This window comes from Bordetella sp. FB-8, assembly GCF_000382185.1.
Taxonomy (GTDB): Bacteria; Pseudomonadota; Gammaproteobacteria; order Burkholderiales; family Burkholderiaceae_B; genus Bordetella.
Genome location: NZ_KB907784.1, coordinates 3,926,234 through 3,981,218, shown reverse-complemented (window position 1 = coordinate 3,981,218; position 54,985 = coordinate 3,926,234). Strand labels below are relative to the sequence as shown.

At 60.5% G+C, this 54,985-nt stretch carries 61 protein-coding genes and 1 pseudogene (2 of these 62 cut by a window edge); 20 read left to right on the top strand and 42 right to left on the bottom strand.

Translation table 11 applies throughout. The features are described from left to right. The 28 genes from virB11 to H143_RS0118965 form a co-directional block, all read right to left on the bottom strand. On the bottom strand, positions 1-739 hold the 5' portion of the coding sequence (virB11, locus tag H143_RS0119105; protein ID WP_304412168.1) for a P-type DNA transfer ATPase VirB11. 401 nt of this gene lie to the left of the window's left edge; the window shows 739 of its 1,140 coding nt (coding positions 1-739); the start codon lies at positions 737-739; the stop codon falls past the left edge of the window. Between the two features lie 125 nt (positions 740-864). Next, positions 865-2,076 (bottom strand): type IV secretion system protein VirB10, encoded by a 1,212-nt coding sequence (virB10, locus tag H143_RS21810; protein WP_019939873.1) that lies wholly within the window; start codon positions 2,074-2,076, stop codon positions 865-867. Continuing rightward, complete coding sequence (locus H143_RS21230) at positions 2,073-3,074, bottom strand: TrbG/VirB9 family P-type conjugative transfer protein (RefSeq protein WP_019939872.1); 1,002 nt, start codon at positions 3,072-3,074, stop codon at positions 2,073-2,075. The genes virB10 and H143_RS21230 overlap by 4 nt, the downstream gene beginning before the upstream one ends. After that, positions 3,071-3,670, bottom strand: a complete 600-nt coding sequence (locus H143_RS0119090; protein ID WP_231378526.1) for a hypothetical protein — start codon at positions 3,668-3,670, stop codon at positions 3,071-3,073. The genes H143_RS21230 and H143_RS0119090 overlap by 4 nt, the downstream gene beginning before the upstream one ends. Next, positions 3,667-4,374 carry a virB8 family protein gene (locus H143_RS0119085; RefSeq protein WP_019939870.1) on the bottom strand — a complete coding sequence of 236 codons (708 nt, stop codon included), beginning with the start codon at positions 4,372-4,374 and terminating at the stop codon, positions 3,667-3,669. The genes H143_RS0119090 and H143_RS0119085 overlap by 4 nt, the downstream gene beginning before the upstream one ends. A gap of 193 nt (positions 4,375-4,567) precedes the next feature. After that, the gene (locus H143_RS0119080) at positions 4,568-4,750 is read right to left on the bottom strand and encodes a hypothetical protein (RefSeq protein WP_155803457.1); all 183 of its coding nucleotides are present in this window, start codon (positions 4,748-4,750) and stop codon (positions 4,568-4,570) included. Between the two features lie 137 nt (positions 4,751-4,887). After that, positions 4,888-5,781: a type IV secretion system protein gene (locus H143_RS0119075; RefSeq protein ID WP_019939868.1), complete on the bottom strand. Its 894-nt coding sequence runs from the start codon at positions 5,779-5,781 to the stop codon at positions 4,888-4,890. 79 nt (positions 5,782-5,860) lie between these two features. After that, positions 5,861-6,112: a hypothetical protein gene (locus tag H143_RS0119070; RefSeq protein WP_019939867.1), complete on the bottom strand. Its 252-nt coding sequence runs from the start codon at positions 6,110-6,112 to the stop codon at positions 5,861-5,863. 154 nt (positions 6,113-6,266) lie between these two features. Beyond that, on the bottom strand, positions 6,267-6,671 hold the full coding sequence (locus tag H143_RS0119065) for a PIN domain-containing protein (protein ID WP_019939866.1): 405 nt from the start codon (positions 6,669-6,671) through the stop codon (positions 6,267-6,269). Between the two features lie 3 nt (positions 6,672-6,674). Beyond that, a complete protein-coding gene (locus H143_RS0119060; protein ID WP_026350245.1) occupies positions 6,675-6,908 on the bottom strand; it encodes a type II toxin-antitoxin system Phd/YefM family antitoxin in 234 nt (77 codons plus the stop codon). A 110-nt stretch (positions 6,909-7,018) separates the two neighbouring features. Further along, positions 7,019-7,333, bottom strand: coding sequence for a hypothetical protein (locus H143_RS0119055; protein ID WP_019939864.1), 315 nt, complete (start codon positions 7,331-7,333; stop codon positions 7,019-7,021). Between the two features lie 16 nt (positions 7,334-7,349). Then, the gene (gene virB5 / locus H143_RS0119050; RefSeq protein ID WP_019939863.1) at positions 7,350-8,216 is read right to left on the bottom strand and encodes a P-type DNA transfer protein VirB5; all 867 of its coding nucleotides are present in this window, start codon (positions 8,214-8,216) and stop codon (positions 7,350-7,352) included. 24 nt (positions 8,217-8,240) lie between these two features. Further along, positions 8,241-10,751: a VirB4 family type IV secretion/conjugal transfer ATPase gene (locus H143_RS0119045; RefSeq protein WP_033365683.1), complete on the bottom strand. Its 2,511-nt coding sequence runs from the start codon at positions 10,749-10,751 to the stop codon at positions 8,241-8,243. A gap of 4 nt (positions 10,752-10,755) precedes the next feature. Beyond that, a complete protein-coding gene (locus tag H143_RS0119040; RefSeq protein ID WP_019939861.1) occupies positions 10,756-11,133 on the bottom strand; it encodes a type IV secretion system protein VirB3 in 378 nt (125 codons plus the stop codon). Positions 11,134-11,135: 2 nt separating this feature from the next. Beyond that, a complete protein-coding gene (locus H143_RS21225; RefSeq protein ID WP_019939860.1) occupies positions 11,136-11,456 on the bottom strand; it encodes a TrbC/VirB2 family protein in 321 nt (106 codons plus the stop codon). A gap of 131 nt (positions 11,457-11,587) precedes the next feature. Then, positions 11,588-12,337, bottom strand: coding sequence for a lytic transglycosylase domain-containing protein (locus H143_RS21805; protein ID WP_019939859.1), 750 nt, complete (start codon positions 12,335-12,337; stop codon positions 11,588-11,590). Between the two features lie 8 nt (positions 12,338-12,345). Next, positions 12,346-13,026 (bottom strand): TrbM/KikA/MpfK family conjugal transfer protein, encoded by a 681-nt coding sequence (locus H143_RS22270; RefSeq protein ID WP_196801335.1) that lies wholly within the window; start codon positions 13,024-13,026, stop codon positions 12,346-12,348. Positions 13,027-13,074: 48 nt separating this feature from the next. Next, complete coding sequence (gene pilV, locus H143_RS0119020) at positions 13,075-14,313, bottom strand: shufflon system plasmid conjugative transfer pilus tip adhesin PilV (RefSeq protein WP_155803455.1); 1,239 nt, start codon at positions 14,311-14,313, stop codon at positions 13,075-13,077. 20 nt (positions 14,314-14,333) lie between these two features. After that, positions 14,334-14,843: a type 4 pilus major pilin gene (locus H143_RS21795; RefSeq protein ID WP_019939855.1), complete on the bottom strand. Its 510-nt coding sequence runs from the start codon at positions 14,841-14,843 to the stop codon at positions 14,334-14,336. A 17-nt stretch (positions 14,844-14,860) separates the two neighbouring features. Then, positions 14,861-15,955, bottom strand: coding sequence for a type II secretion system F family protein (locus H143_RS0119010; protein WP_231378525.1), 1,095 nt, complete (start codon positions 15,953-15,955; stop codon positions 14,861-14,863). Between the two features lie 173 nt (positions 15,956-16,128). After that, positions 16,129-17,898, bottom strand: a complete 1,770-nt coding sequence (locus tag H143_RS0119000; RefSeq protein ID WP_019939852.1) for an ATPase, T2SS/T4P/T4SS family — start codon at positions 17,896-17,898, stop codon at positions 16,129-16,131. Between the two features lie 38 nt (positions 17,899-17,936). Next, a complete protein-coding gene (locus H143_RS0118995) occupies positions 17,937-18,653 on the bottom strand; it encodes a hypothetical protein (RefSeq protein WP_019939851.1) in 717 nt (238 codons plus the stop codon). Next, positions 18,643-20,010 carry a type 4b pilus protein PilO2 gene (gene pilO2 / locus H143_RS0118990; RefSeq protein WP_019939850.1) on the bottom strand — a complete coding sequence of 456 codons (1,368 nt, stop codon included), beginning with the start codon at positions 20,008-20,010 and terminating at the stop codon, positions 18,643-18,645. The genes H143_RS0118995 and pilO2 overlap by 11 nt, the downstream gene beginning before the upstream one ends. Positions 20,011-20,048: 38 nt before the next feature. Next, on the bottom strand, positions 20,049-20,501 hold the full coding sequence (gene pilM / locus H143_RS0118985; RefSeq protein ID WP_019939849.1) for a type IV pilus biogenesis protein PilM: 453 nt from the start codon (positions 20,499-20,501) through the stop codon (positions 20,049-20,051). A 42-nt stretch (positions 20,502-20,543) separates the two neighbouring features. Next, complete coding sequence (locus H143_RS0118980) at positions 20,544-22,358, bottom strand: PilN family type IVB pilus formation outer membrane protein (protein ID WP_019939848.1); 1,815 nt, start codon at positions 22,356-22,358, stop codon at positions 20,544-20,546. A 2-nt stretch (positions 22,359-22,360) separates the two neighbouring features. Continuing rightward, a complete protein-coding gene (locus tag H143_RS22715) occupies positions 22,361-23,002 on the bottom strand; it encodes a TcpQ domain-containing protein (RefSeq protein WP_196801334.1) in 642 nt (213 codons plus the stop codon). Between the two features lie 443 nt (positions 23,003-23,445). Continuing rightward, positions 23,446-23,769 (bottom strand): hypothetical protein, encoded by a 324-nt coding sequence (locus tag H143_RS0118970; protein WP_019939846.1) that lies wholly within the window; start codon positions 23,767-23,769, stop codon positions 23,446-23,448. A gap of 19 nt (positions 23,770-23,788) precedes the next feature. Next, a complete protein-coding gene (locus tag H143_RS0118965) occupies positions 23,789-24,124 on the bottom strand; it encodes a hypothetical protein (protein WP_019939845.1) in 336 nt (111 codons plus the stop codon). 835 nt (positions 24,125-24,959) lie between these two features. On the opposite strand from H143_RS0118965, the pseudogene H143_RS22255 reads away from it, so the two are divergent. After that, positions 24,960-25,130: pseudogene (locus H143_RS22255) on the top strand (integrase core domain-containing protein); the annotation flags it as partial. A gap of 14 nt (positions 25,131-25,144) precedes the next feature. Here H143_RS22255 and H143_RS0118960 read toward each other — a convergent pair. Then, a complete protein-coding gene (locus tag H143_RS0118960; RefSeq protein ID WP_019939844.1) occupies positions 25,145-26,047 on the bottom strand; it encodes a LysR family transcriptional regulator in 903 nt (300 codons plus the stop codon). A 13-nt stretch (positions 26,048-26,060) separates the two neighbouring features. Between H143_RS0118960 and H143_RS0118955 the strand changes: the two genes are divergently transcribed. The 4 genes from H143_RS0118955 to H143_RS0118935 all read left to right on the top strand — a co-directional run bounded on the left by H143_RS0118955 (position 26,061) and on the right by H143_RS0118935 (position 29,854). Continuing rightward, positions 26,061-27,587 (top strand): amidohydrolase family protein, encoded by a 1,527-nt coding sequence (locus tag H143_RS0118955; RefSeq protein ID WP_196801333.1) that lies wholly within the window; start codon positions 26,061-26,063, stop codon positions 27,585-27,587. Further along, positions 27,580-28,119, top strand: coding sequence for a DMT family transporter (locus H143_RS21790; RefSeq protein WP_019939842.1), 540 nt, complete (start codon positions 27,580-27,582; stop codon positions 28,117-28,119). The genes H143_RS0118955 and H143_RS21790 overlap by 8 nt, the downstream gene beginning before the upstream one ends. A gap of 41 nt (positions 28,120-28,160) precedes the next feature. Continuing rightward, positions 28,161-28,918 (top strand): IS5 family transposase gene (locus H143_RS22250; RefSeq protein WP_196801332.1). Its coding sequence is split into 2 segments (ribosomal slippage): positions 28,161-28,482 and positions 28,482-28,918, totalling 759 coding nucleotides; the frame shifts between segments, so codons are not numbered across the junction. A 72-nt stretch (positions 28,919-28,990) separates the two neighbouring features. Then, positions 28,991-29,854 carry an SMP-30/gluconolactonase/LRE family protein gene (locus tag H143_RS0118935; protein WP_019939841.1) on the top strand — a complete coding sequence of 288 codons (864 nt, stop codon included), beginning with the start codon at positions 28,991-28,993 and terminating at the stop codon, positions 29,852-29,854. A 201-nt stretch (positions 29,855-30,055) separates the two neighbouring features. Here the strand turns inward: H143_RS0118935 and H143_RS0118930 are convergent, their stop codons facing one another. Both H143_RS0118930 and H143_RS0118925 read right to left on the bottom strand, forming a co-directional pair. Further along, positions 30,056-30,487 (bottom strand): carboxymuconolactone decarboxylase family protein, encoded by a 432-nt coding sequence (locus tag H143_RS0118930; RefSeq protein WP_019939840.1) that lies wholly within the window; start codon positions 30,485-30,487, stop codon positions 30,056-30,058. Between the two features lie 21 nt (positions 30,488-30,508). After that, positions 30,509-30,940 (bottom strand): GNAT family N-acetyltransferase, encoded by a 432-nt coding sequence (locus H143_RS0118925; RefSeq protein ID WP_019939839.1) that lies wholly within the window; start codon positions 30,938-30,940, stop codon positions 30,509-30,511. A 96-nt stretch (positions 30,941-31,036) separates the two neighbouring features. Here H143_RS0118925 and H143_RS0118920 point away from each other — a divergent pair, with 96 nt between their 5' ends. Continuing rightward, positions 31,037-32,452 carry a PLP-dependent aminotransferase family protein gene (locus tag H143_RS0118920; RefSeq protein WP_019939838.1) on the top strand — a complete coding sequence of 472 codons (1,416 nt, stop codon included), beginning with the start codon at positions 31,037-31,039 and terminating at the stop codon, positions 32,450-32,452. 157 nt (positions 32,453-32,609) lie between these two features. Here H143_RS0118920 and H143_RS22620 read toward each other — a convergent pair whose 3' ends face one another. Then, positions 32,610-32,768 (bottom strand): hypothetical protein, encoded by a 159-nt coding sequence (locus H143_RS22620; RefSeq protein WP_019939837.1) that lies wholly within the window; start codon positions 32,766-32,768, stop codon positions 32,610-32,612. Positions 32,769-32,884: 116 nt separating this feature from the next. Here H143_RS22620 and H143_RS0118910 point away from each other — a divergent pair, with 116 nt between their 5' ends. Further along, positions 32,885-33,211 carry a hypothetical protein gene (locus H143_RS0118910; RefSeq protein WP_026350242.1) on the top strand — a complete coding sequence of 109 codons (327 nt, stop codon included), beginning with the start codon at positions 32,885-32,887 and terminating at the stop codon, positions 33,209-33,211. A 243-nt stretch (positions 33,212-33,454) separates the two neighbouring features. On the opposite strand, the gene H143_RS0118905 is transcribed toward H143_RS0118910, so the two are convergent. Further along, the gene (locus H143_RS0118905; RefSeq protein ID WP_019939835.1) at positions 33,455-33,844 is read right to left on the bottom strand and encodes an MAPEG family protein; all 390 of its coding nucleotides are present in this window, start codon (positions 33,842-33,844) and stop codon (positions 33,455-33,457) included. 397 nt (positions 33,845-34,241) lie between these two features. Between H143_RS0118905 and H143_RS0118900 the strand changes: the two genes are divergently transcribed. From H143_RS0118900 to H143_RS0118875, 6 genes are all read left to right on the top strand, one after another. Next, positions 34,242-35,030 carry a TonB family protein gene (locus H143_RS0118900; RefSeq protein ID WP_019939834.1) on the top strand — a complete coding sequence of 263 codons (789 nt, stop codon included), beginning with the start codon at positions 34,242-34,244 and terminating at the stop codon, positions 35,028-35,030. Positions 35,031-35,034: 4 nt separating this feature from the next. Continuing rightward, the gene (locus tag H143_RS0118895; protein WP_019939833.1) at positions 35,035-35,790 is read left to right on the top strand and encodes a MotA/TolQ/ExbB proton channel family protein; all 756 of its coding nucleotides are present in this window, start codon (positions 35,035-35,037) and stop codon (positions 35,788-35,790) included. A 3-nt stretch (positions 35,791-35,793) separates the two neighbouring features. Continuing rightward, complete coding sequence (locus tag H143_RS0118890) at positions 35,794-36,231, top strand: biopolymer transporter ExbD (RefSeq protein WP_019939832.1); 438 nt, start codon at positions 35,794-35,796, stop codon at positions 36,229-36,231. Positions 36,232-36,274: 43 nt separating this feature from the next. Then, complete coding sequence (locus H143_RS0118885; RefSeq protein WP_019939831.1) at positions 36,275-36,946, top strand: response regulator transcription factor; 672 nt, start codon at positions 36,275-36,277, stop codon at positions 36,944-36,946. A 160-nt stretch (positions 36,947-37,106) separates the two neighbouring features. Continuing rightward, positions 37,107-38,132: a HAMP domain-containing sensor histidine kinase gene (locus H143_RS0118880; RefSeq protein WP_051094518.1), complete on the top strand. Its 1,026-nt coding sequence runs from the start codon at positions 37,107-37,109 to the stop codon at positions 38,130-38,132. Then, positions 38,129-40,012: a potassium transporter Kup gene (locus tag H143_RS0118875; protein WP_019939829.1), complete on the top strand. Its 1,884-nt coding sequence runs from the start codon at positions 38,129-38,131 to the stop codon at positions 40,010-40,012. The genes H143_RS0118880 and H143_RS0118875 overlap by 4 nt, the downstream gene beginning before the upstream one ends. Positions 40,013-40,292: 280 nt before the next feature. Here H143_RS0118875 and H143_RS0118870 read toward each other — a convergent pair whose 3' ends face one another. Beyond that, positions 40,293-41,183, bottom strand: a complete 891-nt coding sequence (locus H143_RS0118870) for a LysR family transcriptional regulator (RefSeq protein ID WP_026350239.1) — start codon at positions 41,181-41,183, stop codon at positions 40,293-40,295. 97 nt (positions 41,184-41,280) lie between these two features. Here H143_RS0118870 and H143_RS0118865 point away from each other — a divergent pair, with 97 nt between their 5' ends. Next, positions 41,281-42,144, top strand: coding sequence for an aldo/keto reductase family oxidoreductase (locus tag H143_RS0118865; RefSeq protein WP_019939827.1), 864 nt, complete (start codon positions 41,281-41,283; stop codon positions 42,142-42,144). A 76-nt stretch (positions 42,145-42,220) separates the two neighbouring features. On the opposite strand, the gene argG is transcribed toward H143_RS0118865, so the two are convergent. Both argG and H143_RS0118855 read right to left on the bottom strand, forming a co-directional pair. After that, complete coding sequence (gene argG / locus H143_RS0118860; protein WP_019939826.1) at positions 42,221-43,561, bottom strand: argininosuccinate synthase; 1,341 nt, start codon at positions 43,559-43,561, stop codon at positions 42,221-42,223. Positions 43,562-43,616: 55 nt separating this feature from the next. After that, on the bottom strand, positions 43,617-44,567 hold the full coding sequence (locus tag H143_RS0118855; protein WP_019939825.1) for a LysR family transcriptional regulator: 951 nt from the start codon (positions 44,565-44,567) through the stop codon (positions 43,617-43,619). A 126-nt stretch (positions 44,568-44,693) separates the two neighbouring features. Between H143_RS0118855 and H143_RS0118850 the strand changes: the two genes are divergently transcribed. From H143_RS0118850 to H143_RS22245, 5 genes are all read left to right on the top strand, one after another. Further along, entirely contained in the window at positions 44,694-45,557 is an 864-nt protein-coding gene (locus H143_RS0118850) for an amidohydrolase (protein ID WP_019939824.1), read from the top strand. A gap of 10 nt (positions 45,558-45,567) precedes the next feature. Further along, positions 45,568-46,524: a tripartite tricarboxylate transporter substrate binding protein gene (locus H143_RS0118845; RefSeq protein WP_019939823.1), complete on the top strand. Its 957-nt coding sequence runs from the start codon at positions 45,568-45,570 to the stop codon at positions 46,522-46,524. Between the two features lie 4 nt (positions 46,525-46,528). Next, positions 46,529-47,059: a carboxymuconolactone decarboxylase family protein gene (locus tag H143_RS0118840; RefSeq protein WP_019939822.1), complete on the top strand. Its 531-nt coding sequence runs from the start codon at positions 46,529-46,531 to the stop codon at positions 47,057-47,059. Positions 47,060-47,078: 19 nt separating this feature from the next. Further along, positions 47,079-47,654, top strand: coding sequence for a DUF4286 family protein (locus tag H143_RS0118835; RefSeq protein ID WP_019939821.1), 576 nt, complete (start codon positions 47,079-47,081; stop codon positions 47,652-47,654). A gap of 132 nt (positions 47,655-47,786) precedes the next feature. Beyond that, a protein-coding gene (locus H143_RS22245) for an IS5 family transposase (RefSeq protein ID WP_196801332.1) occupies positions 47,787-48,544 on the top strand; the annotation gives its coding sequence in 2 pieces (ribosomal slippage) (positions 47,787-48,108 and positions 48,108-48,544; 759 coding nt in all). Between the two features lie 34 nt (positions 48,545-48,578). Here the strand turns inward: H143_RS22245 and H143_RS0118820 are convergent. Both H143_RS0118820 and argF read right to left on the bottom strand, forming a co-directional pair. Beyond that, positions 48,579-49,616: an IS630 family transposase gene (locus tag H143_RS0118820; RefSeq protein ID WP_019939820.1), complete on the bottom strand. Its 1,038-nt coding sequence runs from the start codon at positions 49,614-49,616 to the stop codon at positions 48,579-48,581. Between the two features lie 53 nt (positions 49,617-49,669). Next, positions 49,670-50,617: an ornithine carbamoyltransferase gene (gene argF / locus H143_RS0118815; RefSeq protein WP_019939819.1), complete on the bottom strand. Its 948-nt coding sequence runs from the start codon at positions 50,615-50,617 to the stop codon at positions 49,670-49,672. A gap of 128 nt (positions 50,618-50,745) precedes the next feature. Here argF and H143_RS0118810 point away from each other — a divergent pair, with 128 nt between their 5' ends. After that, positions 50,746-51,042 carry a DUF3579 domain-containing protein gene (locus tag H143_RS0118810; RefSeq protein WP_019939818.1) on the top strand — a complete coding sequence of 99 codons (297 nt, stop codon included), beginning with the start codon at positions 50,746-50,748 and terminating at the stop codon, positions 51,040-51,042. 189 nt (positions 51,043-51,231) lie between these two features. Here the strand turns inward: H143_RS0118810 and rpsT are convergent, their stop codons facing one another. The 4 genes from rpsT to H143_RS0118790 all read right to left on the bottom strand — a co-directional run. Beyond that, positions 51,232-51,495 (bottom strand): 30S ribosomal protein S20, encoded by a 264-nt coding sequence (gene rpsT, locus H143_RS0118805; RefSeq protein WP_019939817.1) that lies wholly within the window; start codon positions 51,493-51,495, stop codon positions 51,232-51,234. A 57-nt stretch (positions 51,496-51,552) separates the two neighbouring features. Then, entirely contained in the window at positions 51,553-52,425 is an 873-nt protein-coding gene (locus H143_RS21200; protein ID WP_019939816.1) for a FecR domain-containing protein, read from the bottom strand. Between the two features lie 393 nt (positions 52,426-52,818). Beyond that, the gene (gene murJ / locus H143_RS0118795; protein WP_019939815.1) at positions 52,819-54,384 is read right to left on the bottom strand and encodes a murein biosynthesis integral membrane protein MurJ; all 1,566 of its coding nucleotides are present in this window, start codon (positions 54,382-54,384) and stop codon (positions 52,819-52,821) included. 12 nt (positions 54,385-54,396) lie between these two features. After that, positions 54,397-54,985, bottom strand: the 3' portion of a protein-coding gene (locus H143_RS0118790; RefSeq protein ID WP_019939814.1) for a 3-hydroxyacyl-CoA dehydrogenase. It continues 170 nt past the right edge of the window; only the last 589 of its 759 coding nucleotides appear in the window; its start codon lies off the right edge, out of view — the gene reads right to left on this strand; the stop codon is at positions 54,397-54,399.

Sequence of the window (54,985 nt, the reverse complement as noted above, 5' to 3'; positions counted from 1 at the left end):
CTTCGATCGTGATGAGGCGTTCATGAAACGGAACCCGCTCGATGAGACTGCGGGCAAAGGTGGTTTTACCCGATCCGGTTTTGCCGCCGATCACGATATTGCGGCGGATCTGCACGGCGTAATGCAGAAAGCCGACCATATCGCCCGCCGCCTTGAACGCCAACAGCTTTTCGTCTTCCTCCTTGCGTTTGTCCTTGGAACTGTCGTTCCAGCCGCTAAATGCGCCTTCCTGCGCTAGCTCTTCGAGCGTCTTGACTGTGGTGCTGTGTTTGCGAATATTGATTGAAAGACTGCCGTCGATCAGCGCTGGCGGTCTGATCACCTGGCCGCGCTCCCCATCGGGCAGCTTGAGCGACATGATGGGTGCGAAGTTCATCTTGTTGTAGCTGGCTATGGCCTCAGACAGGCCTTGGAGATAGTCAAAGGTCAACTCGGGCGCGGCGCAGTACTGCCACTGCCCGCCGATCTTGAGGAACACGTCGCCGGGCCGCGGGATGGTGATCTCGCGCACAGATTCATCGGCCATATAGGCTGCGACCGGCCGCATCATCTGACGCAGCGTCACCGAGCGATCCACCTTGTCCTGCCGGGTAGGCGAAGCGGCATGGGGTGCGGCGGGCGTGGGTGCTACGCGTGAGGTCAGGGCCTGAAGCGATTCGTCGCCGGGTAGCCCGCTTGCGGGCCACCCATCTGGGTCGGTCGAGACCGAGTGCAGCGCGCTTTTTGCGGGAGGAGTCATGGATATGTGGAATGAGGCAGTGCATCGTGCTGGGGAGGCCGGCACAACGCCATGACGAAAAGGAAATGACCCAGGCCGGCGCCTGAACAAGCCGGCCTGGGTCTGAGTACGCCGGCAGTGACCGGCTAGGGATTGCCGACGGGTTTGAGGCGGTAGACCGTGCTGAAATCCAGATCGCGAGCCACATAGATGCCGATTCGCCCGCCCTGGTTGCGGTACATCGTGGGCGGGATGTTGATCGAGTTGTTCAAGACCGTTTGAACAGCCGACGAGGCGGCATTGCCTGTGGACCCCAGATTGAACGTATTTCCGTTCTGGCCCAGATTGCTGGCCCAACTACCGATGTCATTGACCAGGCTCACCATGATCGCCCCGCCAAAGCGTTGGGCAAAGTGCGTATCAATATCGCCGTCAAGGCCAGCTTCGCCCAGCGGACCCGTGCCGGGAGAATCTAGGCTGATGATGACCCCCTGAGGGGTTTCCATTCGGGACCAGACGATGGCAATGCGCGGCACCCCTTGCGTCAGCACACCCTGTTGGTAGCCGGTAAAGACCGTGCCGGCATCGATCAGCACCACGCGGCCGCTGTCAGACAGGATGTCGTGCGGGGCATAGCACGTGATCATGCCCTTTTGCGCCGAGACGAACTTGGTCTGCTGAACGCAATCGATCATCGAACCCTGGGTCAAGATCAAATCCCGGTTACCCACCAACCCAGCCCGCGCGGCATTTAGCTGAAGCGGCTGCAGCATGTTGGCCATGGGGCCGCTGTCATGCACGGGCGCGGTGGACGGCTGTTGCGCCGGTCCGCCCGCGTTTGCCGTGGTGTTGTCCTTGCTTTGAAGACCACCGGATAGGCGCCGCTTTTCGATGGGATCGATGGTGGGCGCAGGTATACCCGTCAAGCCGAGGGCCGTTGCACCCGGTAGCGCAGGACTCAGAGGAATAGGCGGGACTTCTGGCGGTTTCGGCGCTGGCGCTGCAGGTTCCTGGGCTTTGGGAAGCTTCAGGCTCGGAATGACCAGGCCGATCTTGGACTCGAATGGGTTGTTCGCCTTCTTTGGCTCCGATCCATGCAGAAACCGCGAGAACAGCATGTAGATCAGAACCAGGAAACCAAATCCGATAACGGCGAAGAACACTTTGGAGCCTGGTGCCATCGGCCGGCGCACTCCATCGAGCGTGGGGCGAGCGTGATCTGAATTTCTGTCCTCACCCGGTTCAAAATCGGGTTCGTGGTCCAGCGCTACGTCCGCGCGATCCTGGCCCGCGGCTTCGATAGCATCGACGGCATCTACCGGCCTGGATGCCTTGCGCTTTCCTTTGAGCCAGCTCATGGCTTGGCCTGCTGGAAGTAAGGCGCCGCCGGCGAAGCGGCAGCCGGGCTGGGGTATGCCGGGTAGTCAGGTGTGGTAGAAGGCGCGGCAACTGCTGGGGCACCCGTCGGCGCCGAAGATACTGTTGCGGGTGATGCCTCGGGCTTTTGCCGAATGACGCGCTCGATTTGCGGCGAGATCGTGCGGGTGACGAGCGGACGGGCCAATACGTTGCTGTTGTAGATGCCGAGCACTTTATTTCCTAGCCGCAGGTGCCACGTCGCGGCCACGCGCTCCATGACGATGGTCTGCGGATCCATCATGTGCCGATTCGTGACGACTTCGCTACCGTCCGGATCCACGAAATAAATCACCGGCAGATCCTGGCCAGGCGCGAAGCGGAAAAAGGTCTGCGCGCCATCGTCCCAAACCGAGGACGGGGCGATCGCCATGTCTCCGCTCATGGTGTAGCTTTTCCAGTTGATCGCCAGGTTTGACGTGGAGAAGTCTTCGTGCATCCGCGACTTTGCCTCGAGGTCCTTGGCTCGTTTCAGATCAATATCCGGGAACTTCAGCCGGACGATGTCCATTTCAGAATTCTTGCCATCCTGCTTGCCGTCCTTGCTGTACTTGAGCCGAAAGTCATAGGTCCGCTTGTCGGTTATGACTATCAGGTTCGTGTCGGCCTGGTCGGCGATCGGTTTGATCAGGATGTGCTGGCCGACCGTCTGAAAGTCGTAAGCCTTGGCATCGCCAAAAGCGTGCGTGACGTATTTTTCGTCCGGGGCCAGGTCGATGAGCGTCGTATAGCCCATCGTCGTATTGACCTGGATGACATTCGACGGGTCGTACTCGGTGCTGCGGATTCGGGAATCCCTGGGCGAGGGCTTGGGAACATCCAGCCCCCAGGCCGGAGCGCTCACGGCCATGACCAGGCTGGCTATAGCAATATGCTTTGAAATGCCCAGCCGAAGACCCTCGGCATCTCGAAAAGCAAGCTTGGGGATACCTTGCATCATTTGCTCATTTCCATGGAATGGGTCAGGTGATGGGCACGGGTCGAATGTTCATGCCCGTGCGAGGCGGACATACCCATTTCCATCGCCGTGCCTTGCACCGCGGCTTCCACGCTCCTGACCAGGCCGACGCCGCCGATGGCGGCACTGGGGTAGCGGATGGCCACATCGACATCTTTCTCAGACGGTTCGAACTCGCGAACTAGGCTGTTGCGCGGGTGCACGATGAAATCGCCTGTTTCCTTGTCCAACTGCACGACGCAGTTGGGCGTGGTGCCGACGACAGGGCCCGTGTAGCTGCGGCCGGCCTCGGGCTGGCGCAGCTGCCGGTCCTGCTCAAGCGGCATGTCGATGGCGCTGCGTTGACGATGCATGCGCTCTTCGAAGTGCTTGGCGATCCGGGGTGCGGACTGCACGATGCGCGGCAGCCGCAGATCGGCGTCCTTGGGAAGGTGGTCCTTGCACAGGCGCGCGGCGCCGTAGAGATCACGCGCCGCATAGCGCTCGATGTCCTTGAGCAGCGCTACCCGGTCGGCATTGGAGAGCGAGCCCGCCTGTTCCAGACGCGCGGCCAGCTCGGCGATCATTTGCTTGTTCATTTCATCACCTCGACATCGACTTTGTAGGAATTGACTTGGAAGCCCAGCGGGTTCTCGCGTACGACGGCTTCGGTCAAATCGGAATTGACGTACTGGTATGCCAGCGTGGCGATCAGGTGCCGAACCTCTTGGGGCTTGTTCGGCTCAGTCGTGGTTGTCTCGAAACGCACCACGGCACTGTTCTTGGGGCCGAGCGAGATCTGGCGCACCTTGACCTTGACGGTGCCCCAGCTGCCCAGTTGCTTGTCCAGGCCTACGTGTTCGGTGCCGTCCGGTTCCTTGAAGTCGGTGAATTTCTTGTGGTACGCATCCTGCACGTCTGGCGCGCTAAAGAGGCCGCAGCGGTCGTACATGAGCTGGATGGTGTTGTAGTCGTAGCCCTCGCACATGAGCATGTACTGATTGATGAAGTAGCGAGCCAGGCGATCGCCGTAGCTCTGCTTGGGGTCGCCCAGCTTGGAGAAATTCTCAATGTCGCCTGTCGCATCGTTCACCCGCACGGCGTAGAGCACCGGCGGCGCCTTCTTGAAGGGCTCCATTCCGATGGTCGCGGCTATGGCGAGGATGGCGATAACGCCGAACACGATGACCACGCGCCAGGCTAGGCGCCGCGATGAGATGAGGGCTGTCATCACGTCGCGCTCGAGGCCACGCGCGCGGGCGAGCTCGTCATCGAGTGAAAGCTTGGGATCTTCTGAGGCCATGCTGGAATCCTGTGGAGTTAAATGAAATGGCGCGCGCAAGCCGCCCGGCCAGGGAAGACTGGTCAGGATCTGAATTGCGTGGGGGATGGGTCTAGCGGACAGGCCTATCGGCCAAAGCACCTATTGCAGGCGGTGATGCTCAAGCGTTTGCGTGATGAGTTGCTAAAGCGCGCGAGGCGGCTTGTCAATATCGCTATTTAATTGGAATTACGATCTCGGCGACATCTTCGATGAAAATTTTGCGTACCTGTTCATTTATTTCAAGGCAGGCTTGAACCTCCTGCATCGTCACCGTCCTGGCTGGCGAGCAGGTGCCGGGAATATGGCTCGTGCAATTTCCAGTCTGTTCCTGCGTGGTTTTGTCAGCAATGTTCATAAACATTTTTCATGATCGTGGATAAATTCCAGAAGATGCAAAAAAGGCCGCGATGAACGCGGCCTTTTGCATTGGCGGAAGGAGAGGATTCGCTAGGCCATTGGGCCGTACCGAATGCGATACGCGTTGACTGATATCTAGAGCTGAACGCTCCCGAGGAAGGGGATGGGGATGCTCAGCGAGACACCACTTGTAATCTCCGTTGCGATCCTAAAAGGCAAAGTCAGCAAGAAGATTGATGCAACCGTTACAGCGAGATAGGCGGCAAGCATGGCCAAGATATTTACGTCTCCCTGGCCTGTTAGGCCGTTGATGATCGTTGTATCAACGGCGGAAATCATCTGCAGCACTAGTGTTAGCGCAAGGATAAACAGCGCTCCTGCTAGCGAAAAAAAAACGGCGATATCCTTCCATTTATCAAAATACTTTCTTGTGACCTGAAAGAATGCTGCTGCGATGAAGAATGGACCGATCATGACTAAAAGTGCCATGCCTGTCTTCATCATGGTCAGCAAAATCGCGGCGACAACGCCAAAGATCGCTCCCATAATTGTCATGAAAAACGATACTGCTGCGAACAGAAATCCTTGAACGGGCGATGTGAGGGAATTAGGCGCGCGCGCCTGTGTTGCGGTAGCTGCTTGAGTGGATTGGTTGGTTAGGTTATCGATCTGCGACAGCGAGCTGGTCTGTGAACCTGTGACGGCACCCATGATTTCGTCGGGCATGGCGATCATGACGCTACTGAGCGTTTGGGCGTAATACCCACCATTGAGAAGGGCCGCGATCAGGATGAGCTTGAACATGATCTGAAGAAGCTCGGCCACGGGCCGATGTGGTTCGCCTATGCTGACCGTCCAGCCAAAGTAGGCAATGCAGATCATCGACGCCACAATGAAAATTGGCAGCACATAGCTGGTGACATTGGCGATGGTTGGCGCGACAGAGCTTGTCAGACCCGTCGAAATGATGTTGCCCAGCCAACTGGATACAGCACCTACGCTGGAGAGGGGTTGTACGACAACTGTCATGGTTCTTTACCTCTTCGTTGGGCAATAAAAAAGGACGCATATGCGTCCTTTTGAGAATGAAAGTAAGGAATCTGTAGTGCTACCTGTACCACCTACCATTGTGATAACCACGAGGAGCAGTGTTCACCATCTTCCATTGGCCATTCTTAAGCAGCCACCAGACTCCACGAAGCGTGCCCACAGCGATGCGACCCACCGGACGCACGACCCACTTCCACAGCCGCAGCGCCCAGGTGGCGGCGCTGAAGGTCTTGTAGCCCGCAGCCAGTTCAGGCGCGAGCTTTTGCGCAGCAGCGTCGGGTTTGGAAAGGTCGATATTTTCGGTGTTCATAGTCGTGCTCCTGGTGGAATTTATTCGACTACCACAATGCTTTTATTTTACCTAAATAATGGCGTGTGCTGTGCGAATTCACAGTGTTTTACTCGGTGCATTCACTTCAATCAGCCTAGATGTTTTGCGGGTATCTGATTGACCTCCAATCTGATCAGACGAGCCAGTTTTCAAGTAGCAAGTTCGGTACACGAGAAAATTCACGCTGATTGTCTGTGACAAGCGTTGCATCGATGGTCAAGGCCTGTGCCGCGATCCAAGTATCGTTGGCGCCAATGGGTGTTCCTTGGCGTTCCAAAGATGCCCTGACCAGTGCGTAGCTTCTCGTTGTCTCCGCATCGATGCCAACCATGGGTAAGCGCTGGGTCAACAATGCGAGGCGAGCTCGATTGCGTTCACCGTGGGCGCTCTTCTCAGCACCAAATTCAAGTTCACCGAGCACAATCGCTGACAAGCGCATGCTGCTCAATGGCAACGCCTCCAGTCTCTCGCACACTCTCGGATGCTTCTTGAGGGCCGCGATCAGAATATTGGTATCGAGCAGATAGAGTATTGCCACCGATCAATCATCCATCGATGCCACATCTTCGGCCTGCAAGTCTTCAGGCGCATGCAGTCCTGAATCCTCGGTCGACCAAAGATCGCGGAATGCATCGGCCGCAACTTGAGGGTGATCCGGAACGACACGCGCAACGATTTTCCCGTGGCGCGTCACCGCGATTTCCTGCCCGGCCTCGACCTCGGCGAGCAATGCCGAAAAATGCGATTTTGCCTCGACAACTGTCATGCTTTTCATGGTGTCACCTATAAATGACTATATGGTCATTTTATGGCTCTTGACCCACGAACTCAAGGCCTTTCATGCGGAAAAATCCAGATAGTTGTCCCTCTGGATTTTTCCGTGCACTAAATGGAGCATGACCGACCGCTGCTTCGGAACGAATCCCGGATGCGATTGAGTTCCTGTCTGACCCGGGGATACTGCAGGGCGAGCGTGACGGCGGATCCCCGACCGTAGCAACGCAGGATGCCCAGCAGGCTGTCGCACAGTCCCGAGAGCTTGTGAATAGCCTGTATCCGTTCGTTGATATAGCTCACGTCCGTCTGGGATGCCCCCCGAAGCTGCCCGGCTAGCATGCTGATGTAGTCAAGGGCATCGTTGATGGCATAGACGGTCTCCCGAAACGAAGCCTCGTTCGGATCGATGCGCGGATGGGTCATACCGGTTCCAGAGGGCTTATTGGCCCGAAGTAGGGTTTGTGATCGCATCCATGCTGAATGAGCGCTGCGTGAGCTGCGCGACCTGGTCGTCGGCCAAGGCCTTCTCGGAGTTGATCTGCTGCGCCAGGTTGTTGGCCCGCATCTGATCGACGGCAATATTGGCCTGTTCGACCTGCAGGCGGGCTTGAAGCTCGGCGATTGCCTTGGGGTCTTGCGTCGTATTGATCTCTTGCTGCAGACTATCGAGCTCCTGCATGCGCGCGGTCAGCCCCTGCTGCGCCTGGGTCATGAGGGCGCTGGTGTCGGCGCCCAATTGCGAGGTGCGCGTATTGACGGCCGCCAGATTGGCCTGGTAGTTGCCCGGCTGCAGTTGGTTGCTTTGCAGAACGCTTTGGCCGGCGCCATAGAGCGAACTGCCGCCTTGAAGAACCTGGGAATAATCGGCCGGAAGCGATGCGCGGATATTCGGGTTGTTAAAGAGCATTCCCAAGTTGCGTACGCCAGTGACGGCCGAATAGGCCTGCTGCGCTGTCGCCAGTTGGCTCTGCAAGGCTGTGAGCTGCTGGGCCCACTGGGCCATCGATTGGATGTGATTGAGCAGGTTCTGCGCGATGCTCGCACCGTCCGTCACTGGGATCTGCGCAGCAGCAGGCGGCGGGCAGATCATGGCGCAGGAGAGCAGCAAGCCGGCCAGAGGGAACATGATGCGACTGGGCTTGCCCGCACCCCTCGGCGATACCAGAACGAGAGTGGCCTGACTGCCGCCGGGCTGCTTGGCTTGCGCCGGCGCCACTCCTTGGCGGTGCCGGTAGATCGCGGCCGACTGGTGGGCGATGGGAGCGGGCGAACGGCGGCCATGCCGCATGTTTTGAGGCATATTCATGAGGTCTCTCTCTGAGTGAGGGGGTTACTTTTTGCCGAGCGCGCGAACCCGCTCGTAGTACAGCGGCAACCAGTCTTGCGGCTTGTCGCCGCGGTGCGCGATGCACTGCTCGGCGATGAGCGCCGTATCTTCCGAACCAGAGAACACAAGAAGAGCTTCGGGGCAATGCGACAGATCCAGGCCCGCGGTCACTGTCGACTGTCCCTGCTTGACCACGAACTGGCGCGAGAACTCGCCCAGTTCCTTGATCATCTTGAAAATGGCCGGCGTCAGCTTGAAGCCATCGATGTATTCTGCTTCCGTTCCATCCGGGTTCGGCAGATAGAGCGCGGTTGCGGTCTGCTGGATGAGGGTTCGGCCGACCGGGTTTTCAAGGATCGCGGCCGGTTCTTGTGTCGCGAAAACGAAGATGCCGTTCTGTTTGCGGATGACACGTGCCTTGTTGCGCATCATGTCCTGGAAGTACGGCACCTTCAGCGGGTGTTGCACCTCGTCGAACATATACATGAAGCGACGCCCGTCGATCAGGCCTTCGGTGCGGTATATCAAATACATCAGCCCCGCATCGCGGATCGGGCCATCTTCCAGAAACTCGGTTAGATCGAAGCCAAACAAATCGACGCCGTACTGGGCGAGATCCATTTGGTCGCTCGGGTTATCGAATACCCAGCCAAGTTCATGGCCCCGGGACCAGCGCTGCAGCCGATCGTGCAGACTCAGTTCGTCAGCCTCCAACGACGGCGCGGCCGGCAAGAACTGGATTAAGGTGGAGATCCCTCGATCCTGGCGATCGATCATTTGCGTGAGGCGATCGACAGCCGTCGAGATGTCGCGCTGATCCTTGAGCGAGGCTTCCTTCTCGCCGCGAGAAGCGAGTTGAACGATCAGCCGCTTCATAAACGTAAGGTTGCGCGGCGAGGGCTCCATCTGTAGTGGATTCCATCCCGTGGGAGCTGCCATCTGCAGCGCGAAGTACACCCCACCCAAGGCTCTGACCGTCGAGCGCATACCCTGGTCCTTGTCGAACACTGCTGCAGTCATCCGGAACTTGCGGGCCTGGGTCAGCACGTGCCCAAGCGCCGCCGTCTTGCCGGTGCCGGACTTGCCGATGAAAAAGGTGTTCCCGAGCATGCGCTTGCCGGTCTCGTCCTGGTCTTCCAAGGAAGCATGAAAGTTCAGGTAATAGGGCGTGGCGCTGGCGGTCTTCAGAAGCGTCACCGCTGGCCCCCAAGGGTTGCCATCAGGTTTGCCGAACAGGTAATTCTGAAGTGCCGAGAAGCTCAAGAAATTGAGCGAGGTGATCGCCGCCGGTCGAGGCCGCCAGATCCAGTTGCAGGGCAACTGCGCGCGAAATGCCGCCACCGAGGCGCGGTCGATCGTACGGCCGACGATCTCGCACTCGGCAAGCTCGGTGATGGCATCGGCCGCATTGCGCATCACGACTTCGTTCGTATCGCCAAACACCGCGAGTGTGCAGTGATGATCGCCCATGATGAACTTGCCCGCAGCCAGGTCATCCAGGGCAAGATCGAGTTCGGCGACCTGCTTCTTGGAATCGTCGCCAGAATCAACCAGCCAACGGCGCTGGCGCACCAGCGCTGCGCGGCCGTCCGCCTTGGACATCGCGCCAAAGGACTGCGTCAGAATGAACTCGAAAGGCAGCTTGAGCAGGTTGTTCAAGTGCCCCGGCTTGGTCGATTCCGGATACTCACGGATCTCCACCATGGCAAAACGGCGCGTCCCGCGTGGATGGCGCAGCGCAGACAGCTCGCCGTGCATCGAGAAAAACGGGCGTGCGCTCGGGAGGTAATCGCAGAACCGGCTTCGTAGGAGCGGCACTGCTTCATGCTGACCGTTGATGAGGAACCCGAAAAACTCGGCCGGCTCCGAATAGTGCCCAACAGAGACTTGCTCGGAATCGACCGGTTCGATGGCGTTATCGATCTGCTCCTGAGTCAGATTGGAGCCGGGGCGCGGGCGACTGCGCTCGACGATGGACAACAGTTCGGGGTCGTAGCGGCGAAGGCCGCTAGCAACCTTACGGTTGATGTCCTCCAGTTGCTCGATCGCTCGTGCCTGCCAAAGGGCGACATCCTGGGCCGAGCGTTTCTCGAATCGAGAGAAGACCTTCATGGCCGAGTCGATCGAAAGCCGCACGACGATGGTCAGGTACAGGTCGTTGACCAGGGGCGGGATTTTGTCGAAGCCGCGCCGATAGGCCTTGTCGTATTCGGAGGAAAACCAGTCCGGATAATCGCTTTCCGGATACTCGCGCACACGGCGGCGCACCAGGTGGGTATAGAGGCCGAACCCGTTCGGGAACCCCCGCAGCATGTTGTTCAGCTCATCACGCCAGCCCGAGAGATCCTCCTGCGAGATGCCCTCGAAGCTGCGCCCGCCCAGCTTCCAGACCGAGAGATATTCACCGGTCTTTGTGGCCAAGATGGTGGGCGTGACGTGATGCGAATACGGAACATGCTCAGAGACGCTCGGTTCAGACCGAGGCCGTTCCACGGCCTTTGCAGCAGCTTTCATGAGATCAGCCTTTACGCCGCAGCCACGCGCGGCGCCGATAGTAGGCGGTGGGGCTAAAGGAAACAGCCCCCCAGAACTTCGCGTTGGGTGCGCGGAACTTGGTCTTGAACCACAGCTCAAGAATCCAGAAGGCCCGATCATCGTTGCGGCTGACGACGGCCATGATGGGATACAGGATGAGGACCAGCACCAGCAACCGAACGTTGAACATGGCTGGCACCGCGACTGCGACCAGCATCATGACGAACGCGCGCGCCGGCACCCCGCCCTTGATCGTGGCCACGCGCGTGGCGCCCTTGAAGAGACGCACGTGGTTAGGTTTGACCGCCTCGAGCACGACTGCGGCCGAAGGCGCCGCCGGCGCCGATTTCTTGCTCGCCATGGTTAGAGGCTCGTGCCAAAGACCAGATCCACTAGGCCGCCGGCGACGATGCCGGCGATCACCACTCCGCCCGCCCACTGATAGAAGGTGTCCTTGCGGATGATGTCCAAGCTGTAGAGCACCCCGAGAATGCCGCCGGCGATGACGCACACGATCGGGATGATTACCCAAAGATAGGTCTTGATCTGGGTGAACGTGGTCGAGGCTTGGCTCAGCCCACCAGTGGCCTGGGCCAGCACCGGTTCGGCCGCCATCATGGCCAGGAGGAACAGGCCGACAATGCCGCGGCCCACATTGACACGCTTATTGGAAATGCGCTGCATGGAGAACTCCAAAATAAATGCCCGTTCTCAACAGCGAGAACGGGCAAAGGGATCCTCCGGCTGGGTCAGCGTCCAGCTGGAGAAATAACGGGAAGGTGATTGCCCTGACTTAGGAGCAGGACGCGGGTAGGCTAGGGCGAGCCGAAGGCGTGGACGGTGATCGTCCCCACTTGTGCGTCCCCACCCGAGGCAAAAAGGCCCAAGGGCTGAGAGAAGGCATCTTCGCGGGCTTGTGCGAAGGCGTCGGGTCGGGGCCTGGCGAAGCCGTCGAGCGGTGAGTTGGGTCGTGGCGGCGAATTCGACACCGTGATCTTGGTCGGTTGCCCTGATCCGGCCGGCTTGGCCTTGAAATCGGGAGACGCCGTAACTGGATCGGGCGCGTCAGGGATCACAACATCATTGGCGGCAACGCCGGTCAAGGCAGGCACTTTAAGTCCCGCATCGGCGACGACGCTCTGGACGTAGCCATTTGCAAATCCCGCCGTCAGATTGCCCGTGTTGTAGCAACTGAAGGCGGCATAAAGCGCGTGAGTGGTGCGCCCGTATGCCGAAGATGCCAGCTCATAGCAACGAACCAGCACCCGCTGCGCGGCCGCAAGGTTGGTGCAAGGTTCGAAAACGGTCTCGGGCGTCAGTCCCAGCCAGCTCCAGTTCTTCACATTGACCTGGCCGTAGCCCGCATCGAAGGACATACCGGCCGCCAGGAGTTTGCGAGCTTCTTGCACCGCATCGTCCCGAGATTTCGGATGGATTGAACTGGCTCCCTTGCCATTGATATGAATCGCCAGGGGATCAAAACCGGATTCATGGCGAACGACGGCCATCAGCGTCGTGACATGGACGTCCGGTGCGCACTGGTGAGCCATTGCGATGAAATTCACGAGACCTCCTAATTGCCGCCGTTCTGGCGCGCTGCCGCTTGCTCGGCCGCTTGCATCGCGGCCAACTTGGCCTGGTACTGCGCTTGCGCGGCCTGAAGGTTTGCCCGATCCGTCCAGAACCCACCTGTGTCGGGCGTACCGACATAGACCGGCAAATCCGCTCCACCTTGCTGGATATAAGGATTGCTCGCGTAGTCCTGACAGTAGGCCGGCATGTTGTTGTCGATATAGGTCGTGAAGTTGCCGGCATCGCCTCCTTGGCCCGTCGTTCTGAAGAGCGTGCGATTGAGCGTGGCAGCGTCACATCCAGCCGAGCCATTGACGATCGCGACCGCAAGATTGGTCATATTCTGATCATTGCTGACTGTCGGGCATTTTTTTAGCCAGTTCAATCTATCCTGGAACGTATCGGACCAGTATTTGTCGTGGATGCTGTTAAAGGCCGATATCGCTGGATCACATTGCGACATGGAACTGCCGCTCGACGAAGACAGGCAGAGCAGGGCTTCACAGGGGAGCTTTTCGTCGTCAGGTATGGCCGGAGCAGAGGAAAGCAGGTATACAGAGATGGACGAGTTGCTGCTGTCGTGGCTTTGCGCCGAGGCCGGCAAGTAAATCAGCAGCGTGCTAACAATCCCCAAATAGGAAATTAATACACGGGGAGGAAAAATTCCGAAAATTTTCTTCATCATCATTCTCCAGATGAATTTCTCTGCCAGCTCGAAACGGACACTCAGTCAATTTCCATTCGGACTTGGAGACCAGCAGTACCCAGTCGATGCCTGGGAGCCATCGGTGAACACCTCGTTCAGACATCCTCCTGTGTAGGCATTTCCGGTTGGATAGACATAGGAAACCGGCCCATGAGGGCCAAATCCCGAGAGAACCTGGCTCAACCATTTCCCCATCGATCTGACGTACGCATCGTTGATGTAGAGGCTGCCCGTGGGTGATTGCGCAGCCGCATTGGCACCGCCGCTACCGTTCATCGCTATGAGCGACCAGCTGTTTTGATTCACCTGAAGTGTCCCGCTCATGGTGTCACCCGAAACGCTGACGTATCGAGTCCAGGCCCCATTCGTACACACAAGTGAATTTCCCGACGCATCCCTTGCTTGCAGGCCATTGGGGGAGCAGGACTGGTTCAATGCCGCGACACCATCGACTTGAAGATAGTTTCCGACTTCAACATTGCCGCCAGCGGTGATCTTGCCCAGCGCGGTAATTGTTGAGGCGTTATTGATCGCGTTGTTGTTCATGTCGATCGCCGTGTTCATGCGATTGACCTCGGGATGGCCAGTGACAGCATTTCGGTATAAATAGTCCGCAACGGCACCGGCCTGGCTATAGAAAAGGCCGACGCAAAGATGGCCCGGGCCAGGAGCAATCCCGAAATTCGACAAGGGCTGTGCCCACTGACCATTTGTTCCCAGCGCCACGGTCGGGTCGGAGGATAAGATGGCCCCGCCTGCGTCCACTTTCGAGGCGATACGAAGCAAATCCTGATCTGAAATCCGAGTGCCGCCTATCGTGCAGAGCATGGGCTCAATGACGTTGCGGATATTCGCACCAGAACCTTGCGTCACATAGCGCATCTGCAGCGTGTAGGACTGGCCGTAGGCATTGGTGGTCGCAACACCTGAATCCAGATCGCCGTCATTCTGAAGCATGGCCGTCGTGATTGTGGCGGCGGCGCCGTTCAAGGGCAGTGTGGTCGTATAGGTTCCGCCGTTGTTCATGACGAATTGGGAAGCGGCAGCGCTGTACGCTTTGAGTTGCGATGCTGTCGAGTTAACGCGAATCGTGACGCTGATGTAGTGCAGGGCAAAGGCAAAGCCGGATATCGATAGGATCAAAATTGCCAGGCCTCCCAGAGCCGGCGATATGAAGAAACCCCGCTGATGCTTACTCCGCAATGCCAGCCGCTTCAGATCCTGGGAGATTCCAGGACGCGGCAATTTCAGAAAATTCAACATCGCCGCCATCCTGCGTAGGCTCAGTAATGCGTAAAAGTCAGGTTCGACGTGCCGCTGCTATTGCAGGTTGGCATCGATGCCGAATCGAACTTGTTGCTGTCTGCTGCTCGATTGAGAAATCCCTGACAGGCATAGGCAGGTACATTGTCGTATTCGATCAGTACGTTGCTGGCCGAGCCGGTCACTGTCACGGCTCCGCCCCACTTGTTCATCACGGTCCCACCCACGGCAGCGCCCGTCATATTGCCGAATGCCTGAATTGTCTGGAGGGTAGTGTTGCTCACGTTGGCATATGAGCCTCCCTGAGACAGTGAATCTGCGCCTTGAACGATCGCCTGCAGGTTGTTGCTTTCGATGTAGATAGAGAGTTGGTTATTGATAAAGCGGTAGATTCCCCAGACAACCACAAAGGTGAGAAGCACGACGGCGACCGCACCCAAGGCAGGTCCGATAAAAAATCCCCGTTCGTTATGACGGGGATTTTTGGAGGCACGAAGACAGGCAAGCTGATCTTTCAAAGAGAAAATCATGTTTGGATTCCTGTGTCCTATTTGAAGGACTGTTGAATAATTTCGAGAACGGTAGTGCCTAAGAGAGCCACCCAGATCAGGATCCAGGTCCTGCTCAATGCACTAAATCGTCTGGCTAGACGCTCGATGTAGCCAGAGGTGTCTTCCAGCCAGTCTTCCGCGTACTGGATTAGCGCGTCGAAGGCTTCTTCCCCGGTGAGTGAGCCGATGTTCTCCAGAACGGGGATCGCTTCTCTATCGGGAAACTCGTGGCCAGAAGATCGAAACGCGGCACCAATGTTGAAACCTTGCCTTACGCCATACATCCCAGCATGAATCCGCGAGGCTAACCAGGGACTGGCCGAACGTGAGAGCACGCTCAATGCCCGGGGTATGGGGACGTTGCCTTTGAGTAGGACGGCGTATGAGAAAAGAAACAAAGCGCCATGAATACGCCGATAAAACGACCACGGCGGCAAGCGATCGGCCATGATTCGCCCGTGACTTTTCCAGCGCCCCAATGATGCGAAGACCAGGATCATCAGAATGATGGGCGTGACGATCGCGATCGGCCAATACTGATAGATGAATTCGGCCGAACTGATGACGAACGTTGAAATCAGCGACATCCCGCGCAGCCCATTGGCCCCCACCGTGGGCAATAACATCGAGGCGATCATGTACAACACCGCCATAACCGCTGCCATGAGAAATACCGGGTAGCTGATCGCGCCGATCACGGAAGACCACATCCCGGCCTGGCGCCTTACCAACCGCCAGGCCATGTCCAGGCTCTGAACCTGCTTGCCCGACTCTTCACCGGCTTCGAGTATCGCCAGCTCGGTTGCGGGCAACCAATCGGCCAGTGATTCATGCAATGGCTGGCCGACATTGAGCAAAGCCGCGTCGGCGACGATCGCAGGGACGGGCCGAAAAGGGAGCTTTCGACGACCGCCAAGGCGGTGATAGATCCAGTTTCCAGCGCGCTGCCAGATTGACAGCGAAGCGTTGTAGGTATCGCGGATCCTGCGCAGCGCACGCTGCTTCGGTATGCCCGAGCGCTCGTATAGGAACAACGTGCGATAAAAATGCAGGCGCATCGGGCGTTTGAAGGCTCGCCGCTTGGCAGACATTCGAAAAGATGACCGCCGCGTACTGGTGCTACGGGCGCGACGAGACCGCCGAAATAAGCTCGGCCAAGGCATGGAGCCTCCTATCAATTGAAGAGGTCCTGAAGCCTGAAGTGGCTCTCAGGGACGGCAGCTAACCCTGCGTGGTAGGCGGATCCGGCTTTAGCCGTGCCTGGTCAAATCCTCAGTTCCTTGTCCGTATCCAACGGGGACACCAGGCGCTCTGCGTCGGCAGGATCGATCAAGCCGGAGTTGACCTTCTCGATCAGGTGGGCAGTCTTGGTTTTTCCTCCGCGCTCATGCACCCAGAATTTGCGCAATTCCACGGCCCCTTTCTTGCGAAAGATATCCATGGCCGCTGCCTCAGTGGGCATGACTTCAGCGCAGATCGTGCGCCTGCGCAGCGCGCCACGGTGGCAATGCTGGCAACCATGACGATCACGCAGCCGCACCGAGTCAGGCAAGCAAAGTGATTCGATGCGCCGACGCAGGGAAGCCGGTAAGGAATCCGCTCCATCCGAATAGGAAATGGAGCAATGCGGGCAGAGCTGCGGCGCCAGGCTTTGATTGACGAAGATACGAAATATCTCCGGATCGCAGAGGTAGCTCATATCGATCCCGGATTCCCAGAGCCGTACGGGCGCCAAGGTCGCTGAGCTCGCATGCAGGCTTCCCCAGGTCAGATGATTGGTCAGCGCCGATTTAAGCGCCACATCCATGGTTTCCCTCAAGCGCAACTCGCCCGCAATGATCCAGTTTGGATTCCAGCGCATCAAGGTCTCGAAACCCTCCACCCACGCACGTGCCTCCTCTTCACGGCTACCTCCCTTGCGGGAGATCGCCTTCTGGATCGCGCCTAGAATGGGAATTTCTGGCGGATCTTCCAGGCACTGGATCATGTAGCGGTAGTCATGGGACTTCTGCCAATGCCCGACGATGTTGGCCAATGTCGTAGTCTTGCCGCACCCGGTCGGACCCGTGAAGAGGTTGATCCCGGAGGAAAAACCCGCCACGTCATAGAGCATGTCTTGATGATCTTGGGTAAAGCCCAGATCGACCATTGTCTTGGGCTCGCCCATGTCATAGTGCAAACGAAGTGCCAGAAAGGGCTTTTCCTCATCTGTTGGTCCGGTCGAAACCCGGCACTGATGTAGCTCTAGCCCATCGACAAAGGTTCGCGCAATGCGCGCGGTCTGATCACGTAGCGGATCGTAGTTCGGATCGCTTTTGGATTCGCACATCGCCTCGTAGACAGTACGAATCAGACGACGCATGCGCTCAGGTTTCATCCGAAAGCGCGGCTCGATATCTCCCGCAATGCGGTACTTGATCTGAGCGAACCCTCTGGTCGGTATTTCAAAAAAGATATCGCTCGCTTCCAGCTTGGCGCCCTCGCGAATGATCGCGATCACTTCCGCCTCTTCAGCCGTCTGGCGAGCGATTTCAGCAACGCTCAGTTCTTCGTTGCCGGATCCGTGCGCATTGAGACGTTGAATTTCCGTATAGGGAACGGTCTTCTTGATCTGGTAGGGCGATTCTTTGCCGTCGGTAAGCTCTCTGCGCCGATCAAGCCTGGCGATGTAGTCCATCACCAGGACATCCTGCTCTGCGTTTTCGGTCAGATACAGGACACCGTTATCTGCCAAGGCGACCTTGTGCTGCACGATCGGTTGGGCGTAGTACGCAGTTCCTTCCAACGCAGAAAGAATCAGCACCGGTATGTTATCTCCGCGCCGGCCTTCCTCCGATTTACTTCCCTTGGGAAGGTCAGGCATGTCGTCGGCCAACAGTTCCGGCAAGGATTCGGCGTTGTCGCCAGGTAGGACAGAAACTTCTTGCTTTTCGACCTCAGGTTTCGAAATCTTGATCTCGGGTAGATCCTCCAATAGGACCTCGATCGTTCTCTCGGCTGGATCCAGCAGTATGGGATCAATCTTCATATTCATGAGGAAATTCCTTCGTCCGAGTAACAGCGGCTTGATCTTTACCGACGGTTCGTATTGAGCGGTCGTTGAGTGGGTGTCTGGCGGGTCATGCCCATCATGGGATTCATAGGCAGAGACGCCCCTGGCTGCGCCGCACGTGTATCTTCGGCCTGCGACGATGTCGGAACATCGACGCTAAGCAGGTTGAAGGACTTTCCGTCGCGCGTGACTTGCACGGTTCTGTCATTGATCTCGGACACCGTGAAACCACCTGGCAGCATATCGCCGCGACCGGCCACGACGGTCGTACCACCGTCGAAGGAAAATTTTCCGACCCAGCCAGCAGTCGATGCTCTGCGCCAGAGCACCCGGGGTAGGGACGGCGTGATCAGACTGGCGTTATCCCCATCGGAATACTTGGCCAAGGCGGCGCGCTGTTGAGCCCGCTGCGTCATGGCCTTGTAGAGAATCTCCTGCTGCATGACTGCATCCAAGTCGCTTACCGTCACTGCTGGTTTGGGCGTTTCATCTTGTCTGGACGCCTCTTGCGCGGGATGGCTGGCGTTTGATTTCTCGACGACTGGCTTAGCCGTCGGCACCGCCAATTTGCCTACGACCGGCGACGGCGCCGATTGAGCTTTCGGATACCAGGACAAGAGCATCCACACAGCCATCGGAATGACGATATAGACCAAAATCCTGCGAATGATCCCGCTGCGGATTCCCACTCGCAGGCTCAGATGACATAGCCTGCGTTGAAATTGTTCACTGACCATAAAGTTTCCCCGACATACTCCAATTGACCATGCCCGTATCGCTGAATGAGAGCGATTCGGATTCGACGCGAACTCCAGGAATGGACATCGCGTCCATGAGGTTTATGGGATTGCGCGCAATTTCCTTGATGTCCCACTTCAACGTCTTCCAGCTCGGATGCATGAGGCGCGCATCTGAAGACGTCTTGGGTGCGATATACCCAGAGGGAAAGCTCGACGCGACGGGCGTAAGAGTGAAACTGATAAGCCGATGCTGCCAATGGCTCATGAAGTTATCTTCCTGCCCACGCATGAGAGGCAGAATTTCATCGCCAGCTGCTGGCATGGCCATACCCCAGGCGATGGTAACCAGATCCCCCGATTTATCGACTGAGATGCGCAATGCACGATCCCATGCCTGGGCAGCTCGGATAATGTCGTTCACAGTCCGCCCTTGCGTTCGGGCATACGTTGCGGTGACTTGGCTGGCTGAGCAGTGAGCTTCAGAAAGTGGCCAGCCGCCGAGCGTCACTGGAAGTACGCCCAGACTTTTCGTGCATCGATCCGCAAAGACGCCCGGCAAGGACTCTTGTGCCCAGGGATGAGTCCTAGCCAGTTCTTCTGCTGTTGCACCAGCATTCTTCAAGCGATTGGCTGCCGCTTCGCTCTCGAGTTCGGCCAGGCGCAACTTTGCCAGGTGATTCGAGATCAGGATCCCGGCGCCACCGAAGATCGTCCCCAGGACAACCGCCCAAATGAAGTAACGCGAGACATCTCGAGGTGCCAGGGATAGGCGTTTACGCAGCCGATGACTACGCTTGACGCCTCGGGCCAGTTCTTCAAGAGAATAGGGTTCAGCGTCTGAAAAAAAACCTTCCGGAGCATAGACCTCGAAGGCATCCACCCCTAACGCTGATTCCATGGACTCCCACAGCTTTTGGAAGTGGGCGCGAGCTTGCACCTTGTCCAGGCATTTATCGGATCCCGGCAAGATCACATCATGCATGGCTCCAGTGACCGCGTACATCTGCGGCGAGACCTCGAAGGCGGCGACAAAGGAGGGGCCAAGGACATCGGCGGCGACAGCTGCCAGCGGAACCATCCCGCGCCTGGCACGTGCACCGCGTACGACAAAGCCGGCTTGCACGACATCCGGTTGCCGGCGAACGAAGACCGCTTCGACAGGTTTGCCTGTCTCCTCGCGTTCGCGCTTGGCAATTCTGCGTGCCTCGGCCTGATAGTTTCCACCATTTGGAAGCACTTGCCAGTCCAGGCCGCTGACAAATAGTCGGCGCCCTATCTTGAAAGGGGTCACGCCATTGACGGTTTTATATACCGTCCTGGCGTTGGAGCGCGCTTGGCGCGGAATCAATCGCATGAAGGTTCCTATGCGGGCTGATTTAGTCGGCTGCAGCTTTAGTCAGCAACAACAATGCTGTTATCCGGTATCACGGGGGGAAGAGGATTTGTGACGCCCAGCCCCGCGCTGACCAGTTGATTGCTGTGTGCTATGCCGACTAGGCCGCTTGTGGCGTTGTCTGTGAACATATCGGCGATGCTAGGACGGCCCGACAACGAGAATGCGCTGGGAGGGAAATAGACGAATCCTTGCCCGGCGTAGATCACGGCCTGGATGCGCGTGTCTAAGAGCATCCAGCTGGGCAATCCCAGCGCGGAAAGCGCGACACCGCCTGTCGCGGTGGGGTTTGCGGTGATGTACGCGCTCAGGGCATTGTGAACGGCCAACATAGAGGTCCCCAAGTCGCGTGCATTCGAAGCGACAAGAACCTGAGTGGCTTCTTGACTGGCGTTGCTGGCCATGTCGACGTGGATAAAGGATAAATAGAGGGTGAATAGGAACACCCACATACGCGCCTCCAGGTCTTGCCGATCACTCCGCTCTGATCGCCATTACGCCGCCAATTTCAGACGGTATCGATCGAAAATCGCTTCGTTAGCGGCTTGCGAGTTGTCTCCGGTATCCAGGGATTTCATGATCTGAGGAGAAATGATGATGACAACCACGTTGCGGGATTTGTCTCGCGTTCCGCCGCCCGTCGGGATCCAGGCCGATACACTGCCCACGCCTTGCCTGGCCGTCGTCTCGCTGGCCTGCTGGAAGTCCGAAATCACCAGGGTCTGACCGGATTGCATGCCTACGCGCTGCAGGAATACCTGCCGATCGACCGAGGCTGCGAAGACCGGTTGCGCGGAACTGTTGTTTCCCGTCGGCACCTGGGTAATCGTTGCCGGCGGGCTCATGTTCAGCGAGAACAGCAAGGTCACTTCCCGGCGGTAGATGTCGGGCACGATATCCATGGCAAATCCGGTCACCACGCTGCACATCTGTATGGAGTTTGTCGAGCCGACCTGAGCGGTGCTGGTTTGGCTCACACCGCACACATATTGCTGCTCGTTGGTCAGGTGGATCGGCGTGGGCTGAAGGTTCTGGGTGGTCACGCCACGCTGGCGCAGGATCGAGACCGAGCCTTGCTTGGCTAGAGCGCTCAATATCGCTTGCGTCCCCGCGAACTGACCCGCCGTCCCCTTGGCGCTACTGAGAATGCCAAAGCCGGCCGAAGATGCCCCAGAGAGTGGCGAGAAGCCGCTGGCCAACGTGATGCCGTAGTTACCCGTGAGCGAATTCCAGACCGCGCTCCAGTTGATCCCAAGGCTATCGGAATCGGAAAGGGTGATTTGCGCCACCGTGACGTAGAGCATGACCTGACGGGACATCCTGTCATTCACGCTCGAGATGTATTGGCCGATTCGGTCGAGAACTTCCGGCGTATCAGTAACGGTCACCGTGCCTATCGAGGGCGACATCGCGAATTTGCCTACCCCCGGGGTCAGCATGGCTTGGATGCCTTGCCGCACCTCCAGGCCGAAATGCGACTTGAATGCCATTACCGTCTTCTGATCGGAGTCGCCGGTCGTTTTGCTGCTGGCGGACCCGCTCGTCGAGTTCGAGCTACCCGATCCCGAGAGACTGGCGCCGCTGCTTACGCTGGATTGAAAATCCAGCTCGGACGAGAGCGCCAAGTGAAAGCTGCGTGTCTGAAGGTACGAGATCGTGACATATCCGTCTTGGTAGGCCCAATAAAGGCCCAACTGAGAGGTAATGACATCCAGTAGTCCCGACAGCGGTTTGCCCAGCCAGCGAATCGGCTGGATTTTCGCGTTACCCGCGGTGGTGTACGCGAAATCGCGTGCGACACCACGCCCGCCGTATCGATTAACCCCGGGCTGGGCTCCCGAGGGGCCACCGATACCCGGCACGATAGGCGCGGCCCCAGTTGCGCTGTCCGACCCAGCCTCCGAACTGACGTCCTGAATGGATCCGTTGGCCAATGCCGCCCAGGCATCCTGCGTGACGCGAATCTGGACTCCGCACTCTTGCGAGACGATTTGCGAGAAATCGGACAAGCTCATCGGTGCATCGGCGATGAACTTGATGGAACAATCCTGGCTCCTGGGAATTCTAACTTTCAATTCCTTGGGGGCTGCCACAGGCTGCAATGACAGATAGGGCGTATTCGATTGTTCGATGATGGGGTTGTGACTAGCCGCATGGACCTGTTGGACTGCCTTGTCGTAATCATGCTGAGCGTCGACCGAAGCCTGGTTAATCCTTGCATAAGATCCGCAGCCCGCAAGGGTCAAGGTGATGAGCAGGGACGTCCAGCGCAACCAGCGATTGGCTGCGTTCTGAGATTGATGGGACATGTTTATTCCGTCGGCGTGGAGACAACCAGAACGTGGTTCGGGTGTTTCACGACAGTGAAGTAGTGGTTTTCTTGTCGCGCGGCAGCAAAAAGCTGCGCCGAGGCCGACAGAAAATCAGGGGCTTTGATCGAGTAGGGCGATCCGATCGTGAAATCGGCCTTCGTATTCCAGACGACCCACCAGTGCGGGGTTTCTTGATAACCCCAGTTGCGTACAACATCGGAAAGCAGCGTGCCGGAACTTGCAACCCAGGTGAGGTTCTGCGGCGCAGGCGGCTCGGGTAGTCTGGCCGGTGGCAAATGCGCTTCAAGCTCTGGAAGTGACTCGCTCGGTGTCAGATCCCGCGTGACGATCATGCCACTTAGAACATCTTGGACTTGCGCATTAGGGACAGCCCCAACCGAGGCTGCAGGCAAGGGGCGAGCATCAGTTCGAGAGTGCGCCACCATTGCTCTTGCAGGCAGTATCGAGACGGGCGCAATCGCAGCCATCAGGATCGGGTCTACCTTCGTGTTAGGCAAACCAAAGGGTCGCGTTTGCGACCCCTTCGATTTCATGAGCACAGTATCCAACCTTGGTAAGGAAACACTTTCGGCATGCCCTTGCTCGAGGTTTTCCTGCTTCGGAATCGTCGAGGTAGTCACTGCTACCGATGTCGTTCTCGATGAGGCAGCTGGAGGTAAAGGTATCGGAACCGGGAGTGCGACGGGAACTGACTTGTTCGTAGAAGTCGCGGGATCTGAATGGGCCACCCGGTCCGCTGGCTTAACCGGCACCGACTGCATTTCTGCTCTGCTCGCTCCGATGGCTAGATGATCGTTTTGGGCGAGGGTGATTTTCTCGACTGTGGGTTTGGGCGCTCTCGATGCGACGGCTGGGTAAATTTCGGTCCAGGGACGAGTATCCGGCTCGACCCTGTTGACCGGTACCGCATTCGCAGCATCGGGCATGGGTGGATCTTTAGGCGTAAAGCCGCACCCGGCCAGCACACTCACAAATATGAAGGCCACCGCTCTCGAGGCAGCCATCCGCGTTCCATTCATGTAGTTCTCCGCAGGGCGAGCTCGAGGGATTCGGCTGGCCTGGGTCAGGGTTCAGGGGAACCAGGTTTGTGCTGGGTAGGCGTCCAGGGCGTGATACCCAATCGCTGCAGTTCGGCATGAACAGCGCGCAGCTCGCCAGGCTTCATCAGATGCCGCAGCAAGAGCAGCAGTTCGAGCACAAGCGGCCGAAGCGCGCCTCGCGCCACATCGTCGTCCGAGGTGTCGACTAGGGCCAGGCGCAACTGCGCGATCTGATCGGCCACAAGGTCCTCGCCGGCATTGACCAGGCGCAGCCGCAAGTACTCAGAGAGGCTGAGCCCGAGATCGGCCGCTGCCTTTATGTAGGACTGGTGCTCGTCGTGAGACATCCGCACTCCCACGAATTTTTCAAGTAATGGGCCTGACATAGCGGCGCTCCACGATAATTCGACCGACTTCCTCGGCATAGGCGCGCTCGAATGCCGTCATGCGCATGTGATGCCGCAGCGCCCCGTCGTCGTGGCGCTCGCAATGCTCACGGCATCGTTCGTTGCGAAAATCCATCAAGCTTTCTTCGATCTTGCCCGAGAACCAGATCTGCACTGCATGCCTTGCCGCGCGCTCCGCATCAGGAAATTGGGGCTCTTCCCGGGGCGGCGATGCGGTGTCATGAGCGGATTGCGTAGGCGAAAGCGGGCGCGGGTGGCGAGCCAAAGCTGCCACCGCGAAGTTTGCGGTTTGCATGGGGGATTCCTGTAATGAACCGTCGCCAGACGGTGAGGGAAGACAGCAGGGTGGGTGGCAAGAAATGGGACTGGCGAACGGTTACAGGCAACCGCTGTGCGTCACGGAAACTCGCGCGCACTTCCCAAAACTGCCACCCAAAGGTAAAAATCCAAGGTAAGGATGAAACGTCCCAACGCTTGGAGCCTGTATTGTGACTGAAAATCGTCTTGCCGGATTCTTGACGTGAAACCTTGCAAATGGCCTGAAATAGGTAGCAAAGCGCAGTGAATTGAGGGTATGCTATCGCTGCAAGTCGTTGAAAAGACTGCGCTTTGTATTTTCACCTATTTACAAACCGCGTTCTTACAAGGCGTAGGTCACAGGTTCGAACCCTGTAGCACCCACCACTTTCCTGTGCATCGGTGTGCAAGGCAATGCAAAAACCCTAGAGAAGCAGAGCTCTAGGGTTTTTTGTTTGTGCAGCACAGTGGTTCCGTGCCAAAGAGTTGGCAACGACGGTTTCGCTTTTTACAACGGCCATTCCTGTGTCGTACATCCTGGGAGCACCATTTAGCACGTGGGTTATGGATAACGTGCACTGGATGAACTGGGGTGGGTGGCGCGGGATGCCGCTTCTGGAAGGCGCGCCTGCGCTGATAGGCGGATTTCTGTGCTATGCATAGCTTACGAACCGCTCGGTAGATGCCAAGTCGCTCAAGCCCGAGGAGCGGGACTGGCTGCTGAACGAGCTGGAAAACGCTAAAAAAGCGCACCCGCGCGCACCGCATCTGGACCCGCTCAAGGTGATGAGCAATCCCAAGGTGCTGTACCTGTCGTTCATCTGCTTCGTCTCTTTAACCGGACGGCCAGATACGAATGGCTATCGCAGTACGAGTGGCAAGACCTGGAGAAGGTGCAGGAGCATGCCACGCGTTGGATGTGGTCCTACAATCACGAACGCCTCAATATGGCCATGGGCGGATTCACACCAAAGTGCCATGCCCAGTTATTTAATTTAATTTGATGTGCCAACATCGATCACTCCAGCTTGGCATTGCCGAACAGCTCTGTCGTCCAGTCGGTGAACGCGCGCATCGCTGGAGAGAGAAAGCGCTGATGGGGATAGAGTAGTGATACCGGTACCGGCGCCGGCCGCCTGTGGGCCAGCACCTCGACCAATTCTCCGGTCTGCAACAGGTCGGTCACCAGGATCTCGGCTAGCTGCATCAAGCCGCAGCCATCGAGGCATAGCTTGATGTAAAGCTCAGTCTCGTTGACAGCCACTGTTCCCGGGACTGAAACGGCGATGCCGATGCCCTCCTCGACGAAATGCAGATCGACTCCTCGCCGCTTCGTGCTGGAAAAGTAGTGGACCGCCCGGTGACGCTGCAAATCCTCCAAGACCTCGGGAACACCATGTTCAGCCAAGTAGGACGGTGCCGCGCAGGTGATCCATCGCAGCTCGCCCAGGCTGCGCGCGACGAGCGTCGAGTCATCAAGGCTGCCGGTGCGGATGACGCAATCGACCCCCTCCTGGATCAGGTCCACCTGGCGATCATTTACTCCGATCATCAGGTAAATGTCCGGGTATCGCTGCTGGAATTGGCGCAATTGCGGCAGGATAACGGCATGGGCGATGCCGCCAGGCATATCCACGCGCAGGCGTCCTTGCGGGCGTTCGACGGAGCCTAGCAGCCCGGATTCGGTGTCGTCGATCAGTTCGAGGATTTCGCGGCAGCGGTGGTAGTACCGCTCGCCTTCCGGCGTCAGGCTCAGGTTTCTGGTGGAACGGTTCAGCAGGCGCGTCTGCAAATGTTTTTCAAGCCGCTTGATTATGCCGGTCACCGACGATGCGGGTAAGCCCAGAGTCTGCGCCGCGCGCACAAAACTCCTGCTCTCGACCACGCGAAGGAATACCTGCATTGCTTGTACGCGATCCATCTCTTGTCCGTGAATGGGTGAAGGAAACGGCTCTGCACCTCAAAATTATTCGACTTTTCTGCATGATGAAAACCCCGGGGGCTACTTTTTCCACGTGGTCGCCTTCGCTAGACTGTTTGCACTCAATTATCTAGAGCAGGACTCAACAATGTCCGATCAGGACCGTCAACTGCTGGTGCCGCTGGCACCGGCCCCTCGCAAGATTCTGATTCGAGGCGCCACCATCATCAGCATGGATGGCGATGTCGGCAATATGCCCATGGGCAACATCCTGATTGTAGACGGCACCATTGCCGCCATCGGCGTACACCTGCAGGCCGACGGTGCCCAAGTTATCGATGCGGCGGATATGATCGCCATTCCTGGCATGGTCGATACCCATCGCCATTGCTGGGAAGGCCAGCTTCGCCGCATCAATCCCAATGCGGCGACGCTGCAGGACTATTGCAATGCCACGCATTTCTCGTTTGCCAAATATTACCGGCCGCGCGATATCTACGTTGGCAACCTGCTCACGGCATTGGGCTGCATCGATGCCGGCATCACGACCGTGATCGACAACTCCCACAACAGCCGCACAGGGGCGCACTCCGACGCGGCGGTGGAAGCTCTGCTAGATACAGGTATCCGTGCGGTCCACGCGGCCGGGGCGCCCGTATCGGGCGTCTGGGACGAGGCGCATTGGGCAGGCAATCTCGCCCGCCTGCAGGCCAAGTATTTCACCGCTCATCCGGACGGCCTGGTGACACTGGCCATGATGGCGCAGCTTGAACCGGACCAGTGGGCCGTCGCACGAGAACTGGGCATTCCCATTGTGACCGAGTTTTTTGGTGGTGACATGGCGGCCGAGCTCGCGGCGCTGCACCAGCAGGGTTTGCTCGGCAGCGACAACATCTTCAACCACTGTACCTGCCTGCCGGACTCCGGCTGGAAAATCTTGCGCGAGGCGGGTGTGCGTGTCAATGTATGCCCGCGTTCGGATGCCCACTACGGTATCGAGGATGGCATGCACGCCTGGCAGGCAGCGCTTCATCACGGCATTCGCCCGGGTCTCAGCGTCGACAACGAGACCTCGTACAGCGGCGACATGTTCATGGAGATGCGCGTGGCGTTTTACCTGCAACGGGTCGTGGGACATAGCCGGCGCATCCATGGTCATCACCATGCGCCGGCTCCAACCAATGCGTTCCGGTTGCTGGAGGCTGCCACGATCGATGGCGCCGCGTGCGCGGGACTGGAGAATCGCATTGGAAGCTTGACGCCGGGCAAGCAGGCCGATCTGGTTCTCATCCGCACCAGCGACCTTAATCTGTACCCTGTCAACAACGCTATCGCCACCGTGGTGCACGCGGCTGAGCGCGCCAATATCGATACCGTCATCATCGGCGGGCGCGTGCGCAAACGCGGTGGCATCGTGCTGGGTGTGGATCAGGCCAAGCTGCGCTGCGCGATCGACGAATCATGCACCCATATCTTCGAGGCCGCCGGTTACCAGCCAGATCTGTTTGCCGAATCGTTCGCACCCATTCACTTTGCGTAAAAAGCGCCTGATCAACGCGATACTGTTACCCATCGCTTTCGGCGATTGCATCGCCATCGCCTTGCAGACCAACTTGAATGGCCAGCTGGCACCGCGCAACGGCTTGACCTTGCTGCTGGAGCTGGCCGTCGCCGGCCAGATCACGCCATCGGTGATCATAGATCACTTCGTCTTGCTGGGCGCGACGGTACGGCCGCTTTCGCCCGGAAAACTGATGGGCTACCCGCTGATGCTCTCCGGTTTGGCGGTATGGGCGCTGAACGACCCGGTCACAAACAAGGCGTTGAATCGTTTGAATTTGGCAGATTGTCCATCCGGCAATGCCAGGACAAAAGAGGCATTGAATTTTATGGACAAGGAAATCGCCGAACAATTTTCCGCAAACGAAATCTTTGACGACTGTGACCCCATGTACGCCGATGTCCAGGTGATCGCGATCGTTGATACGACCGTTGAACGCATCAGGCTGCACCCAAGCCCGCAACACCGATATCTATGTGCCGGCTTCCTACTAGGGGCTGTCATCAATTGATGGCTTGAGATTTTAGGCCAGGCGTTCCAAACTTCGGCCGTATGTCGAGACGATATGCATTGCGAGATGATCAGTGGGAGCGGATTGAAGGTTTGCTGCCTGGGCGAGCGGGCCATGCTGGCGTGACCGCGCGAGACAATCGCCTATTCGTAGAGGCGGTGCTGTATCGCTATCGCGCAGGTATACCCTGGCGGGATTTGCCGGAGCGCTTCGGGGATTTCCGCGTCGTGCATCTGAGGCACATGCGTTGGAGCCGTAGCGGCGTGTGGCGGCGCGTGTTTGAGGCGCTGGCACAGGATGCGGACAACGAGTACGCGATGATAGATGCCACGATTGTGCGAGCCCACCAGCATGGCACAGGCGGAAAAGGGGGGCTCAGGCGCAAGCCATCGGACGCAGCCGAGGGGGGCTGAGCACAAAGATTCATGCCACGGTCGATGCGCTGGGCAACCCAACGCGTTTTCACCTGACGCCGGGGCAGGCCTCGGATTTGGAAGGGGCCGATGCCCTGTTGCCGCATACGCAAGGGGAAACAGTGATGGCCGACAAAGCCTATGACGCGCAGCAGCGCGTGATCGAACCCCTGTTACGCGCTGGAAAGTCCGTCGTCATCCCCTCTCTACGCACACGCAAGCAGCAGCGAGACTATGACCGGCACTTGTACAAGGCGCGTCACCTGATCGAGAACTTCTTCGCCCGCCTCAAGCAGTACCGCGCCATCGCCACGCGCTACGATAAAACCCGCACCGCGTTCCTTGGCGCCATTCATCTCGCCGCTGCCGTCATTTGGCTCAATTGATGACAGACCCTAGTTCAACGGCTGCTTTTGCAGTAGAAGCGCTGCTCCGACCCACCCCACACTGAGTAGATTATGTTTGAAATTATTGTAAAGTCCGAGGACCTTCTCGGCGAATGTCCAATCTGGTGCCCACGGACCCACCGACTTTTCTGGACCAACATTATGGGAAATGAGCTACTGGCTTACGAACCTCGAACCGGAACCAGCCAGCGGTGGCCCATGCCAGAGCGCTTGGGGTCCTTTGCACTCACCGCGCGGCAGGAAGTGTTGTTACTGGGATTGGAATCTCGGTTGTCTTTTTTTGATATGACAACGGGTGCGCTCACGGAGATCGGCGTATCACCCGGCAACCCCGACACACGGATTAACGACGGGCGGTGCGATCGCGCGGGCAACTTCGTCTTCGGCACCATGCACGAAGGCGAGCCGCAAGAGCGGGTGGGGGCATTTTATCGTCTCAATGCCCAAACGCTGACAATCGAGTCTCTGGCGCTGCCCGGTGTTGCCATCCCAAACTGCATTTGCTTTAGTCCTGACGGTACGACGATGTACTACTGCGACTCACTGCAGCCCCACATTTTTTGCTGCGACTATCCCTCCCTCGAGCATCAGCGAATATTTTCGAATGTCGTCGGCGATGGCGCGCCCGACGGCGCCTGTGTCGATGCCGATGGCTTCGTGTGGAATGCTGAGTGGGGTGGCGGCAGAGTCGTTCGGTACAACCCTGATGGCCGCGTGGATCGTGTCATGTCGGCGCCGGCGAAACAGACCACGTGTCCCGTGATCGGCGGCCCTTCCGGCGACATGCTGTTCTGTACCAGCGCAAGAGTGGACCTCTCCACCCCCATTGATGCAGACGGCGCCTTGCTTGCGATTTGCGTGCCAGGTCTAAGGGGGATACCCGAGTCCTGTTTTGTCGGCCAGCCAGCGTCTTGAGGGACTGGATCTGGATAAATCTACCTGGACAGAACTCGAACAGTAAGTCCAAGGTCATATGGATCTGGCCGACTTCATGGCCAATGTCAAGGCGCGAAGTAGGGCACTTCGCGCTTCGTAAATGAAATTGCGATGCCGTTGAAAAATGTGAGGGCCGAACCATGACATCTCTCATACGCGGCCAAACAGCATGTCAGCGCCTCATTGGCGCATGCCGATGGCCAATCGATTGAACGCGCTCATCAGCGCGATGACGAAGGTCAGATCCGAGATCTCGGCGTCGCTGAAGTGCGCTTTCAGGGACTCGTAGGCATCGTCCGGGGCATGCGTCTGGTCGACGTGCGCGAGAGACTCGGCCCAATGCAGGGCGGCGCGCTCGCGTTCGGAGAAGTGCGCGCTGACGCGCCAGCCGGCCACGCTGTCGATCTTGGCGTCGGGCACGCCGCCTTCCCGGGACGACTTGGCATGCATCTCCAGACAGAAGGCGCAGCCGTTGATCTGGGAAACGCGCAGGTTGACCAGTTCGATCAGCTCCTTGCCCAGGCTGCTGTAGTCCAGCGCCTTATTGGTCGCGATCAGGCCCGCATAAGCTTGCGGCGAGAGTTTCGAATATTCCAGTCTGAGTGTCTTCATTTCATTGCTCCATATGAGTTTCTAAAGCGCCTGGGAAAAATGCAGCCCCTTGGACAGCAGCCCCTGGCGAAAATAAAAGCGCTGCGCGAGCGAGTTGGCCAGGCCCGTATCCAGGATCAGGTAAGCCCCCCCGAGCTGCCGGGCCTGCTCGCGCACCGCGTCGATCATCTGTCGGCCAAGGCCACGGCTGCGGGCCTGGGGGGCCACCACCAGGTCGTCGATGTAGACGAAGCGCCCATAGATCAGGTTCTCCTGAAGCCGGTAACCGGCCAGCGATACGGCCTGTTCGCCGTCCCAGGCTGCCAACAGGCGGTAGGCCTGGGCAGACTGGCGCTCGACCTGTTCGTGAAACGCCTGTGCGCTTGCCAAGTGCGGGCGCAACTCCCGCATGAGGTCGAAGCAGGCCGCGCAGGTCTGAGAGTCTTCCACGTGCCGCAGACGGATGGGTGCCATCGCCGTTTCCTTGATTTGCTTTGCCTGACTGTCAATGTATCGAATGGATGGAACAGGTAATAGGTGCAAGAATCGAGAAAACGAGTAGGACATGACATGGACATCCGAACCCTGAAACCGCGGCGGCGGTCGACGACCCCGATCTATCTGCAGCTATATCAGCGATTTCGCGATGCCATTGCCGAAGGCCGGCTGTCTCCCGGCGACCGGGTGCCCGCCGTCAGAAGCCTGGCCAGCGAATTGAACCTGGCGCGGGGCACGGTGGAATCGGCCTACCAGATCCTGGTCAGCGAGGGTTATCTCGTTGCGCGCGGTCCTGCCGGAACGGTGGTATCGCCGCACCTGGACGGGCGCCATGGATTCGACGCGCCGCGCACGCGGGCCAGCGCGCCGCGCCCGGCCGGCATCGCGAAGACGCCGCCGCGGCCGTTCCAGCTCGGCTTGCCCGCCCTGGACGCCTTTCCTCGCAAAACCTGGGTGCGCCTGGCGGGCCGCAGGCTGCGCGGCATGGGGGACGCGGACATGGACTACCAGGCGCCCGGCGGATACCTGCCCTTGCGCAGGGCCATCGCCGCCTACCTGGGCGTCTCGCGCGGCATCGCCTGCGCGCCGGAGCAAGTGTTCGTCACTACAGGATACCTGGATAGCTTGAATTTGATACGCCACACCGTGCTGTCCGCCGGGGACAAAGGGTGGTTCGAAGATCCCGGCTATCCCTTCGCGCGGCGGTTCCTGGAGCGGGCGGGCATGCGGCTTGTGCCGGTGCCCGTCGACGAAGAAGGCCTGTGCGTGCAGGCGGGTCGAAGACTATCGAAAAATGCCCGCTTTGCCGTGGTGACGCCGACCCATCAAAGCCCGCTGGGTGTGGCGCTTTCCTTGCCGCGGCGCCTGGCCTTGCTGGAATGGGCTCGGGAGAATCAGTCCTGGATCATCGAGGACGATTACGACAGCGAATTCCGTTATCACGGGCGCCCGCTTCCGCCGCTGAAAAGCCTGGATCGGTACGGCCGAGTGCTCTACGCGGGCACCTTCAGCAAAGTGCTGTACCCCGGCCTGCGGCTTGCCTATCTCGTTGTGCCCGAGGATTGCGTGCCGACATTCGAGGCTACGGTTTCGCTGCTGCGCATGGACAGCCCGGCGCTGCAGCAGGCCACGGTGGCCGATTTCATGGAGCAAGGGCATTTCTCGCGACACCTCAAGAAGATGCGGGCGCTGTATGGCGAGCGCCGGGGCTATCTTGTCGCCGCCTTGGAGCAGGCCTTCGGAGATGCGTTGCGGATACCCGATAGAGCCGGGGGGCTGCATGTGCTGGGGTATTGGAAGGGCGAGCAAAGCGATAGCGCCGTGGCGCAAGCGGCGAATGCGCAGGGGCTTGCGATACATGCCTTGAGCACGTGGAAGATGAAGGGGCTGGCCGATCAGGGTTTGCTGCTGGGGTTTGCCAATCTGGGGAGCGCGCAAGCGGCGCGTGGCGCGGTGCGGCGCCTTTTGCAGACGATGAAGAACGCTTGAAAGGTCAGGCCGTGAATCGCCGTTGTCTGGACGAAACCCAACACTTGGCCATTATTTCGTGAGCGTACGGCCAAGGCCGACTTGCATTAAATCCGGATCTGGCTCAAGCGTTAATTGATCTCGTTGATGTTGAAGGCGGAGGGATCGAACGTCTGCCCTACCAGCCCATCGCACGCAAGATTGCGACGTGCATTGTGGGCAACGTCATGCGGCTTGGGATGACAATGATGCGATAGATGTCGGGCGTGACGTGACGCAACTCGATGCTCAAAATTTGTGCCGTGTTCTGCAGCAGGAAAACCTTTGCGTAGGCCATAGGCTCGATTATCGGTTCAGGAGCGGCGTTACGATGCGCTCGAGCATTGCCGCGCAACTCGTAGCGATTATGCTAGCCGCTCAGGTTGAAATAGAAAATTGATGCTGGAGAAAATAATGGGCCAAGCGAAGAATCGAGGCACGCAAGATCAGCGAATCGCTCAAGCTAGGGCAAAAATTGATGCATTGCGCCCGGCAAAGATGGTGTGCGGTGCATGCAAAACGTCATTCACCGACTTTGGCCTGATTGATGCCCGCGGCATGCCCGGCATCCATGCAGCATTTGGTGGTGTCTGCCCGTCATGCGGTGAGACCGTGCTTGCGTTCAGTGGCGAGAAGGATGCGGTCGCGAACGCCATGATTGCCTGGCAAGATGCAATGGGTGCTCAAGGAAAGCTTGGAATGCAGTCGCGTGATGGCGCTCATAAGTCTTTCGAAAACTAGGGAAGTACGGCACCTCCCGGATAGGTGATCGGCTATTCACAAAATGCTTCTTACGACCAGGAGCCGCCGCTGGCGGTAACAAGAAGCAGGCACTCAACGTTTTAGCTGGGGCGACCCCTGCGGTATGGCACTTGGGCCGAGCATGCCAAGAGGGTGATGCGGCCGGAGCGGCCCAGGTGCCGCCTCTGTTGGGGGGGCGCATCGAGCGAAGGGTTGGGCGGCGATGCGCGCAGACAGCGGCAGTTACACGAAGAACTGCGCGATGCTGCAAGCCAGGCCGAGAGACCAGAGGACTGATCTGGGGTTGGCCCGGTCGGTAACGTATGCCCAGATGAAACCGATGCGCAGGACGATGAAGGCTGCCGCGAGCGCATTGACGGTGTACTGGGCTGCGTGGTGATGCTGAGCCACCAGGACGCCGGCGATGAAGAGTGGCAAGGCCTCAAAGCTATTGAGTTGGGCCGCGTGAGCACGAGCCTGCCAGCCCTGAAGACCAGCAAGCCACTCTCGCGGATTATGGTTGTCGAAGCCGCCTTCGCGACGCGGTTTGCTAAAGCCCCGTGACTTGGCGATACCCGCGCAGACGATAGGAAGCAAGCAGGCAACTAGGATGCAGATTTCCGCGAGGGTCATGGGTGGCGAGAATGGAGTGTGAGAGAGGTGGCTATGGAACGGAATGCGGCGAAGGTGAGTTGCGCCGCCTAACGCAAAGGTGACCGGCGTTCCGGTGACAGGTGAACGAAAAAAGCAGCAAGGGGCGTACAGCTTAGCGCTCCGGCACGAATGCTGCGCGTAAATGCAGTACCAAATTCAGCCATAAAACCCGCTGCCCCATCCTGTGATGCGCGCCAGACAGTTGCCGGATCCGGTCCGTGAGCGAATTCGTTACAAACATGATCACCTGCGCACCGGGGACGCCGCGGTGCAAGCTGGCTCTTCATATAATTACGAATAATTCGTATTTAGATTATTATGCGGATATATCAATGCGTCGGTCCGGCCGGGTTCTGCGCAAATCCCCTGCAATTTCATGTTCTCGCTGACGCGTACTTCCGACCCTTCTGCCTTTCGAATGCCCGTGCGGCTGCGCATCGGGGCGGGCGCGCTGGTGCTGGCGCTGCATGCGGCCGTAGCTGCCTTCATCGTGCAGGGTACGCACACAGCTCCTATCGCTGCCCAAAACGCGTCGGCCATGATGGTGAGCGTGATCGATGCGCCCGCGCCGCAGCAGGCGCCGGTCCAGCGCCAACCGCAGCCACCGGCTTCTGTCGCCGCTTTGCCGGTCGCGCCGCCTCCCGAATCCGCGCCTCGGATTCAAGCCGATCCTCCCCCCGAGTCCCCGCCGACCGTGCATCCGTCGCCGCTGGCGCCGCTGCTCAAGCAAAAACCCACGCCACAGTCAAAACCGCGCCCCAAGCCTGAGTCCGCAACGCGTTCTGCGTCGCAAGAGACCACACCTGCCGCGCTCGCGCCACCGGTCGCGGGCGCACCCCAAGGCCAGCAGCAGGCCAGCCAGGCGCCGCGCCAGGACCCCCCCGTCCTGGTGACCAGCATCCAATACGACGGGTCCCGGCCCATCCCGGTCTATCCCAGGCTATCGCGCCTGCATGACGAGACGGGCCGGGTTGTCGTGCTGGTGCGCATCAGTGCCCAAGGCAAGGTGGATGGCGCGCGCATCGACACATCCTCGGGCCATGTACGCCTGGACGACGCGGCCTTGGACGCGGCCCGCCGGGCGCGCTTCAAGCCGTTTACGCGCAACGGCGTGGCCCTGCCGGCCCTGGCCAGGCTGCCCTACGATTTTCAAATGAAGGACTGAACCCATGAATCCGACTCCTGCACCGTCCACGGGCGTGCTGCATTTCCTGAGCCAAAGCGATGCTGTCGGCCAGGCTCTTTTTTTCATTCTGGTGATCATGTCGCTGGTGACCTGGTACCTGATGGTGGTCAAGTCGGTGAGCCATGTCCGCATGCGCGGCCGCGCCAAGGCGTTTCTCAGCACTTTCTGGAATTCCAGTTCGCTGGAGCAGGTGCAGAACGAGATCGTCACACACGGCGCGCGCGATCCCTATTCGCACTTGGCCAGCCATGCGATCCACGCCGCGGATCATCATGCCAAGTTCGGCCCCACCAAGCTGGAAGAGGCGGGAGGCAACGGCGAGTTCGTCACGCGCACCATGCGCAAGGTCATCGACGAAGAAACCGCCAAACTCGAAAACGGCCTGACCGTCCTCGCGTCGGTGGGTTCCACCGCGCCTTTCGTGGGCCTGTTCGGCACGGTATGGGGGGTGTATCACGCGCTGGTTGGGATCGGCATGTCCGAAGGCATGACGATCAACCAGGTGGCCGGTCCGGTGGGCGAGGCGCTCATCATGACCGGCCTGGGCCTGGCCGTGGCCATTCCCGCCGTGCTCGGCTACAACGCATTCGTGCGCTATAACCGTGTGTTCCTGTCGCGGCTGGACGCCTTCGCTCACGATCTGTTCGCTTTCCTGACGACCGGCCACCAAGTTGAGCTTTCCGAGAGCAAGGTGCGCGCCATGCGCCGCCTGCGCGTCGAAACAGGCGGAGACAAGTGAGCCATGGCCTTCGGCAGCTTCGACAGCAAGGGGGCGGGCGGACACACCGTCTCCGAAATCAATATGGTGCCACTCATCGATGTGATGCTGGTGCTGCTGGTGATCTTCATCATCACGGCGCCGCTTCTGGCGCATTCGATCCGCATTGATCTGCCGCAGGTCAGCGCCACGCAGGCCCGTGAGGATCCCAAGGCGATCGACCTGGCCATCCAGGGCGACGGCACCCTGTTCTGGAACGGTCAGCCGGTGACCACGGAAAGCCTGGGAGACCGTTTCGCGGCCTCGGCTCAGGACAAGCCGCAGCCGGAGATCCATATCCGTGCCGATCAGGACACGCGCTACCAGTTGCTGGCGCAGGTCATGGGCGCCGCGCGCCGGGCGGGCATGGGAAAAATAGGCTTCATCACCACGCCACAACCCCAGCCGGCGGCGGGTAAGTAACGTTCTGTATACGCCCAGGATCGGATCGCGCTAGAATCGAACAATGCGAGTTCTAGTTATCGAAGACGACACCACCCTGGGCCATGCGCTGCAGGAATTCCTGTCCGACCAGGGTTATGCCGTTGACTGGCTGACCGAGGGCGACAAAGTCCAGGGGGCCATGGTCGGCCAGTCCTATGAGCTGATCCTGCTCGACCTGAATCTGCCGGGCATGGGGGGGCTGGACGTTCTGCGCCAGTTGCGCCAGGACGGCAACCAGGTTCCCGTGCTCATCCTGACCGCGCGCGACGGCCTGGACGACCGCGTGGCAGGCCTGGATGCGGGGGCCGACGACTACGTCACCAAGCCCTTCGACCTGCCCGAGCTTGCTGCCCGGGTGCGTGCCCTGGCGCGCCGCCGTTCGGGCCAGGCGCAGCCCATGATCGAAGTCGGTCCGCTGGTGTTCGACACTGTCGGCCGTGAAGTGCGCGTCAGCGGCCAGCGCCTTGCCCTGTCCGTGCGCGAACTGTCCGTACTGGAAATGCTCATGGCGCGCGTCGGCCGCGTGGTCACCAAGCGCCAGATCGTCAATTCGCTTTCGGCCTGGGATGCCGATTTCAGCGAGAACGCCGTCGAAGTCTACGTCTACCGCCTGCGCAAACGCTTGGAAGGCACGGGCGCCAGCATCCAGACCGTGCGCGGCTTCGGCTATTTGCTGGACGTGGAGTCGGCGTAAGCGCCGCGCCTGCCCGATCTGGCAGGCGTGTCGACTGCGCGACGAACGCAGCCATATGTCCGACAGTCCTGCTCTCAAGAAACCCCCCGCGGCTTCTTCCTGGCGCGCCGCCTGGCACCTGCCGTCGGGGTCTCTGGCGCGGCTTCTGATCTCGGGGCTGATGCCCCCGCTCATGGTGCTGGTGCTGCTCGATATTGCGGTTACCTGGGTCATCACCCACAAGTTCGACATGACGGTCTGGATGCTGGAGGATTTCTTCTGGCTGATCGTTGCAGGACAAGTGCTGCTCATCCTGCTGTTTGCCGGCGTCGTGGTCCATGGCGTGCGCTCGGGCTTGCGCTCGGTCAATCACCTGGCCGAGCAGATACGGCAACGCTCCATCGAAGACATGCAGCCCATGGTGGTGGCCAATCTGCCTTCCGAGATCGCGCCGCTTGTTACGCACATCAACGATCTGCTCGAGCGGCTGGATTCGTCGCTTTCGGCGCAACGCCGCTTCATCGGCCATGCCGCGCATCAGTTGCGCACCCCGTTGGCCGGGCTGAAGCTCGAATCCGAACTGATGCTGGCCAGGCCCTTGCCCGACGACGTGCGCACCCGGGCCGAGCGCATCAAGGTCGTCAGCGATCGTATGATCCGGCTGGGCCAGCAGTTGCTGGTGCTGGCCCGCTCCAACCCGGATGCCCAGCCGAGGGATAATTTCGTGCGCCTGGACCTGTGCGAATGGGTGCGCGCAAGCGGCGCCGAATGGGTTCCGCGCGCGCTGTCCGCGCAGGTCGAGCTGAACCTGATCGCCCCGGATGCACCGGTGGACATCGACGGCAATCCACTGCTGCTGGATGAACTGCTGGGCAACCTCATCGACAACGCCCTGCGCTATGGCAAGAAGCCGGGGCGCATTACCCTGACCGTGGGCGCGAATCCGCCGTCCCTGACGATCGAGGACGACGGCCCGGGCGTTCCGCCCGACGAGCGCGACCGGGTCTTCGAGGCGTTCTACCGTTCGCCCAGCGCCGCGGCCGGCGGCTCGGGCTTGGGCCTGGCCATCGTCCGGGAGATTGCCAATGCGCACGGGGCCTGGTGCAAGCTGACCAGCCGCCCCGAATATCCCGGCACCCGTCTGGCAGTTGTTTTTCCCGGCCCTCGCAAGGGTACTCAATTATCACGTCACGAGCGACACGCATGAGCGAATCACCCACGAGCAGCCATTCCTCTTCGCGCAAGGCCCTGATGCTAGGCGCGCTGGGCGTGGTGTACGGCGATATCGGTACCAGCCCGCTGTATACCCTCAAGGTTTCCCTGGACGAATTCAAGCATGTCGATGCCAGTCATGTGCTGGGGATACTGTCCCTGCTCTTCTGGCTGCTGATGGTGGTGGTGTCGTTCAAGTACGTCATGCTCATCATGCGCGCCGACAACCGCGGCGAGGGCGGCACGCTGGCCTTGCTGGAATTGGCTGTGCGCGGGGTGCAGGGCCACAAGCGCGTGGTGCTGGTGGTCCTGGGCATCTTTGGCGCGGCCCTTTTCTACGGCGACAGCATGATTACGCCGGCGATCTCGGTAATTTCGGCCATCGAGGGCATGGGCATCGTGTCGCACAGTTTCGATGCCTGGGTCGTGCCGATCTCGCTGGTGGTGCTCATCGTGCTTTTTGCGTTTCAATCGCGCGGCACGGCCTCGGTGGGCAAGCTATTCGGCCCCATCATGTGCCTGTGGTTCTTGACGCTGGCTGTGATGGGTCTTTGGCAGATCTGGCTGCATCCGGTCGTGCTGCACGCGCTCAATCCGGTGGAGGCCGCGCGCTTCGTACTGTTGCGTCCGGTGGCCAGTTTCGTGCTGCTGGGAGCGGTGGTGCTCGCGCTGACAGGCGCCGAGGCGCTGTACGCCGATATGGGCCATTTCGGCCGGCCGCCCATACGCACGGCCTGGTTCTGGATAGTGCTGCCCTCGCTGGTGATCAACTATTTTGGCCAGGGCGCGCTGTTGCTGGGCAATCCCGCGGCGCTGGAGAATCCTTTTTTCTTGATGGTGCCGAGCTGGGGGCTGCTGCCGCTGGTGGTCCTGTCTGGCATAGCCACCGTGATCGCCTCACAGGCCGTGATCTCGGGCGCCTTTTCCATGACGCGCCAGGCGGTGCAGCTGGGTTTCTGGCCGCGCATGAAGATCCTGCACACATCGGCCGCGGAAATGGGGCAGATCTATCTGCCGCAGGTCAATGCCCTGCTGCTGGTGGCGGTGATCGTGCTGGTGATCGCGTTTCGCACGTCGGACAATTTGGCCGCGGCCTATGGGTTCGCGGTGACCGGAACCATGCTCTGCACCAGTGTGCTGGCTTTCATGGTGCTGCCGCGCGGTACACGGGGCGGCAAGCGGGCGGCCTGGATCGCGGTGCTCACCGTGCTGCTGGTGATAGACCTGCTGCTGTTTTCGGCCAATGTGCTCAAGATCCACGAGGGCGGCTGGCTGCCGCTGGCCGTAGGTATCGCTGTCTTCATCCTCATGACGACGTGGCGGCAGGGACGCCGGCTGCTGGCCGAGATGCAGGCGCGTGATCGCCAGCCGCTCAAGGATTTCATGACCCAGCTCGAGGAGTTCCCGCCGGCGCGGGTACACGGAACGGCGATTTTCATGACCATGAGTTCGGGTTTCGTGCCGCCGGCGCTTTTGCACAACCTCAAGCACAACAAGGTGCTGCATGAACAGGTGCTGTTTCTGACCATCAAGGTGGCCGACGTGCCTTTCGTATCGGCTGAAGAGCGCTTCCATGTCGAACGTGTCAGCCATTCCAGCTGGCAGGTCACCGTGCATTACGGTTTCAAGGAAGACTTGGACGTGCCCGAGGCGTTGCGCGAGGTGGGCGAGGCCTATCCCGAGCTCGATCTCGAACCCATGCGCACGTCGTATTACCTGTCGCGACAGACGGTGGTGGGGGGCAAGCGTCCGGTCATGTCGCGCTGGCGCCGGGCGATTTTCGCCTTCATGGCGCGCAACGGCACACGCAGCACGATGTTCTTCAAGATACCGCCCAACCGGGTGGTGGAAATGGGGATGCAGATCGAGTTGTGAAGTTGCTGTTACTGGATTGTTTGAGTTCTTGAGCCGTTTGCGGGGTATCCGGTGGAGTCCTCCCGGACCGATTCGCTCGGCTCGGGCGCATACAGGCGCCCTGGGTCCGCTGGACGCGGGCTGCCCTCGCCCTAAAGGTCCGGGAGGGCCCCACCGAATACCCCGCAGACTCATGGCATAGCACGCTTGCGTCGGCGTCGACAGCTTCTGAATTTGCGATGCTGCGGGTCCGGCAAGCCTGGACGTTTTAAGAGCCACGCAAACATCACATCGCCAGCCGTCAGCCTTTGATGAAATCGACGAAGGCTCGCAGCGGCGCCGGCAGGTGCCTGCGCCCGGGGTAGTAGAGGAAAGGCCCCGGAAAGCTTTGCCACCAGGGTTCGAGCAGCGGCACCAACTGGCCGCTGTCTAAATGCGGGCGCAGCATGTCTTCCCAGAGATTGACAATGCCCACCGAGTCCAGGGCGGCGCGCACCAGCATCGTGATGGCCAGCCCGGGTCTTACCAACAGGGGGCCGGGCGGCGGGTCCAGATGGATAATTTCCCCATCGCATTCGAAATGCCAGAGCGGTTTGGCGCCGCCCGAGAATTGTCCGCGCAGGCAGGCATGGGTCAGCAGGTCTTGAGGATGCTCGGGGCGGCCATGCGCGGCAAGATAGTCCGGCGAGGCGGCCACCGCGAAACGCTGGATGCGCGGTCCGATCGGCACCGCGATCATGTCCTGTTCCAGGCGCTCGTCGTAGCGGATGCCCGCGTCGCAGCCGATTTCGAGTAGGTTGACGAAGCTGTCTTCGGCCAGTACTTCGATGTGGATGCCGGGGTAGGCCTTGATGAATCGCGACAGGATGGACGGCAGGATGGTCTGCGTGGCGTGGGCCGGCACGTTCAGCCGCAGGGTGCCTATCGGTTTATCGCGAAATCCGTTGAGCACGTCCAGCGCCGCCTCTATCTCGCCAAAGAGCGGAGCCAGCCGCTCCAACAGGCGCCGGCCTGCCTCGGTCGGCGTGACGCTGCGCGTGGTGCGGTTGAGAAGGCGCATGCCGAGCCGCCCTTCCAGACGCTGCACGGCCGTGCTCAGGCTCGACGCCGAGACGCCGCCCGCGCGCGCCGCGTCGCGAAAGCCGCTGGCCCGGGCTACCGCGACGAAGGCGGTGAGATCGTTCATGTCCATGTTCGATATTTCGTACAAGCTGTTTGCATCTGACTAGGTTATCAAACAGAGGCGTGCCGTTCATACTTCACGCCGTACTTCGACCAAGGAGCGTGACATGTCTTATTCGATAACTTATCCCTTTGCCGGGCGCACGATCGGGCGCATGGGCTACGGCGCCATGCAACTGGCCGGGCCGGGCGTCTTCGGGCCGCCCAGGGACAGGGCGGCTGCATTGGCCGTGTTGCGCGAGGCGCTGGCCACCGGGGTGAACCACATTGACACCAGCGACTTCTACGGGCCGCACGTCACCAACCAGATCATCAAGGAAGCGCTGCATCCTTACCCCGATGATCTGCTCATCGTGACCAAGGTCGGGGCAGTGCGCGGCGCCGATGCCGCATGGCTGCCGGCCCAGACCGCCCCGGACATCGAGCGCGCGGTGCACGACAATCTGCGTAACCTGGGGCTGGATGCGCTCGACGTGGTGAACCTGCGCATCATGGGCGATGTCCACGCGCCGTCCGAAGGGTCGATCGCGCGGCAGGTTCAGGCGCTGGCGGCGCTGCAGCAACGCGGGCTGGTGCGCCATATCGGGCTGAGCAATGTGACCGCGGCGCAGATCGAAGAGGCTCAGGGCATCGCTGCCGTCGCCTGCGTGCAGAACCACTACAACCTCGTGCACCGCGACGACGATGCGCTGATCGATGCGCTTGGTCGGCAGGGTATCGCCTATGTGCCATTTTTCCCGCTGGGCGGGTTCACGCCCATCCAGTCGGGCGAGCTGGATCGGATCGCGGCATCCGTGGGGGCGACGCCCATGCAACTGGCGCTGGCCTGGCTGCTGCATCGCGCCCCGAACATACTGCTGATTCCCGGAACCTCGTCGGTCGCCCATTTGCGCGAGAACCTGAAGGCCGCGCAACTGCCGCTTACTGATGCCGTGTTGGCCGAACTCGACCGGGTCGGCAAGGCGGTGTAGACCGCCGTGGCTTGCAGGCTGCGCACAGAAAAAAGGCTCCTTGCGGAGCCTTTTTTCTGTGCGCGCGAAAAGCGGCTTATTTCTTCTTGCTGTCCTGCAGCTGCGGCAAGGCCGAGCCGCCCGAGGGCTGCAGCAGGCCCGTCTGGGTGTAGGTAAAGAGCTTGTGGCGCGTATCGGTGATGTCCAGGTTGCGCAGGGTCAGTTGGCCGATGCGGTCGGCCGGCGTGAAGGGCGCGTTCTCGACTTTTTCCATGGACAAGCGCTCGGGCGCGTAGGTCAGATTGGGCGACTCGGTGTTGAGCAGCGAGTAGTCGTTGCCACGGCGCAGTTCGATGGTGACTTCGCCGGTGATGGCGCGCGCCACCCAGCGCTGGGCGGTTTCGCGCAGCATGATGGCCTGCGGGTCGAACCAGCGGCCCTGGTAGAGCAGGCGACCGAGTTTGATGCCGCTGACTCGGTACTGCTCGATGGTGTCTTCGTTGTGGATGCCGGTGACCAGGCGCTCGTAGGCGATATAGAGCAGGGCCATGCCCGGGGCTTCGTAGATGCCGCGGCTTTTGGCCTCGATGATGCGGTTTTCGATCTGGTCGCACATGCCCAGGCCGTGGCGTCCGCCTATGGCGTTGGCCTCGGCCATCAGGGCCACCGGATCACTGTACTCGACGCCGTTCAGCGCCACGGGCTGGCCTTCCTCGAAGCGCACGGTGACTTCTTCGGCCTTGACCGCCACATCGTCCTTCCAGAAGGCCACGCCCATGATGGGCTTGACGATGCGGATGCCGGTGTTCAGGTTTTCCAGATCCTTGGCTTCGTGCGTGGCGCCGAGTATGTTGGAGTCGGTGGAGTAGGCTTTTTCGGCCGACATCTTGTAGTCGAAGCCGGCCTTTTGCATGTAGGCCGACATTTCGGCGCGGCCCCCGAGCTCGTCGATGAACTGCTGGTCGAGCCAGGGCTTGTAGATCTTCAGATCGGGGTTGGTCAGCAGACCGTAGCGGTAGAAGCGCTCGATGTCGTTGCCCTTGTAGGTGCTGCCGTCGCCCCAGATGTTCACGCCGTCTTCCTTCATGGCCGCCACCAGCATGGTGCCGGTCACGGCGCGGCCCAGCGGGGTGGTGTTGAAGTAGGTGATGCCGCCGGTGGAAATGTGGAAGGCGCCCGCCTGCAGCGCGGCGATGCCTTCGGCCACCAACTGCGGGCGGCATTCGACCAGGCGGGCGTTCTCGGCGCCGTAAATCTTGGCGCGGCGCGGAATGTCCTCGTAGTTGGACTCGTCGGGCTGGCCCAGATTGGCGGTGTAGGCGTAGGGGATGGCGCCTTTCTCGCGCATCCAGATCAGGGCGGCGCTGGTATCCAGACCGCCGGAGAAAGCGATGCCGACCTTCTGGCCGACGGGAAGGGAGGGGAGAATGGTTGCCATGGTTTTAGAAGGGCGCAATCGTCGCAACGCGCGCCGAAGAAGGGATGGGGGAAGGTCAATTGACCATTTTAACGCGTTTGCCAGTGGCTCCGGCCTTGATGCCGCTGCCCAAGAACAGTTGCCCGAAGTCGAGTTTGCGCAGCAATTGCGCGGTGGCGTCGGCCACCCGCGTGGCGGGTCGGTGGCGCGGCATGGCCAGCACCAGCTTGTTGCGGATCACCGGAGCTTCGATGCGGCATAGGGCCAGCGGATGGGTGGCGGCGGGCCCCTGCGCGGCCGAGCGCGGCAGGATGGCATAGGCATCGCCCTGTGCGGCGAGTTCGACAATGGTCTGGACCGCGTCGACCTCGGCCGCTACGGCCAGTTGAACGTTTTGGCGCCGGCACGCACTTTCGACCAGGACGCGAATGGCGTTGGGCAGGCTGGGCAGGATCAGGGGGTAGTTGCCCAACTGGGTTACTTTCACCGAGGCGGGCAGCCGAAGGCGTCCGCCCGGCGCGGCGGCCAGCACCAAGTCCTCGCGCAGCAGCGGCTCGCAAGTCAATTGCGGCGAGACAGGCGGGTCGTACAGCAAGGCCAGGTCGATGCGTCCGGCCAGCAGCCATTCGCGCACCTGGGTGCTCAAGCCTTCCGCCACGGTGATCGAGGCCTGTGGGCAGGCCTGCCTGAATGCCTGAACCAGCGGCGGCGTGACGCAGCGGGCGATGCGCGGCGGCAGGCCGATGGCGACCTTGCCGGTGGGGGTGTCGCGCAGATCCCGGAGATCTTCCTTGGCGCGGGCAGCCAGGGTCAGCAGCGCGCGGGCATATTCCAGAAATCGCAGCCCCGCTTCGGTGGGCTCGACCCCGCGGCCGTTGCGGTAGAGCAGGTGCTGGCCCAGTTCCTGCTCCAGCAGGGCCACCTGGCGGCTAAGCGTGGGTTGGGCCGCATCCAGCAGTTCGGCCGCACGCGAGAAGCTGCGGCGTTCGGCCACGCGAACGAAGTATTCGATCTGCTTGAGGTCCATTCGAGATATTTAATTTATCGATATCTGAAATTTTAGATATAGCATTGTTTCGATGCCGCCGATACACCAACATGCACACACAATGCCGCTCCAAAGTCGGCTCCGAATAATGTGTGGAGACTGTTTTTGCCCGATTGCCGCCCGCCGCTGGCCGAACCTTCGGTGCCGCATCGCCGCCTGCCCGAAGGGGCGTGCGATGCACATTGCCATGTGTTCGGACCGGCCGACCGATTTCCTTATGCGCAGGGCCGTGCATACACGCCGCCCGACGCGCCCTACGAGATGTTGTCGGCCTTGCATGGCCGCGTGGGCCTCACCCGCGCGGTCATCGTGCAGGCCAACTGCCACGGCCACGACCACGCTGCCTTGCTGGAAGCCGTGGCGCGCGGTCAAGGCCGCTATCGCGGCGTGGCCCTGCTGCCGCCGCAGGCCGATGCGGCGCTGATCCGCACCCTGCACGAGGGCGGGGTACGGGGCGCCCGCTTCAACTTTGTGCCGCACCTGGGTGCGCCGCCGCCGCCCGATGTATTCGAGCGCATCGTCTCGTCGATCGCTGCGCTGGGCTGGCATGTATGCCTGCACGTCGACGGCGCGACGATAGATGCGCTGTTGCCCAGGCTTGCCCGATTGCCGGTGCCCTTCGTGGTGGATCACATGGGCCGCATCCGCGCGCGCGACGGGCTGGATGCTCCCGCCTTTCGCAGCCTGCTCGGCCTGGCCCGCGTGCCGGGCGCCTGGGTCAAAGTGTCCGGCATGGATCGCATCGGCGACGGCAAGCGGCCTTTCCGCGAAAGCCTGCCCTTCGTTCGCGCGCTGGTCGAGGCCTTGCCGGAACGCACCTTGTGGGGCACCGATTGGCCGCATCCGAACGTCGCTGGCGAGATGCCCGACGACGGTGAATTGGTCGATGCGTTTTTCGAAGCCTGTCCGGATCAAGCGCTGCGGCGGCAGGTGTTGGTGGAGAATCCGGCGCGGTTGTATGGGTTTTAAGGAGACGGGAATGTTCTTCAAGCGTATTGTGTGTGCGAGTGTCCTGGCCTTGGCCGCGTCGGGTGCGGCCAGGGCCCAGGCCCCGGTGCAGCTGGTCGTGGCTTTTCCGCCGGGCGGTCCGGTCGATACGGTCGGGCGCGTGCTGGCCGCTCAGCTGAGCAAGCAATGGCATCGCCCGGTCATCGTCGAGAACAAGGCCGGGGCCAATGGCGATATCGGCGCGGCTTACGTGTCCAGCGCGGCGGGCGATGGTTCGGTTCTGTTTCTTACCAGCGTGGGCGCGGTGGCCATCAGTCCGGCTCTGTACAAGTCTCTGCCCTACGATCCGCTCAAGGGTTTCAAGCCCATCTCCAAAATCGTCGACAACGCCACGGTGTTCGTCGTGAACAAGACCAACCCCGCGGTCGACGCTGCGGATTTCGTCAGGCGTTCGCGCGAGGCCGGCAGTCCGGTGCCCATCGGATCATCGGGCGTGGGCAGTATTCCGCATCTGACGCTGGAAATGTTCGCCCAGGCCAGCAAGGCCAATGTGATGCACGTGCCCTACAAAGGCGCGGCGCCTGTCATCAACGATCTCCTGGGCAATCATGTGGCCGGCTTTTTCGGCGATGTTCCCGGTCTGATCAACCTGATCAAATCGGGGCAACTCAAGGCGCTGGGCCTGGCCGCGCCCGCGCGCTTGCCGCAGCTGCCCAACGTTCCCACGCTGGCCGAGCAGGGCATACCGGGAGTGCAGACCAACAATTGGTACGGCCTGCTGGCTCCGGCAGCCATGTCGCCCGCCCTGGTCGACAAGCTCAATGCCGATGTGCGCGCTGCGTTGCGCACACCCGCGGTGCGCGACCGGCTCGAGCAGCTGGGTTGCCAGGTGGCGCCCACCAGCCCGCAGCAGCTGGCCGCGCTCATCGCGTCCGATCGCCGCAAATGGTCGGAGCTGATCAAGCGCAACAACATCCACGTGGACTGATCGCATGAGCACATCTCGCATCGCTCCCGTGGAACCCGGTACGCGCCCGCGGCTGGCAGACATCGAGGCGCGCATACTGGCCGCGCGCGGCCGCATCACGCCGCTGTACCGGGTACTGTTGAATAGTGCGCCGGTAGTCGATGGCTGGGAGGCGATGCTGACGGCGATACGCCAGAAGACCTCGCTGGCGCCGCGTGTGCGCGAGCTCGTCATCCTGCGCGTGGCGGTTCTGAACCGCGCGCCTTATGAATTCGAGGCTCATGTGCCGCACGCGCGCGCGGCGGGTCTGCTCGATGAGGTCATCGAGGGCCTGCGCGCCGGCGCTGCGCCGGATGCGGTGCGGGGCCTGGATGCTGGCGAGCGCGGCGTGCTTGCTCTGACCGATACGATGACGCGTGACATTGAGGTGCCGGACGCGGTGTTCGAGCCCCTGCGCGTGCATTTCGATGAGCAGGGCCTGATCGAACTGGCTGCGACCGTAGCGGCCTATAACATGGTGTCGCGCTTTCTCGTGGCGCTACGCATCGGGCATTGAACAACCGGGGGAAACCGCGATGGACAAGGTCTTGCTGATAAAAATTCCGGCGCGGCTCGATGCCCTGGCGGTTCGCCGTATCCGCGCCGCATTGTCCACGGGGGGCCTGCCGCTGGATGTGGACGTATGCGTCGCGGTCGAACTCGACGCGTCGTATGTTTATTGCCGGACGCGGGACAATGACTTACCCGCGCTGGAGATCGCCCGCGCCCGCGCGGCAACCGTCTGTCCGGGCGGCAGCCGCACCGTGTCGCTTGACGGCATGCTGCATTTGCGCAGCGAGCCGCACGAGGCGCATGCTCCATGGCACTACATCGTCGAAACCGATGTCGCGCCCGAAAGCGAGCAGGATTTCAACGACTGGTATACCCGGGAACACATGCCGGGTCTTGCCGCCGTGCCCGGCACGGTGCGGGCCGACCGCTATCTGTGCAAGGACGGGACCCCACGCTACTACGCCTGCTACGATCTGATTACTCGCGAGACCTTGGGCAGCCCGCCCTGGCTGGCCGTGCGCGGGACGCACTGGAGCAGCCGTGTGCGCCCGGCGTTTCGCAACACCAAGCGCACGATGTTTGCGCGATTGTGCGATTGAACCGGGAGAAGGTCTAGGGCTTTTTCGTGTCAACCGGCCCTAAGTAGCGCCGCCCTGCATGCGGGTCAGTCTAGGGGCTGTCATCAATTGATGGCTTGAGATTTTAGGCCAGGCGTTCCAAACTTCGGCCGTATGTCGAGACGATATGCATTGCGAGATGATCAGTGGGAGCGGATTGAAGGTTTGCTGCCTGGGCGAGCGGGCCATGCTGGCGTGACCGCGCGAGACAATCGCCTATTCGTAGAGGCGGTGCTGTATCGCTATCGCGCAGGTATACCCTGGCGGGATTTGCCGGAGCGCTTCGGGGATTTCCGCGTCGTGCATCTGAGGCACATGCGTTGGAGCCGTAGCGGCGTGTGGCGGCGCGTGTTTGAGGCGCTGGCACAGGATGCGGACAACGAGTACGCGATGATAGATGCCACGATTGTGCGAGCCCACCAGCATGGCACAGGCGGAAAAGGGGGGCTCAGGCGCAAGCCATCGGACGCAGCCGAGGGGGGCTGAGCACAAAGATTCATGCCACGGTCGATGCGCTGGGCAACCCAACGCGTTTTCACCTGACGCCGGGGCAGGCCTCGGATTTGGAAGGGGCCGATGCCCTGTTGCCGCATACGCAAGGGGAAACAGTGATGGCCGACAAAGCCTATGACGCGCAGCAGCGCGTGATCGAACCCCTGTTACGCGCTGGAAAGTCCGTCGTCATCCCCTCTCTACGCACACGCAAGCAGCAGCGAGACTATGACCGGCACTTGTACAAGGCGCGTCACCTGATCGAGAACTTCTTCGCCCGCCTCAAGCAGTACCGCGCCATCGCCACGCGCTACGATAAAACCCGCACCGCGTTCCTTGGCGCCATTCATCTCGCCGCTGCCGTCATTTGGCTCAATTGATGACAGACCCTATTGATTCGGCCCTTAAACAGTATCAAGCAGCGTACTTGACGCGAGGATCGCGAAAGTAGGCTTTGACGCGTTCCGGCTTGCTGCCGATCACGGCCATATGTGCTTCGGTGGCGGCGCGAAGTTTGGCCTTGGTGCGTGCCGGTACCTTGCGACGGATAACGTGTTTGAGATCGGCGTTGAGACGTTCCTCCGGATTGAGTTCGGGGCTGTAGCTGGGTAGATAGAACACCTCCATCTGATCGACATGCTCGGCCAGCCACTGCTTGACCGGCTTGCAGTGATGCACGCCCAGGTTGTCCAGGATCAGAAACACCTTGCGCTCGGTGTCCGCGACCAGGGCCTCGAAAAACTCGATCAGCTTCTCGTGATTGAAATTGCCGTCGATGATCATCCAGCGCGCCTTGCCCTGGTTGGTCACGCTGGCCAGCATGGACAGCTTCTGGCGCGTGCCACCCACTGCCATCGCTACCGGCGTCTTGCCTTTGGGGGCGTAACTGCGGCCACGCACATCGGTGTTCACCAGCGCTGTCTCATCACCCCAGTGAATCTCCGCACCCTCTGATTTGGCGCGTTCGGCGATGCCAGGATAGGTTTCATCCAGCCACGTGCGCACGGCTTCGGGCGACTGTTCATAGGCGCGCTTGATGGGCTTCTGCGGCGTGAAGCCCCAGCGCGCCAGATACTTTCCAACCGAGCGCAGGTGCAAGGTGATCTGGTAGTCGCGCTCGATCAGCTCCTTCACGGCGGCACGGCTCCACAAGGCGAACTCCATCTTCAGCTGCTCCGGACGGTTGTCGCAGATCGTCTGACGGATCGTGGCTTCTTGCTCGACGGTCAGTGCGCGTTTGTCGCCAGCGCTGCGGCCACGTTGACCTGGCGCCAGCGCCGCCATGCCCCCAGCGTTATAGCGGTCGATGATCTTGCACGTGGCTGAATAACTCAGTCCCACATCGCGCGCGATCTGCCGCTTGGTGAGCTTGCGCTTGTACGCCCGAATGACCTGGCGGCGGCGCTCGTGTTGTTCGGCCGGGCTGAGCCGGCGGGCGTCTTCGGTTTCCATGCGCTATCTGACCACAGCGCCAGCAATTAGTTCAGACTATTTATGGGCCTTATCTATAGTCTGCCCAGCAGCAGGAATTCCATCAGCGCTTTTTGCACGTGCAGTCGGTTCTCGGCCTCGTCCCAGACCACGCTTTGCGGACCCTCCAGGACTTCGGCGGTAACTTCCTCGCCGCGGTGGGCAGGCAGGCAGTGCTGGAAAATGGCCCTGGGGTCGGCGACGGCCATCATGTCGGCGTCCACGCACCAATCGGCAAAGGCCTTGCGGCGGGCCTCGTTCTCGGCCTCGTAGCCCATGCTGGTCCACACATCGGTGGTGACCAGGTGGGCCCCGCGGCAGGCGTCCTTCGGGTCCTTGAATTGCTTGAGCACGGCGGGCGAGGGCGAGCCGATGCGCGCCGGATCGAGTTCATAGCCCGACGGAGTCGAAATATGCAGCGTGAAACCCAGCAGTTCGGCCGCGTGCAGCCAGGTGTAGGCCATATTGTTGGCATCGCCCACCCAGGCCACCGTCTTGCCCGCGATGCTGCCGCGGTGCTCGATGAAGGTGAGCAGGTCGGCCAGGATCTGGCAGGGGTGGAATTCGTTGGTCAGGCCGTTGATGACGGGCACGCGCGAATGGGCGGCGAAGCTTTCGATGCGTGCCTGCTCGAAGGTGCGGATCATCACGATGTCGACCATGCGCGAAATGATGCGCGCGGTGTCTTCGATGGGTTCGGAGCGGCCCAACTGGGAGTCGCTGGAGGTCAGGTTGATGACCGATCCGCCCATCTGGTACATGCCGGCCTCGAACGAGACGCGGGTGCGGGTGCTGGCTTTTTCGAACACCATGGCCAGCGTGCGGTCCACGAGCGGCATGTGCGGCTCATAGCGCTTGAATTTGTCCTTGATGACGCGGGCGCGATTCAGGACGTAGTTCAGTTCGTCGGCCGAAAAATCCTTGATCTGCAGGAAATGCCGCAGCGGGGCGGGTTTGCCCTGAGGGGAGGGAGTCGCGGTCATAGTCGAAATCGCAAAGCCAGGTTGGCAAAAAGGTCCATCATATACAATTCGGGCGCGGGTCGAATTGCGATCCCCGGGCCGATCGGGCCGGGGCGGCATGCAAGGCGTGTCCGCGGTTAATGACAAACATGACTGTTCGACAATTTCTCATCTATGGCGTGACCGAAAGCGGCAGCCGTTTTCGCCCCAGCGACTGGGCCGAGCGCCTGGCCGGCGTCATGGCGCAGTTCCGTCCCCCCGGCGTGGCCGGCACGCATCTGACGTACTCGCCCTATGTGCTGCCGGTCGATCTGGACGGCGTGAAAGGCATCGTGGTCGATCAGCGGCTGCGCGAACTCGAACCCCTGGCCTACAAGTTCGTGGTGGATTTCGCCCGGGACAACAACCTCAAGACACAAGAGCGCGAGTGCGAAGCCAAGGCCTGAGGTCCTGACGGCACTCGTGCCGGGCGGCAGCCCGCTCGGGCATCATGGGTTTGGCGCCCCAAAACAAAAGGATGCCGCTAGGCATCCTTTTGCATTTGCCGATTCAGTTTGCCTGCCGCGAAGAGGGAAGCCTCGCGCGAAGATACCGAAGATACGGTAGGCGCGCGGGCCGCAGCAGAGCAGTGACGGTTAAGCCAGCGCCTTGACGGCGGCAGCCAGGCGGCTCTTGTGGCGAGCAGCCTTGTTTTTGTGGATGATTTGCTTGTCAGCCACGCGGTCGATCACGCTGCTGGCTTTCTGCAGCGTCTCGGCGGCGACGGACTTGTCGCCCGCTTCGATGGCCTGACGCACGCGCTTGATCGCGGTACGCAGCATCGAACGCAGCGACGAATTGTGCTTGTTGCGCTCAACCGATTGACGGGCGCGCTTACGGGCTTGGGCGGTATTGGCCATGGTGTATTCGGTAATTTAAAGAATTCGGCAAAGTCCGACATTCTAGCGAGCTTTCCCTTATGGTGCAAGGGTTTGTCGAACAATCGCGCTGGAAGATGCCGCATAGGGTGGGTAGACCTCCCCGCGCCTGCCTGCATAGGCCCTGGCATGGGCCGGGGCCAGATCGACTGAGGTGAACCAAGGGGTAATCCGGCGGATATGGATGGGCATGTCGGCTTGCAGGGCGCGCAGCGCGACATCGGTATCGTCGAGCGGATAGCGGCCATTGGCCAGCAGGCCGCCGGCCGCTACTGAGATGCGCAGCGCGCCTCTGCGATAAGGCCGCAGGGCTTGAATCACTTCCAGCAGTGGCCGTTCGTGGACATTTACCCAGCCGGTTTCCCAGGCGGTGTCGGCGAGCAGGTCGGCACGTGGATTGCCGACGAGGGTATTGTCAAAGCGGGTGCCGCTGCCGGCCGCAAGCATCGTTCTGGTTCCCGCCGAGGTTGTGATCTCGGCGGCATTGTCGGCGGCGACGACCAGGGTGCGGCGCATTTGCTGGCGAACCATGACGCGAGGGCCGTCGGGGCAGACCGTGCCTTCGCTTGTGCGTATCAGGAAGGCGCGCGCCGCGTCGGGACGGGCGATGAGCGATACGGCACCTTCGCGCAGATGCAGGGTGCGTTCTTTGTCGGTATAGGACAGATCGGCGCGGGAGCGGGCGTTCAGCAGCAGTTGGCTGCCGTCGGGCAGCCGATACAGGCGGCGTTCACCCGTCCGGGTGGCGTAATCATCGGATAGCCCGGCCAGAGGGTAATAGACGTCGGCTATCGCCGCACCGGCCGCGGCGCCTCCAAGCGCGAGCAGGCTACCAAGAAAAAAATGGCGTCGGCCAAGCCGCAAGCCGGTGTCGCGGCGGGGCAGTTCGGTACGACTGAAACGCGGCAGCATCGGCTAGTTCACAGCGTGAGCGGAAAAGAAGGTCGGAAGAAATCTAATGTTACATTCCGTTGGCGGCTCGTCGATACGCAATCTGATGGCGGATTTCTGCGCGGGAGAGGCTCTAAGCTCTTGTTATTTCATGAGAAATATTTTTAAGAGCGATGGAATGCCGTGATTCGGCATGCATAAACTTCGCTGTAGAGATTCCTGATGTAGCGACGAGAACGGTGTTAGATGCATGATGGACTTTAAAATCTAAAGTAAAAATATGTTTTTTTCAACAAAAATTGTCACCTGATGGGATGAATTAAACATGCTGCTGCAGCGGGGATGCTCGCGAGAGCAGGCGGGCTGCGGGTCCGTTCGTAGCGGACCGGTCAGAACAGAATGCGCGGGGGAAGGTCAGCGGCCCGAGCCGGGGCGGCCGAAATCCGTCGGCCGGAAACCGGCGGCGAACAGCATGACGAAATAGAGGGCGGCGGCGGCGGCCATGATGGCGGCCAGCGAAAGAGCGCGCTGGCCTGCGTGGGTCTGCAGGGCGATCCAGTTCACCCGGCTGTCAGCGTAAGCGAGCAAGGCGCCCATGGCAGCCAGTGCAGGCAGAATGCGTAGGATGAATCGGGTCCAGCCCGCCCCAGGCCGGTAGATTCCGCGGCGGCGCAGGACGACCAGCAGGGCGACTGAATTGACGCAGGCTCCCAGTCCGATGGACAGCGCCAATCCGGCGTGGGCAAAGAAAGGTACGAACATCAGGTTGAACACCTGCGTCAGTACGAGCACGACGACGCCGATCTTGACCGGAGTGCGGATGTCCTGTCGGGCGTAGAAGCCGGGCGCCAGGATTTTCACGGACAACAGACCGATCAGGCCGACCGAGTAGGCGATGACGGCCAGGCGCGTCTGCTGCACGTCCGACGCATGGAATGCGCCGTAGTTAAACAGCGTGGCCACCAGGCCGTCGGACAGCAGCGCCATACCCAGGACGGCGGGCAGGCCCAGCAGTAGCGTCAGGCGCAGTCCCGCGTCGATCAGGTGGCTATAGGTGTCATCATCTTTCTTCGCGTAGGCGGCGGAGAGGCTGGGCAGAAGCACTGTGCCCAGCGCCACGCCCAGGATCGCCGTGGGGAATTCCATGAGCCGGTCGGCAAAGGACAGCCAGGTCACGCTGCCGGGCTTGAGCCAGGTGGCGATGTTGGTGTTGATCAGGAGCGAGATCTGCGCGACGGATACGCCCAGGGTGGCGGGCCCCATCTGTCTGATGATGCGTTTGACCGTGGGGTCGCGCCAGGCATCGATCAGGCGAGTCCCGAGCAGGCGCGGCGTCAGGCCGATCAGCGCCAGTTCACCCCACTGCACGGCCAGCTGCAGCACACCGCCGATCATCACGCCGATGGCCAGGCCGAAGATCGGCAGGCCCAAATGCGGCGAAATCCACAGGCAGGCGGCGATCATGCACAGATTGAGCAGGACAGGCGTGAAAGCGGGGATGGCGAAGCGGCGCCAGGTATTGAGCACGCCCGTGGCGAAGGCCGCCAGGGACATGAACAGGATGTAAGGGAACATGAAGCGCGTCATGCTCACGGCGGCGGCGAATTCTTCGTCGCGGCCGTGGTGGCGCAGGCCGCTGGCGATCAGCGTTACGACCCAGGGCGTTGCAATGACGCCGATCACGACCAGCAGCGCCAGCACGGCGGTCAGCAGCAGGGCCACTCGGTCGAGCAGGGGGCGGATGCCTTCGTCACCGTGCTGCTGCCGAGCCGCCCCGAGGATGGGCACGAAGGCTTGCGAGAACGCGCCTTCGGCAAACAGCCGGCGCAACAGGTTGGGAATGCGAAAGGCAATCCAGAACGCGTCGGTAAGGGGGCTGGCACCGAAAGTGCGGGCGATAAGCGTGTCGCGGGCCAGGCCGCTGATGCGCGAAATCAGGGTAAGGCCGCTGATGGCAGCGGCCGACTTGAACAAGGCCAAGGAATATCCTGATTACTTCGGTGCCATGCGGATCGCGCCGTCCAGGCGGATCACTTCGCCGTTGAGCATGTCGTTGGTGACGATGCTGTGGACCAGCTTGGCATAGTCTTCGGGACGGCCCAGGCGCGAGGGGAAGGGAATCGCGGCGGCCAGAGAGTCCTGTACCTCCTGCGGCATGCCGAAGATCATGGGCGTGCCGAAGATGCCGGGTGCGATGGTCATGCAGCGGATGCCCGTGCGGGCCAGATCGCGCGCGATGGGCAGGGTCATGCCGACCACGCCGGCCTTGGAGGCCGCATAGGCGGCCTGGCCGATCTGGCCGTCGAAGGCCGCGACCGAGGCGGTGTTGATGAGCACGCCGCGCTCGCCGGTGGGTTCGGGCGCATTGGCACCCATGGCCTGGGCGGCCAGGCGCATCATGTTGAAGCTGCCGATCAGATTGATCGAGACGACTTTCTGGAAAAGGGCGAGCGAATGCGCGCCATCCTTGCCGACGATCTTGGATGCGGGTGCTATGCCGGCGCAGTTGATCAGGCCGAAGAGCGAGCCGAGCGACTTGGCCTTGGCGACCGCGGCCAGCCCGTCGGCTTCCTGGGTGACG

What these genes read in the sequence shown, in the direction of transcription:
- H143_RS0119085 (WP_019939870.1), bottom strand. Translation starts at nt 4,374, where the DNA reads ATGGCCTCAGAAGATCCCAAGCTTTCACTCGATGACGAGCTCGCCCGC.
- argG (WP_019939826.1), bottom strand. Translation starts at nt 43,561, where the DNA reads ATGGCAACCATTCTCCCCTCCCTTCCCGTCGGCCAGAAGGTCGGCATC.
- H143_RS0118920 (WP_019939838.1), top strand. Translation starts at nt 31,037, where the DNA reads ATGGACATCCGAACCCTGAAACCGCGGCGGCGGTCGACGACCCCGATC.
- H143_RS0118880 (WP_051094518.1), top strand. Translation starts at nt 37,107, where the DNA reads ATGCCCCCGCTCATGGTGCTGGTGCTGCTCGATATTGCGGTTACCTGG.
- H143_RS0119090 (WP_231378526.1), bottom strand. Translation starts at nt 3,670, where the DNA reads ATGAACAAGCAAATGATCGCCGAGCTGGCCGCGCGTCTGGAACAGGCG.
- H143_RS0118910 (WP_026350242.1), top strand. Translation starts at nt 32,885, where the DNA reads ATGGGCCAAGCGAAGAATCGAGGCACGCAAGATCAGCGAATCGCTCAA.
- virB10 (WP_019939873.1), bottom strand. Translation starts at nt 2,076, where the DNA reads ATGAGCTGGCTCAAAGGAAAGCGCAAGGCATCCAGGCCGGTAGATGCC.
- H143_RS22620 (WP_019939837.1), bottom strand. Translation starts at nt 32,768, where the DNA reads ATGGCCTACGCAAAGGTTTTCCTGCTGCAGAACACGGCACAAATTTTG.
- H143_RS0118965 (WP_019939845.1), bottom strand. Translation starts at nt 24,124, where the DNA reads ATGCAAACCGCAAACTTCGCGGTGGCAGCTTTGGCTCGCCACCCGCGC.
- H143_RS0119010 (WP_231378525.1), bottom strand. Translation starts at nt 15,955, where the DNA reads ATGTCTGCCAAGCGGCGAGCCTTCAAACGCCCGATGCGCCTGCATTTT.
- H143_RS0118865 (WP_019939827.1), top strand. Translation starts at nt 41,281, where the DNA reads ATGTCTTATTCGATAACTTATCCCTTTGCCGGGCGCACGATCGGGCGC.
- H143_RS21225 (WP_019939860.1), bottom strand. Translation starts at nt 11,456, where the DNA reads ATGCAGCGCATTTCCAATAAGCGTGTCAATGTGGGCCGCGGCATTGTC.
- H143_RS21795 (WP_019939855.1), bottom strand. Translation starts at nt 14,843, where the DNA reads ATGATTTTCTCTTTGAAAGATCAGCTTGCCTGTCTTCGTGCCTCCAAA.
- H143_RS0118970 (WP_019939846.1), bottom strand. Translation starts at nt 23,769, where the DNA reads ATGTCTCACGACGAGCACCAGTCCTACATAAAGGCAGCGGCCGATCTC.
- pilO2 (WP_019939850.1), bottom strand. Translation starts at nt 20,010, where the DNA reads ATGCGATTGATTCCGCGCCAAGCGCGCTCCAACGCCAGGACGGTATAT.
- argF (WP_019939819.1), bottom strand. Translation starts at nt 50,617, where the DNA reads ATGACCGCGACTCCCTCCCCTCAGGGCAAACCCGCCCCGCTGCGGCAT.
- H143_RS0118835 (WP_019939821.1), top strand. Translation starts at nt 47,079, where the DNA reads ATGGACAAGGTCTTGCTGATAAAAATTCCGGCGCGGCTCGATGCCCTG.
- H143_RS0118935 (WP_019939841.1), top strand. Translation starts at nt 28,991, where the DNA reads ATGTTTGAAATTATTGTAAAGTCCGAGGACCTTCTCGGCGAATGTCCA.
- H143_RS21200 (WP_019939816.1), bottom strand. Translation starts at nt 52,425, where the DNA reads ATGCTGCCGCGTTTCAGTCGTACCGAACTGCCCCGCCGCGACACCGGC.
- H143_RS0118900 (WP_019939834.1), top strand. Translation starts at nt 34,242, where the DNA reads ATGTTCTCGCTGACGCGTACTTCCGACCCTTCTGCCTTTCGAATGCCC.
- H143_RS0118930 (WP_019939840.1), bottom strand. Translation starts at nt 30,487, where the DNA reads ATGAAGACACTCAGACTGGAATATTCGAAACTCTCGCCGCAAGCTTAT.
- H143_RS0119075 (WP_019939868.1), bottom strand. Translation starts at nt 5,781, where the DNA reads ATGACAGTTGTCGTACAACCCCTCTCCAGCGTAGGTGCTGTATCCAGT.
- H143_RS0119080 (WP_155803457.1), bottom strand. Translation starts at nt 4,750, where the DNA reads ATGAACATTGCTGACAAAACCACGCAGGAACAGACTGGAAATTGCACG.
- H143_RS0118995 (WP_019939851.1), bottom strand. Translation starts at nt 18,653, where the DNA reads ATGGTCAGTGAACAATTTCAACGCAGGCTATGTCATCTGAGCCTGCGA.
- H143_RS0118960 (WP_019939844.1), bottom strand. Translation starts at nt 26,047, where the DNA reads ATGGATCGCGTACAAGCAATGCAGGTATTCCTTCGCGTGGTCGAGAGC.
- pilV (WP_155803455.1), bottom strand. Translation starts at nt 14,313, where the DNA reads ATGTTGAATTTTCTGAAATTGCCGCGTCCTGGAATCTCCCAGGATCTG.
- H143_RS0118980 (WP_019939848.1), bottom strand. Translation starts at nt 22,358, where the DNA reads ATGTCCCATCAATCTCAGAACGCAGCCAATCGCTGGTTGCGCTGGACG.
- H143_RS22270 (WP_196801335.1), bottom strand. Translation starts at nt 13,026, where the DNA reads ATGAAGAAAATTTTCGGAATTTTTCCTCCCCGTGTATTAATTTCCTAT.
- H143_RS0119055 (WP_019939864.1), bottom strand. Translation starts at nt 7,333, where the DNA reads ATGACCCATCCGCGCATCGATCCGAACGAGGCTTCGTTTCGGGAGACC.
- H143_RS0118890 (WP_019939832.1), top strand. Translation starts at nt 35,794, where the DNA reads ATGGCCTTCGGCAGCTTCGACAGCAAGGGGGCGGGCGGACACACCGTC.
- H143_RS0118845 (WP_019939823.1), top strand. Translation starts at nt 45,568, where the DNA reads ATGTTCTTCAAGCGTATTGTGTGTGCGAGTGTCCTGGCCTTGGCCGCG.
- rpsT (WP_019939817.1), bottom strand. Translation starts at nt 51,495, where the DNA reads ATGGCCAATACCGCCCAAGCCCGTAAGCGCGCCCGTCAATCGGTTGAG.
- H143_RS0119040 (WP_019939861.1), bottom strand. Translation starts at nt 11,133, where the DNA reads ATGGCGAGCAAGAAATCGGCGCCGGCGGCGCCTTCGGCCGCAGTCGTG.
- H143_RS0118925 (WP_019939839.1), bottom strand. Translation starts at nt 30,940, where the DNA reads ATGGCACCCATCCGTCTGCGGCACGTGGAAGACTCTCAGACCTGCGCG.
- H143_RS0119070 (WP_019939867.1), bottom strand. Translation starts at nt 6,112, where the DNA reads ATGAACACCGAAAATATCGACCTTTCCAAACCCGACGCTGCTGCGCAA.
- H143_RS0118875 (WP_019939829.1), top strand. Translation starts at nt 38,129, where the DNA reads ATGAGCGAATCACCCACGAGCAGCCATTCCTCTTCGCGCAAGGCCCTG.
- H143_RS0119045 (WP_033365683.1), bottom strand. Translation starts at nt 10,751, where the DNA reads ATGAAAGCTGCTGCAAAGGCCGTGGAACGGCCTCGGTCTGAACCGAGC.
- H143_RS0118840 (WP_019939822.1), top strand. Translation starts at nt 46,529, where the DNA reads ATGAGCACATCTCGCATCGCTCCCGTGGAACCCGGTACGCGCCCGCGG.
- H143_RS0118810 (WP_019939818.1), top strand. Translation starts at nt 50,746, where the DNA reads ATGACTGTTCGACAATTTCTCATCTATGGCGTGACCGAAAGCGGCAGC.
- H143_RS0118820 (WP_019939820.1), bottom strand. Translation starts at nt 49,616, where the DNA reads ATGGAAACCGAAGACGCCCGCCGGCTCAGCCCGGCCGAACAACACGAG.
- H143_RS0118855 (WP_019939825.1), bottom strand. Translation starts at nt 44,567, where the DNA reads ATGGACCTCAAGCAGATCGAATACTTCGTTCGCGTGGCCGAACGCCGC.
- H143_RS21230 (WP_019939872.1), bottom strand. Translation starts at nt 3,074, where the DNA reads ATGATGCAAGGTATCCCCAAGCTTGCTTTTCGAGATGCCGAGGGTCTT.
- H143_RS0119060 (WP_026350245.1), bottom strand. Translation starts at nt 6,908, where the DNA reads ATGAAAAGCATGACAGTTGTCGAGGCAAAATCGCATTTTTCGGCATTG.
- H143_RS0118870 (WP_026350239.1), bottom strand. Translation starts at nt 41,183, where the DNA reads ATGGACATGAACGATCTCACCGCCTTCGTCGCGGTAGCCCGGGCCAGC.
- H143_RS0119000 (WP_019939852.1), bottom strand. Translation starts at nt 17,898, where the DNA reads ATGAATATGAAGATTGATCCCATACTGCTGGATCCAGCCGAGAGAACG.
- H143_RS0118885 (WP_019939831.1), top strand. Translation starts at nt 36,275, where the DNA reads ATGCGAGTTCTAGTTATCGAAGACGACACCACCCTGGGCCATGCGCTG.
- virB5 (WP_019939863.1), bottom strand. Translation starts at nt 8,216, where the DNA reads ATGAATATGCCTCAAAACATGCGGCATGGCCGCCGTTCGCCCGCTCCC.
- pilM (WP_019939849.1), bottom strand. Translation starts at nt 20,501, where the DNA reads ATGTGGGTGTTCCTATTCACCCTCTATTTATCCTTTATCCACGTCGAC.
- H143_RS0118955 (WP_196801333.1), top strand. Translation starts at nt 26,061, where the DNA reads ATGGGTGAAGGAAACGGCTCTGCACCTCAAAATTATTCGACTTTTCTG.
- H143_RS0118895 (WP_019939833.1), top strand. Translation starts at nt 35,035, where the DNA reads ATGAATCCGACTCCTGCACCGTCCACGGGCGTGCTGCATTTCCTGAGC.
- H143_RS0118905 (WP_019939835.1), bottom strand. Translation starts at nt 33,844, where the DNA reads ATGACCCTCGCGGAAATCTGCATCCTAGTTGCCTGCTTGCTTCCTATC.